The sequence below is a fragment of the Agathobaculum desmolans ATCC 43058 genome (assembly GCF_000701665.1).
In the GTDB taxonomy this organism is placed as follows: Bacteria; Bacillota; Clostridia; order Oscillospirales; family Butyricicoccaceae; genus Agathobaculum; species Agathobaculum desmolans.
The window spans coordinates 1-56577 of record NZ_JNJN01000009.1 but is presented as its reverse complement, the minus strand read 5'-3'; the positions used below and the strand labels follow the sequence as shown (position 1 = coordinate 56577).

Genomic DNA, 56577 nt, shown 5'->3' with positions numbered 1-56577 from the left:
TGGGAGAACGGCCACTGGGTCGAGATCCCCGCGATGTCCATTAAGCGCGAGTATGATTTCGATCAGGTCGGTCATAAGGATATGTACCTGCTGCACCATGAGGAGATCGAGTCGCTTGCCAAGACCATTCCGGGCGTACAGCGCATCCGTTTCTTTATGACCTTCGGCCGGTCCTACCTGACGCACATGAAGTGTCTGGAGAATGTCGGCATGCTGTCCACCACCCCGATCGAATTCGAGGGACAGCAGATCGTGCCGATCCAGTTCCTGAAGGCGCTGCTGCCCGATCCTGCAACGCTCGGCCCGCGCACCAAGGGCAAAACCAACATTGGCTGCATCTTCACCGGCAAGAAGGACGGCAAGGAAAAGACCGCCTATATCTATAACGTGTGCGACCATGAGGCGTGCTACCGCGAGGTCGGCTCGCAGGCGATCAGCTACACCACGGGTGTACCTGCGATGATCGGCGCTATGATGCTGATGACCGGCAAGTGGAATAAGCCCGGCGTATTCACAGTGGAGGAATTCGATCCCGATCCGTATATGGAAGCCCTTAACAAGTGGGGGCTGCCGTGGCAGATCAGCGAAAATCCGGTGCTGGTGGACTGATATGAAATTCACTGAGCTTCCCACCCCCTGTTTTCTGGTAGATGAAAACAGGCTGGTGCAGAATTTGGCGGTATTGCGCGATGTGGCCGACCGCACCGGCGCAAAAATTCTGCTGGCGCAGAAGGCGTTTTCCATGTTTTCCGCTTATCCGCTGCTGCGTGAATATCTGGCGGGAACAACGGCGTCCGGCCTGTTCGAGGCACGTCTCGGCAAGGAGGAATTCGGCGGCGAGACCCATGTGTACTCCCCGGCTTATGCAGAGGGGGAATTTCAGGAGATCCTGCACTATGCCGACCATGTTGTGTTCAATTCGTTCCACCAGTGGAAGGCTTACGGCAATCTGGCGCGGGCGGCGGGAAAAAGCTGCGGCCTGCGTCTGAATCCGGAATGCTCGACCCAGCCGGCTGAACACGCGATGTACGACCCCTGCGGGCCGACCTCGCGGCTGGGCATTACCGAAGCCAACTTCCAACCCGAACTGTTGGCAGGGATCGAAGGTTTCCACTTCCACACCCTGTGCGAGCAGAATGCGGATGATTTGGTGCGCACGGTAGCGGCGTTTGAAAACCGCTTCGGCAAGTATATGGAGGGTATCAAGTGGCTCAATCTGGGCGGCGGCCACCATATCACGCGCGATGATTACGATGTGGAAACGCTTGTCCAGTGCGTCAATTATCTGCGCGAAAAATATCATGTGCAGATCTATCTGGAGCCGGGCGAGGCGGTCGTGCTCAATGCGGGCTGGCTGGCCGCAACGGTGCTCGAGGTGATGCACAACGGCAAGGACATTGCGATTCTGGATACCTCGGCGGCCTGCCACATGCCCGATGTGCTTGAAATGCCCTATCGTCCGCCTGTATGGCGGTCGGGCGAGCCGGGCAAAAAGGCGTTTACCTATCTGCTGACCGGACGCTCCTGTCTGGCGGGTGATGTGATCGGAGAATATTCCTTTGACAATACGTTGCGCCCGGGCGATCAGGTCGTGTTTGAGGATATGGCGCTGTATACGATGGTCAAGACCAACACCTTTAACGGGGTGCCGCTGCCGATGCTTGCAGTGCGCCGTGCGGACGGCACGGACGAGGTTATTAAAATATTCGGTTATGAGGATTTTAAGAACCGGCTGTCATAAAACAATCGCCCCATCTGTTGCAGATGGGGCGATTCAGCTTGTCAAAAAAGGATTTTGTTATTGCGCGTGAGCAACACGCGCGGCAGTGCGCATTAAATAGAAAATTGCAGCTTGCTGCAATTTTCATAAAAACCGGGAGCGTGTATCTCGGTTTTTATACAAGACGACGTAGAATTGTGCCCAAAGGGCGCGATTCGCAGTCGCAAATTCGATCGAAAGCGTGGTTTCGATCGAGAGGCTGTCGAAAACGAAGTTTTTCGACAGCCTCCAATCGCCCCATCTGTTGCAGATGGGGCGATTGTTTTACTGCTGCGGCTTGTGCTGTCTCAGATAATTGCGCAAAACCATGTTGATATATTGAGAAAGCGAACGGTCATCCTCTTCGGCCAGCGTGCGAAGCCGCTGTACGATATCGGAATCAAGCGTGATTGAAATTTTATCCTTTAACGGCTTCATTCTGGGCACCTCTTGATGGATTTTGCATTTAATATAGCATTTTATGCGCTAACATATTGCAAAATACTACCAAGTAAGATAAAGTAGGATAAGAGGTGGCGGAAATGTAGGAACGAAAAGATGAAATCAGGCCGCTGCACGATAAAAATGCGTATTGTGCACTGGTGGATAGGGTGAGCCGTCTAATCGACCGGATCGAGGCGGAAGGCGCATATTTATCATCCGCGCAGATCGGGGAAGAGCTGAAGCAGGCGCTGTGCGCAGCGGAGGAGTGCGCCATAGAGGACGGGACAGGCGCGTAAAAGTGCGAAATGTGCGGTAAAAGTTAGGACATGCGCCTGACTTGCTCTCATTTTATCGCCGCACAGCGGCGGAATGAGGTCAGAGGCCTACGGGCTTATACTGCAAGAGAGAAAAAGTTTCTATATGGGAACTTTTTCTCGTCCGTGTTTGGCGAAGCGCAAACACAGACTGTCGGAAACGCAAGTTTTTTGACAGTCTCGCTTTGTTGCGGCTGATAGGTTACAGGCTCAGCTCATTCAGGCTGCCGAAGGTATAGCCGGCCTCCTCCCAGCGGGTGAGCAGCTCGTCAAGAATACGCGCGTTGGTTTCACTGGTCGAGTGCAGCAGCACCACCGCGCCGTTGTGGATGCGCGGCACCAGCTTGGAAAAAGCGTGCTCCTCAGTGGGCTGGTTATCCGTGTACCAATCCACGTAGGCGAGCGACCAGAATACCGTTGTGTAGCCCAGTTCCTGCGCCTGCCGCAGGTTTTCCCGGCTGAATTTGCCCTGCGGCGGACGGTAGAACTTGGGCATGGGCTGACCGGTGAGCGCGGTATATTTTTCCTCCAGTCCGGTCAGCTCGGCGGCAAAGGCCGCTTTGTCCGCAATGGCGGACATATCCGGGTGGTGCAGGGTGTGGTTGCCGACCAGATGCCCCTCTGCCACCATGCGCTGCACCAGCTCGGGCGCGGTATCAATGTAGTTGCCCACAACGAAAAAGCAGGCGGGCGCATGGTGCTTTTTAAGCGCGTCCAGAATGGCGGGTGTGCAGCCGTTTTCATAGCCGGCATCAAAAGTCAGATAGATGGTTTTTTTGTCTGTGTCGCCCAGATACAGCGCCTGATAACCGCGCAGCTCTTCGGCGGATGCGTTGCCGGCCGGCGGCTGCCCCTGCACCTGAAAGGACAGCCCCCAATCTGCTGCTGCGGTGTCGGCTTCGGCCGCAGTTACGGCGGCTTGCTCCTGCTGCTGCGGCAGCAGCAGAAAGAGTGCGGCAAGCAGAACACACACACCGGCTCCTGCGCCGATGCGGTACAGTGTATCGCGGGTGATGGTGATAAACATAACGAACGCCCCCTTGGTACACCATATGAAGGGGCGGCGGGGGATATGACCGGCGGTCGTTCCGTCTGGCTGCGGTGCCGGAAAGCGGCGGATGCCGCAGCAGAGCTGAGTACAGGGAGGCACTTAGGTCTCGTCCGTAAAGGTAAAAATATCTTCTACTGTCAGGCCGAACACATGGGCAATATCCATTGCCAGCTTGAGCGAGGGGTTATACTGCCCTTTTTCCAGCCGTCCGATGGTTTCGCGCCGCACACCGACGAGCGCGGCCAGCTGCGCCTGCTCCATGCCGCGGGACAGCCGCAGCTCACGGATCCGTGTATGCAGCATGGTCAGTGTCCCAGCCTTTCATAGAGCAGGAACAGGCCATCCTGCAATAGGCAGAGCAGGCCGAAGAGAAAAATGATCTGCCCACGGGTGAAGCACAGCGTTTCCCATCCGCGGCCGTCGCCGAAGAGCAGATAAATCCCGAACAGGAAGAAAATCAGCGTGAACAGCGTGGAGTTTGCACGGTATTGGTTATAGACCGCGCGTTCATCCGGCTTTTCCGTGCGGATGCCGAGCGCTGTGCCGACAACGGCAATACCGGAAAGCAGGATCAGAAGGATTAGGGGGATCTGCGCGGCCAGCGGCAGCCGGGCGACCGGTGCAGGGATACGCAGCGCAATCGCCTGCAGCACAACGACGACAGACCAGCCGCAAACACTGATCACTTTGTTTTGCGTTAGGGTGAAGCGGGGCAGTTTCATGGCAAAGACTCCTTTCAAGTGATATATTTGTAGCTTTGCGAGATAAATATATCACATTGCGCCGGGACTGTCAAGGCACAGTGTGGGGGCAGAAGCCGGTTTGGGGCGGGATTTTTTGTCGGCAAACGGCGAAAAGAACCGCAAAATGATCGGAAATTTATCGAAAAATGATGATGCAATTTGTGTGCGGCTGTTGTATAATAAGGCTGTATTGAAAAAATGGGGCGGCATGCCCCTACGGAATGGAAGGGATTCCTGCTATGAATGATGTGATCGCCGCTCTGGTTGGCGGCCTGTTTGACGAAAGCGGTACTGCCGCCTATGCGCGTCCGGTGCTGTTCGGCACGGCGGGCGATGCCGTGTGCGAGGCTTTGCCGGAACAGGCACAGACACGTTTTTTTGTACACGATGACCGCGAGCCTGCTTTAGCGGGGGCGCGCAGCCTGCCGCTTGATCCGGCGAACCGCTTTGCTGCGCTGGCAGAGCTGCCGGATTGCGGACAGGTGCTCGTGATCGCCGCGCCGTTCGCGCTGGCGGAGGCAGACGCGCTGACCCGGCTGCTGACAATGCAGGTGACGACCGGTTACGGCGTCAGCGTGCTGGCAGATGAACAGCGGGGCTTTGATGCGGAGGGTCAGTCCCTCCCGCGGGAGGAGCATTGTCTGGCGGCAGTATTCACCTGCGGGGCACTGCGGCGTGCGCTCCGGAGCGGCGCAGATACGCTGGATGCGTTGGTTGCGGCTGCGGTGCAGGAAGGTGCACAGAAGGGTGTTGCTGTGACCGGCGAGATCGTAGAGATTTGCAGCGGCGGCTCGGCCTATATTGCACAGATGGCGCTGATGCAGCAGATCAATTTCGGCCTGATCGAAAAGGGCGTGCAGCTCTTTGATCCGGCAGGCACGTATATCGCACCGGATGCCGAGATCGAAGCGGGCGCGGTGATCCTGCCGGGCTGCCATATCCGGCCGGGCTGCAAAATTGGCGCGGGCGCAGTGATCGGCCCGAACGCCATCCTCGAAAAGGCGGAGATCGGTGCGGGCACCACGGTCAACAATTCGCAGGTGTATGAATCGACGGTGGGCAAAAATGTTACGGTCGGTCCGTTTGCGTATATCCGCCCGCAGTGCACGGTGGGCGATGGCTGCCGCATCGGCGACTTCGTCGAGCTGAAAAAATCCACCATCGGTGATGGCACCAAGGTGTCGCACCTGACCTATATCGGCGACGCAACAGTCGGCGAGCGGGTCAACTTCGGCTGCGGCACGGTGGTGGTCAACTACGACGGCTACCATAAGTACCAGACGGTGATCGGCGACGACTGCTTTATCGGCTGCAACACCAATCTGGTTTCCCCCGTCAAGCTGGGCGACCGTGCATTTACTGCGGCAGGTGCTACTGTGACCAAGGATGTTCCCGCAGGCGCGCTTTGCGTGGCTCGTGCCCGCCAGACCAATATGGAGGGCTGGAACGACCGCCGCCGCGCCGCGCATGAGAAAAAATAAGGCGGTCTGCCGGACCGCCGGCAGTTATCAGTAAATAAAGATCCAACCGGATAAAAATAATATGACGGAGGCAAAGACATGATCTCTCACGGAAAAAACATCAAGATTTTCTCCGGCAATTCCCACCCCGCGCTGGCGATGCAGATCGCATCCGCACTCGGCCTGCCGATTGGCAAGGCTGCGATCTCTACCTTCGCCGATGGCGAGATCTCGGTTTCCATTTCGGAGTCCGTGCGTGGCTCGGACGTATTCTTGGTGCAGTCCACCTGCGGCCCGGTCAACAATAACCTGATGGAGCTGCTCATCATGATCGACTCCTGCAAGCGTGCATCGGCGGGTCGTATCACAGCGGTGATCCCGTATTTCGGCTATGCGCGGCAGGACCGCAAGAGCAAGGCGCGCGATCCGATCTCGGCCAAGCTGGTGGCGGACCTGATCACCGCTGCGGGCGCGGACCGTGTGCTGACCATGGATCTGCATGCGGCGCAGATTCAGGGATTTTTCAACATCCCGGTGGACAACATGATCGGCTCGTCCGTGCTGATCCCGTACATTGCGGGCAAGTTCGGCGTGGGCACGGATGATACCGTGATCGTCTCGCCCGACCTTGGCTCGGTCACCCGTGCACGTAAATTCACTGAAAAGCTGGATATGCCGCTTGCCATCATCGACAAGCGCCGTCCCAAGGCGAATGTATCCGAGGTAATGAATATCATCGGCAATGTGGAAGGCAAAAAGTGCATTCTGGTAGATGACCTGATCGACACCGCCGGCACGCTGGTGCACGCGGCGGATGCATTGGTGGAAAAGGGCGGCGCGACCGAAGTGTACGCCTGCGCGACCCATGGCGTGCTTTCCGGCCCGGCCATCGAGCGCATTCAGAACAGCCCGATCCGTGAAATGGCGATTTTGGACACCATTCCGCTGCCGAGCGAGAAAAAGCTGGACAAGATCAAGGTGCTGTCGGTTGCGCCGGTATTTACCGAAGCGATCGCCCGTATTTACGAGGAAACATCGGTATCGACACTCTTTGACTGAGTATAGGGGGCTTCAAAAGCCCGGCAAAGCTGGGCTTTTGGATGAAAATACCGCAGGACACGATTGAAATGAGAATGGGGGAGACGGACAACGCTGGGTTGCCCGCCTCCCTTTTTGCATAAAGGAGGATGTCATGCGCAAAACAGTGGCGTATCTGGCGGTCAGTCTGGACGGTTATATCGCGGATGCACAGGGCAGCGTGGCGTGGCTGGATGCATTCGCAGATGCATCGGAAGAGGATGGCTATGGTGCGTTTGTGCAAACGGTGGATACGGTTGTAATGGGTGGGCGCACCTACCGGCAGATCACGGAAGAGCTGTCGCCCGGGGTGTGGCCTTATGACGGGCTGCATAGCTATGTATGGACGCGCAGCGCGGCACCGCTGCCGCATGCCCGGCGGATCGACGGCGATCTGGCAGAATGGCTGCGGGTGCAGAAACACGGTACGGGAAAGGACATCTGGCTGTGCGGCGGGGCGGAGCTGATCGCGGCGGCGGCCGCCGCCGGGGCGGTTGACCGCTGGCATCTGACCGTGCTGCCGGTGCTGCTTGGCGGCGGGATCCGCCTGTTCCCGGCGGGACAGGCACAGCGGCTGCGGCTGGTGTCCTTGCGGCAGTGCGGCGGCATCGCGGAGCTGATTTGCGAGGCGGAAACGCAGTAATCAGGCGGCTGCAACGCAGCGTAGCAGGCCGGAAACCGGGCGCAGCAGACAAAAACGCCGGTTTTTGCTATGCTGTGCATGAGGTGAACGTATATGACATTTGGAGAGAAGCTCAAGACCCTGCGCATCCGGGAAGAATATTCACAGGAGGCGCTGGCGGAGCTGCTGCACGTTTCGCGGCAGGCGGTGACCAAGTGGGAGAACAATGCAGGCATGCCGGATATTGAGAATATCAAGGCAGTAGCCGATTTGTTCGATGTGACGCTGGATTCGCTGCTGCGCGACGAGGAGGAAGTGGAAACGACCGAGGAGAGCCGCGGCTGGAAGGTAGCGGCAGCGTGCGCAGCCATCGGGATGGTCATTGGCCTTTTACTGGATGAGCTGGGCGTGGGGAGCGGCCGTATGGCCGGTATGTTTACTTTCGGCGCGGGGGTGACCGGCGGGGCACTGTATTACATCGCGCTGCAGCTGCGGAAGATAAACAAGAGGTGAAACAATGAAGGTATTGACCATCGGCGATGTCGTTGGGGAAGCGGGGATCGACACGCTGTATGCCCTGCTGCGGCGTGTCAAACGTGCGCAGGGAGCGGATTTTGTGATCGTCAACGGAGAAAATGCCGCAGGACGCGGCATCACGCCCGCGCAGGCGGACGATATTTTTTCCGCCGGTGCGGATGTGATCACGCTGGGCAACCATGCGTTCGGCAAGCGGCAGATCGCTTCCTATCTGGATGAGCACACCGATGTGCTGCGTCCGGCTAATCTGGCGCCGCAAAGCCCGGGACAGGGCTGGGGGATCTACGACGGGCCGCAGGGTCTGCGCCTGCTGGTGATGAACCTGCTTGGCCGGTGCGACATGCCCTACGGGCCGGACAACCCGTTCCTTTGTGCGGATAAGATCCTGCGTGACAACGAAGGCAAGTATGATATCGCGCTGGCGGAGATCCACGCGAACGCCACCAGTGAAAAGCTTGCCATGGGGTATTATCTGGATGGCCGCGCCGCAGCGGTATGGGGCACGCATACCCATGTGCAGACTGCGGATAACCGCATCAACCCCAAGGGTACGGGGTATATTACCGATATCGGGATGACCGGTCCGGTGGTATCCGTGCTGGGTGTATGCCCCGCGCAGTCGATCGCTATGTTCCGCGGCGATCTGACCGAGCCGTTCCAAACCGCGCCGGGCGAATGTGCGCTGTCCGGCGCGGTGTTTGAGATCGGCAGGGACGGCGTGTGTTCGTCCGTTACACGGGTGTGGGAGCGCTGCGGGCGCTGACCGTGTGCTGTGCGCTTGTGCAAAATGGAACGTCGGTGTGCGGCGGACAAGTATCCGTGTGAGAAAAACAACTGAAAACGGGGCGGACGACCGGCCGGTTTTGCAAGGAGTTGACAAAAAACTTGCAGATCACCAAAAATGCGTTGACGAACGCCCGGATTTTGCAGTATGCTATTTAATGAAGGATATTGGGGATTGTTTATTGTGAAAATATTAACAATGCTCGCAGGCGCAGCGCTTCGCAAATGGGAAGGACGGGGCGGTGCAGTAAGGAGGATAACAACCAGATGAACTCTCTGCTTAGTAAATTTACGTTTACAGATGAACTGATCGATGTGATCGAAAACTGTAAGGGCGTATCGGTTCCGACAACCAAGGCGGAGCTGTATGATATGGTGTTCGGCCCGAACCATGAGGACGTGTATGACGTTGTGTTCGATGTGCCGGGCAAGGGTCCGATTAAGGAAGCGGACGTAACCCACTGCAAAAACGGTGCCTCGGTTAATTTTGTAGAGGATTACATGCGCCGCCGTGAGCCGGACTGTATGCGCATTGCGGATGATAAGCCGACGGACAAAAAGCGTTTTGCGGATGTGTACGGCTATCCCTTTGCCGATCTGCGCCGCGAAACCATGGAATGGTTCAAAACGCAGGAGTTGGTTCTGATGCCCTTTAATTCGGGCGGTAATATTTACGGCTACGGCTCGATGCTGGTCTGCCCCAAGGCATGTGCGTTTTTTGCGTTTGCGCTGGCGCACCTGCAGGGCTTTGTCAACGCGAGGGAGTGCGAGGGCTACGCGCCGCGCGCCATCGTTTACGTTGCGCCTCCGTTCCGCCACACGCATTTCGCGGGCAAGCAGGTTGTTGTGCACAACCGTTTGGATGACTGCCACGAGGTGTTCTCTTATAACCTGTATCCCGGTCCGTCTGCCAAAAAGGGCGTCTATTCGGTGCTGCTCGATATCGGTGAGCAGGAGGGCTGGGTAACCGCGCATACCTCCTGCGGCCGTCTGGTCACGCCGTATGAGAACGAAATGGTCATCATGCACGAGGGTGCTTCGGGCGGCGGCAAGAGCGAAATGCTGCAGTATATCGCCCGCGACGAGGAAGGCCGCGTGCTGCTTTCGACCAACACCGTGACCGGTGAGGAAACCTATATCAATATGGGCATGACCTGCTGGATCGAGCCGGTGTGCGACGATATGGCAACCTGCTATCCGGCGATCCAGAACAAGTCGGGCAAGCTGGTGCTGGTGGATGGTGAGGACGGCTGGTTCCTCCGTATGGACAGCGTAACGCATTACGGCAGCGACCCGGTTTACGAGCGCATCTGCACCGAGCCGAAGGAACCGCTCTGCTTCTTCAATATGGAAGGCCATGCGGGCGCGACCCTGCTGATTTGGGAGCATACCAAGGATTCCAACGGCAAGCCGTGCTCCAACCCGCGCGCCATCGTGCCGCGCCGGGATATCCCGCATATCGTGAAGGAGCCGGTCGAGGTCGATGTGCGCTCGTTCGGCGTGCGTATGCCCCCCTCCACCCGCGAGAACCCGAATTACGGTATCATGGGTATGATGCACATTATCCCGCCGGCGCTGGCGTGGCTGTGGCGTCTGGTGGCGCCGCGCGGCTTCAACAACCCCTCTATTGTAACGGGGAATGAGCTGAAGAGCGAGGGCGTTGGCTCTTACTGGCCGTTTGCGACCGGTCAGCGTGTCAAGCAGGCGAACCTGCTGCTGCAGCAGATCATGGCAAGCCCGAACACCCGTTATGTGCTTATTCCGAACCAGCATATCGGTGTGTACAAGGTCGGCTTTGCGGCCGAGTGGATCAGCCGTGAGTATCTGGCACGCCACGGCGGCGCAAAGATCCGCCGGGAGCATCTGGTGCCTGCCCGCTGCTCGCTGCTTGGCTATGCGATGAAGGATATGACCATCGACGGACAGCGTATCCGTTCCAAGTATCTGCGCGTGGATACGCAGGATCGTGTCGGCACGGAAGGCTATGATGCAGGTGCGAAGATCCTGACGGATTTCTTCCGCAAGGAGCTGCAGAAGTTCGATACGCCGGAGCTGGACCCGCTGGGCCGCCAGATCATCGAGTGCTTCATGAACGGCGGTTCGCTTGCGGATTTCGAGGCGATCACCCCGACCAACCTGTAAGGAAACCGGCATAAAGCGAATATTGGTTTGAAAAAAGGGCTTGGCGCGTATGCGCCAAGCCTTTTTGTTTGGAAGAAAGCTTATTGTTTGCTGCCCGGCAGCTGCTGTGGGGCGAGCGGCAGTGTGAATTCAAATTCGGTCGCGCCGCCGTTGGAGCTGACCGAAATCTCGCCGCCGTGCAGGTTGATGATGTTTTTGACGATATACAGCCCCAGACCCGCGCCGGTCTTATCCATGGAGCGGGAACGGTCGGCCTTATAGAAACGGTCGAACACGTGCGGCAGGTCTTCTGCGGAAATACCCGCACCGGTGTTGCGGATGGAGAAGGTGCAGAACTTGCCATCCGGATGGGCGCGCAGCCGCAGGCAGCCGTTTGGATTGATGAACTTTACTGCGTTGTCCACCAGATTATAAACGGCGCGGTACAGATGATCCCGGTCGCCCATTACGATGAGGCGGTCATCCATTTCGCAGTTTACCTCAAGCTGCTTTTTTTCGATCTTCTGCTCGAATGAAAGCAGAATTTGGGTGGTCATCTCGGAAAAATCAAAGGGTGCGGGGTTAAGGATCAGCTCGCCTGATTGGATCTTGGCGGCATCCAGCATCCGACCCACCATGCGGGACAGGCGGCGGCTTTCTTCCGCGATGATGTGCAGATATTTATCCCGCTGGCCGGCAGGGATCGTGCCGTCGATCATGCCGTCTACAAAGCCGCCGATGGTGGTCATCGGGGTTTTGAATTCGTGGCTGACATTGGAAATGAAGCCGCGCGTCAGCTCTTCGAGCTGGTTGAGGTCGCGTGCCATGTTGTTAAAGGATACGGCCAGCTCGTCGATTTCGTAGCAGTGGTTATCCTCCGGTACGCGCACCTCGAAGTTGCCGGCGGCAAATTCCTTGGCAGCGCCCGCGATCACCTTGAGCGGCCGTGTCATGTGCTGGGACAGGATAAACGACAGGATGAGCGCCACTGCCAGCGTGATGAGCAGGATGAGCATGAGCGTTTGTGTCGAATGGCGCACCATATCGGCAGCGGCGGCATCCTTGGTATAAACGAACACCATGGCGGAAAGCTGGTTATCCGGACCGGTTACGCCGGTGCCGACCGTATAGCTGGAGTTATCGTCCATCATGCCCAGACGCCCGACCTCAGCATAGCTGCCGGTGCGATGCACCTGCTGCACAACCTCCTGCGAGAGCCGGTAGTCGGGCGCTGTGGTGGCAAGGCCGTCCGGCCCGGCGATCACCTGAATGGAGCCGTTCGGGTCGGTAACGTATACGGTGATCGCATCCTCCTTGGCAACCGTGCCGATCGAGATCATATAGATCTGCTGGATGATCTCGGAATCCGTGCCCAGCATCAGCCGGGTCTGCTCGGCCAAGCTCTGCACGGTCGTGCGCAGCTCAGCCTGCTTGGAGGCAAGGGCGTAATTGCTCATCTGGTAGTGGAAAACCCCGCCCGCCACCGCGAATGCGCACACGATCAGGATGAGATGCGTCACATAGTTTTTGAAGAAAAAACTGTGTTTTCCCATGGCTTACTCCTTGGTCTCGAACTTATAGCCGACACCCCAAACGGTTTTCAGCTCCCACTTGTCCGAAACGCCCTCGAGCTTTTCGCGCAGACGCTTGACGTGCACATCGACCGTGCGGGTGTCGCCGAAGTAGTCAAAGCCCCACACATCATCCAATAGCTGCGCACGGGTGAATACCCGGTTGGGGCTGGAGGCCAGATAGTACAGCAGCTCGATTTCCTTGGGGGGCGCATCCATGCGTTTGCCCTTGATGACCAGATCGTAGGCCTGTTTATCGATGATGAGATTGTCGAACGCCAGCTTTTCGGGGGCGTCGTCCGGCGCCATGCGGCGGAATACCGCGCGCACGCGCGCGATGACCTCGGGCATTTCAAGCGGTTTTACGATGTAGTCGTCCGCACCCATTTCCAAACCGGAAACACGGTCCGCGGTTTCGCCCTTGGCGGTCAGCATGATGATGGGCACGTCGCTCTCCGCGCGGATCTCCTTGCAGACGGCCCAGCCGTCCATTACGGGCATCATCACATCAAGCAGCAGCATATCCGGCTTTTCGCTTTTCCATAGCTTGATGCCCTCTACGCCGTTTTCGGCTTCCAGCACGGTATAGCCCTCGCGTTCCAGATACAGCCGCAGCAATTCGCGGATATTCGCTTCGTCTTCGACGATCAATATCTTTTTTGCCATATGTTTCCCTACTTTCCCGGAGTATGCTATCATTATAACGCCTTCCGCCGGAAAAAGCATTAACAATCTGTAAAAGCAAGGCCGGTAATTGTGCGTGTGCGGCGGGCATGCTATAATCAAAGCATCTCAAGAAAAAAGAGGAAGCGTTATGTTACAGCCCATACCTATGCAGATCATCGCGCGGATCCGCAGCGATTTCCCCACCAAGTTCGGCATCCCGCGTCAAAGCGGCTTGGCGGACGTGCCTGCCCGCATCGTGTTTGAGCCGCCCTACCGCAACGCAGATGCGCTGCGCGGCATCGAAGGCTACTCCCACCTGTGGCTTATCTGGCATTTTTCCGAAGCCGAGCGCGCGGGCTGGTCGCCCACGGTGCGCCCGCCCAAGCTGGGCGGTAACCGGCGGATGGGGGTGTTTGCCACGCGGTCGCCGTTCCGTCCGAATGCGATCGGCCTGTCCTCGGTGCGGCTCGGTCGGGTCGAGCTGCATACGCCCGAAGGCCCGGTGCTGTATGTTTCCGGTGCAGACCTGATGGACGGCACGCCGTTGTTCGACATCAAGCCGTATCTCGCGTATACGGACGCCCATCCCGAAGCGGCGGGCGGCTTTGCCGATCCCATTTTACAGCGCAGGATGGAGGTGGACTGCCCGCCGGCCCTGCTCGACCGGCTGCCGCCCGACCGGCGTCAGCCGCTGCTGGACGCGCTGGCGCAGGACCCGCGCCCCGGCTATCAGGCGGAGGCAGATCGGGTCTACGGCTTTCCGTTTGCCGGGTTTGAGGTGCGCTTTGCCGTATCCGGCGATCGCCTGACGGTGACCGGCATTACGCCCGCCGGGCGGGAATGACCGGCGGTGCGCCGCGCGGAATTCAAAAAATATTCATATTGTTTTCAACAAACATCCACACAGCAGCTTTAGAATGAGGGCATAAACTCGATAGGAGGCCATCAGCAATGGATGAGTTCAACAACGTAAACCAAACGCCGCAGCAGAACGGCGATGGATATATCCCCCCGCAGCAGAACAATGGGGCGGCTCCGTCCGCACCGCAGGATGCCGAGCCGCGCACCCCGTATCAAACGCCGGTGCAGCATCCGGCCTATCAGGCGCCGCAGCAGGAGCAGCAGCCCCCGCAGGACGGCCAGCCCGGCGGTGCGGGTAAGCCCCCGAAAAAGAAGGGGCATGGCAAGGCGGTAGTGATCGGCCTGTGCGGCGTAGGCGCGGCATGCCTGCTGTTTGCGGGCGGCGCCCTGCTCGGCACGTTCGCGTTCAGCGGCGGGGCGGATCCTGCGGCGGACGGCTCTGCGGCCGGTCCGCTGCCGACCGTGCAGATCGCGGATACCCCAAAGCTGGATCCGGATAACTACGATGTGGTCAACGGCCTTGCGGGGGAGGAGATCTATAAAAAGGTCAGTCCCTCGATCGTATCGGTCATCGCGGAGACACCGAACGGCACCGGGACGGGATCGGGCGTAATCATGACGGCGGACGGCTACGTGATCACGAACAACCATGTGGTGGAAGGCGCCGCGCAGGTCACGGTGCAGCTCAGTGAGGGCGACCAGCTGGCCGCCGAGGTCATCGGTACGGATGAGCAGACCGATCTGGCGGTGCTCAAGGTCACCCCGGAAGGGGAGCTGGCTGCGGCGGAGTTCGGTGATTCGGATGCGCTGCAGCCCGGCGAATATGCGTATGCACTCGGTTCGCCCGGCGGCGTGCAGTTCGCCAACACGATCACGGGCGGACGTATTTCCGCGATCAACCGCGATGTGACCATCAACGACCGCGTGATGACCCTGATCCAGACCGATGCGTCCATCAACCCGGGCAACTCGGGCGGCGCGCTTATCAATAAATACGGGCAGGTCGTCGGTATTACCTCGGCTAAGCTGTCGGGCAATGCGTTCAGCGCGGCTTCGATTGAAGGCATGGGCTTTGCGATCCCGATCAATACTGCAAAGGAGATCGTCGATGAGCTGATCGCCAACGGCTATGTAACCGGCCGTCCGTCGATTGGTATTACCGGTAAAAATGTGGAATCGACCGATGGCAGTGTGTCCGGTGTGCAGGTATATTCGATCGACTCGCGCGCCAAGGCGGCGAAGGAGGGCCTGCAGGTTGGTGATGTGATCACCGCGGTGGATGGCAAGCCCACCCCGACAATGGATGACATCAACAGCGTGAAGGAGAACAAAAAGGCCGGCGATACGCTGACGCTGACGGTATATCGCATTTCGTCAGATAAGATGATCAACATCAAGGTTACGCTGATGGATGCGCATGATCTGGAGGGCGATGACCCTGCTGCACAGCAGGAAGCCCCGCAGCAGGAGCAGGGCGGCGGCTATTACAGCCCGTTCCCGTTCTTCGGCTGGTAATCGTTTGATCCGGAAATAACCGTGCGTTCACAAGAGAATGTACCGCAAAAGCATAAAAAGTCAGGCACATGTGCCTGACTTTTTTGTGCCTTTAGGGGATTGGCATGGCGTGTGCCGTTTGCGCGGTGGGGCGGATGCGGGTTATTTTTCGTACCGGTCGGCAAGCTGCTGGCTGATAAACTGCCGCGCGGTGCGCGGCGACCGTCCGTTGCGCCGCAGGGCAAAGCGCTCGGCCAGCAGGTGGAGCTGGTCGGCGGGAAGGGTCAGCCCGTTTTCGGCGGCCAGCTGATCGACGATAAACAGGTATTCATCCTTATCCGGTACGGAGAAAGTGATCTCCAGTCCGAACCGGTCGGACAGGGAGGTGACCGTTTCCAGACTGTCGCGCACGCGCACTTCGTCGCCTTCGCGGTCGGCAAAGGTCTCGCGGATCAGGTGACGGCGGTTGCTGGTTGCGTAAATCACCAGATTGGCGGGTTTCCCGGCAAGTCCGCCCTCGATAAACGCCTTGAGCGCAGCGAAATTGTCATCCTCGCGGCTGAAGGATAGGTCGTCCAGAAAGACGATGAAACGGAAGGGGGAGCGCAGGGTTTCGGCAAACAGGCGCGGGAAGCAGGTAATATGCCGGGGCGACATTTCGATGATCTTCAGCCCGCGGCCGGCATATTCATTGACCACCGCCTTGACGGTGGAGGATTTGCCGGTGCCCTTGTCGCCGTAGAGCAGGATGTTATTGGCTTCGCGCCCGTCCAGAAAGGCGCGGGTGTTTTTGAGGATCTGCTGCTTCTGCCGCTCGTAGCCGGGCAGGTCGTGCAGGCGGATGGTATCCGGGTGCACGATGGGGGCGGCAGTACCGTCATCCTGCATGGCAAAGGCGGAGGACTGCGCAAAAAAACCGTAGCCCTGTGCGCGGTAGAAGCTGGCCAGCGAGGCACCGTCCCGGAAGGGGAGAGGCGCGGCTGCGGGAAAATCGGGCAGCGCGTGCAGTGCGGGCAGCCCGAAGCGTCCGGCGGCGGCAGCCTTGAGCGCGGCGCCGTCTAAGGCAAGCAGGCCGTTCAGCGCGGCAATATCGTGCGTGGCGGCATCGAGCAGGGACGGGTCGGGTGTGTCCAGCCGGTCGGTCAGGGTGTTGGCATCAAAATGGACGGCATCAAGCAGTGCACGGTGCGCCCCGCCGCAGGCAAACAGCGCTTCACACAGTGCGCCGTAGCAGTCGGCAAAAGCAGCGGGACTGCGGTCGAGTGCATCCAGCGTATCCGCATAGGCGTGCACGAGCGGATGCCGGTGCAGGCCGCGCAGTACGGAAAGGGCGTGTACGTGCAGGGAAAGGGTGGAAAGTTCCATGGATCATACCTCCGCAGCATGGTTTTTTATCCGGTCACAGCATAGCACACTTCGGCGGCGGATGCAACATAGGATGAGGAGAGAATAAAGCAGGAAGGAGAATGGCGATGAGCCGTTATGCGCTTTTGATATGCCGCAGCCAGACCGAAGCGGTCGGCCTGCGGCGGCATCTGGGACAGATGGGAGTGTCGGGGGAGGTGACCCGTCCGCCGCGCCATGCGTGCACAGAATCGTGCGGCTGGGCGGTGCGGGTGGATGCGCCGCAGCTCGACGGGGTGCTGTACCGCCTGCGGCAGCTTGGTATTGTACCCTGCCGCGTGCTGGAAGAGGGGGTGGGCGTATGATTTATCTGGATAATGCAGCCACCACCCTGCATAAGCCGCGCGCAGTGGAGGAAGCGGTGCGGCAGGCTATGCACGGTGCGGCGGGGTATGCGCGCGGTGGACACGCGGCGGCGCTGTGCGCGGGAGAGACCGTGTATGCCTGCCGGGAGCAGGCCGCGGCGCTGTTCGGCGTGGAGGATCCGGCGCGGGTGGTGTGCACGATGAATGCCACGCACGCGCTGAATCTGGCGATCCATGCGCTGGTGCAGCCGGGGATGCGGGTAGCGGTGGGTGGATATGAGCACAACGCCGTGATGCGGCCGCTCACGCTGCGTGGGATCGACCCGGTCGTGCTTGATACACCGTTGTGGGATGCCGAAGCGATGGTGGAAGCCGCGCAGCAGGCGCTGGACGACGGGGCGGAGCTGATGATCCTCAACCATGTATCCAATGTGTTTGGGTATGCGGCGCCGCTTGATGCGATTGCCGGCCTGCTGGATGCCGCAGGCGTGCCGCTGCTGCTGGATGCGTCGCAGTCCGCCGGGATGATCGATCTGGATGTGCGCCGGTATCCCTGCCTTGCGGCGGTGTGTATGCCCGGCCACAAGGCGCTTTACGGACCGCAGGGCACGGGGCTGCTGCTGGCGCTGGATGACCGGATCGCCGCGCATCCGCTGCTGGCAGGCGGAACGGGAAGTCTGTCCGAACAGATGGCACAGCCGGAATTCCTGCCCGATGCGCTTGAAAGCGGCACGCCTAATGTGCCCGGCATTGCGGGACTGGCTGCCGGGCTGGCGTTTGTGCGGGCGGTCGGACCGGCGCATATGCTGGCGCATGAGCGGCGTCTGGCGGCGGAGACCGCCCGTGCGCTCGAGCGGGAGACACGCATCGAGTGCTTTGCCCATCCCGCGCAGACGGGCGTGCTGTCCTTCCGGGTGCCGGGCGTGCCGTCCGAAACGGTGGCCGAGGCGCTGGCACGGCAGGGGGTGGCGGTGCGCGCCGGACTGCATTGCGCCCCGTTGGCTCACCGCACCGCCGGCACCGAGCAGACCGGCACGGTTCGCCTGTCCTTTTCCTTTTACTCTACCGTGCATCAGGCCGAGCAGGCGGCAGCGCTGATCGGAGAAACCGTAAAAAAACTATGAACACCTTCCCGAATACGCTATACAACGAGGGGCAGGTTGTGGTAGTATAAATAAGGAAATCCCCTGTCTTTCCGCGATGCGGAGGGCTGAGAATAAACAGGACAGGTGAATATATGGAAACATTTCAGAATTTTTTTGATCCGAGGATGCAGAATATCGATTTATGGAGCTCGATCCAGCAGAGCATTGCTTCGCTGGAAACGGCGGGCATCATGGATATCATTGATATCCTGATCGTCGCCTACATCATCTACCGGGTGATGAAGCTGCTCAAGGATACGAGTGCGGCGCGGCTGGCCAAGGGTATTCTGGTGCTGCTGCTCATCCTGCTGCTGGCAAGCTTTGCCCAGCTGACAACGATTTCGTTTATTTTGCAGACTGCCGTGTATTACGCGCCGTTTGTGCTGGTGGTCATCTTTCAGCCCGAGCTGCGCCGGCTGCTTGAGCAGCTTGGTAAGGGCAAGCTGAGCCGCCTGCTTGTTCCGGCGGACGATCCCGGTGCGATTGAGGCGGCAATCGACGCTACCGTAGCGGCCTGCGCGGATATGGCAAAAACCAAAACCGGTGTGCTTATCGTGTTTGAGCGCAAGGAACGGCTGGGTGAGATCGCTGCGACGGGCACCGTGCTGGACGCGGACCCTTCGCCCGAGCTGCTGAAAAACATCTTTTTCAAAAACACCCCGCTGCACGATGGGGCGCTCATCATGCGTGATGGCCGCATCCATGCCGCAGGCTGTGTGCTGCCGCTTTCGGGCAGCCAAAACCTGTCGCGTGATCTGGGCACGCGCCACCGCGCTGCGGTCGGTATGAGCGAATCGGCGGACAGCGTTCTGGTGGTCGTTTCGGAGGAAACCGGCGCGATCTCGGTTGCGATCGGCGGTATGCTCAAGCGTCACCTGTCGCCCGAGGTGCTGCGCAAGGTGCTGGAATCCGAGCTGCTTTCTTCGGAAAAACCGGATACCAACCGGATCGCCGCGCTGCGCAGCAAATGGAAAGGGGGCGCGGGCCGATGAAGCAGTTTATGAAAAAGCATGATATCTGGCTGCGCCTGCTGTCGCTGCTGCTGGCGCTTGTGTTGTGGGTGCTGGCGCGGGACGCGGTCAATCCGATCAAAACCAATGTGATCAGCAATGTGCCGCTGACGGTCATCGGGGCAGATACCCTGCTGGGCAATACCGGCCTGTCGGTGATCGAATCGACGGAAAGCGTGAATATCACGGTGCGCGGCCCGAATGCGGAGATCACCAACGCTTCCCTGCGCCGCCGGATCGCGGCAACGGTGGATGTTTCCGGCATTACGGACGGGGCGGGGGAATATACACTGCCCGTGCGCGTTACGGTCGGCGTAAACGATGTGGAGGCCGGCAGCGTTTCGGCGCGTGTGCTGATCGACAAGGTTGTGACTGAAACCGTGCCGGTGCGCGTGGAAACGACCGGCATTCCGGCGGACGGCTACCGTGCCGACACGCCCGAGCCTGCGACCACCAAGGAGATCACGGTTTCCGGACCGGCATCCGAATTGCGCGAGGTTGCCTATGCGTACGGTACCATTCCGGTAGATGGATGCAGCGCGACCTTTACCGGGGAGTGCACGATCACGCTATATAACGATGCGGGCAATCCGATCACCGGCACGCATGTGACCAGCCAGACGGATACGATCAATGTGCGGGTGCCGGTTTACCCGGTCGAAAGCGTCAAGCTGGCGGTTTCGCTGACCGATGGCGATACCCTGAAAACCGATCAGGTTGATGTGAGCATTGATCCGGATACGGTGCGCCTGTTGGGTGATCAGAATATTCTGGCAGGGCTGCCCGAGATCAATCTGGGTGCGATCGATTTGGATAATGTGCGCACCGGCGTGCCGATTGAAATGGAGATTCCGCTGCCGGAAGGCGTGCGGCTGGATGCGGGACAGTCAGCCACGGCGCGTGTGACGATCAGCGTAAAGGAAGAGGAAAGCGTTTCCACCCGCAAGGTGGAGGTAACACGCTTTATGCCGACCGATACCGCGCATGTGCAGACACCGTACACCGTGTCCGTGCTGACCGACTCGGTCGAGGTTGAGCTGCGCGGCAGCGAAAGTGCGCTGGAACAGGTCGATCTGAATACGCTGACCATCGGCCTGACGTTTGATTCGGTCTCGCTTGGCGTGGGTACGCACAAGGTAAAGGGTCTGGTTGCTGCGACCGGCCTGCCGGCGGGCGTTACGCTGGTGCAGGAGGATGTCGAGGTCGAGATCCAGATCACGGAGGACGATGCGCCGCCCGCGGAAAGCGGGGTGGCGGAATGAGCTTGCTGGTCAGCAATATCCGGCTGCCGTTTGACCGGCCGGAGGAGGAGGCGATGGCGGAAGCGCGGCGTCTGACCGGTCTGCGGTCAGAGGAGATACAGGCGGCGGTGTACCGCGTCAGCGTGGATGCGCGGCGCGGGCACATCGCTCGCGTATATACGGTGCGCTTGGATGCGCCGTGGGACGAAAAGGCATTTGCAGAAACCCTGCAAATGCCCTTCGTGCGTTATAAACCGGATGAAAAGCCCACAGTGCCGCGGGGAAGTAAGCGGCTGGAGCATCGTCCGGTGGTGATCGGGCTGGGGCCGGCGGGGCTGTTTGCCGCCTATACGCTGGCAAAATACGGCTACGCACCCCTTGTGCTCGAACGCGGCGGTGCGCTCGAGGAACGCGACCGCGCGGTCGATACGTTCTGGTCGGGCGGCGCGCTGGACACGAACTGCAATATCCAGTTCGGGGAAGGCGGCGCAGGCGCGTATTCGGACGGCAAGCTCACCACCCGCATCGGCGATCCGCTGTGCGACACCGTTCTGCAAACGCTGGCTGCGCACGGTGCGCCGTCTGATATTGTAAAAAAGGCCAAGCCCCATGTGGGAACGGATATTCTGAAAAACGTGGTGCGCACGATGCGGTGCGCAATCATCCAAAACGGCGGTGAGGTGCGCTTCCGCACCGCGCTGACCGGGGTGACGCTGCAAAACGGCGTGCTGCGTGCGGTGCAGGCGGGCGGCGATGCCGTTCCGTGCGAACGGGCAGTGGCTGCGATCGGACATTCCGCGCGGGATACCTTTGCAGTGCTGCACCAAAACGGGGTATACTTTGAGCCAAAGGCGTTTTCGGTCGGCGTGCGGATCGAGCACCTGCAAAGCGAACTGGACCGTGCGCTGTATGGGAAATACGCGGGGCATCCGCTGCTGCCGCCGGCGGAGTATAACCTGTCCCGCCGCGCGGGGGGACGGGCCTGCTATTCCTTCTGCATGTGCCCGGGCGGCGTGGTGGTCGCGGCGCAGAGCGAGGAAAACACCGTTGTGACCAACGGGATGAGCTATCATGCGCGGAACGGAAAAAATGCCAACGCCGCGCTGGCGGTTTCGGCCGATCCCGTGGATTTTGCGGATGGTACGCCGTTCGGCGGCGTGGCGCTGCAGCGGCAGATCGAGCGCGCGGCCTACGCGCAGACCGGCTCGTACCGCGCCCCCTGTCAGCGCGTGGGGGATTTTCTGGCGGGACGGGCGAGCGTGCGCGCGGGCGAAGTCCGGCCGAGTTATCCGGTCGGCGTGCAGTACGGAGAGGCGGCGGCCAGCCTGCCTGCCTTTGCGCAGGCGATGCTGCGCGACAGCCTGCCGTATTTCGGCAGAAAGATCCGCGGCTTTGATGCGGCGGACGCGCTGCTGACCGGACCGGAAACGCGCACCTCCTCTCCGGTGCGGATGACGCGCGGGGACGATCTGTTTTCCCTTTCGGGCGCGGGGCTGATCCCCTGCGGCGAGGGCGCAGGCTATGCAGGCGGCATCATGTCCGCAGCGGTGGACGGTATCCGGGCAGCCTACCGTATTATGGAGGAATATGCGCCGGTATTGGAGTAAATAAAAAATGAAGAATGGAGAATTGACGCGCGGATACAATGCGCGGCCTTGGGCCGTTCCGTTATTCTCCATTCTCCATTCGATAAGCGATTCGTAATGGAAAGGTGAGACAAAACGATGACCCAACAGGGAACGATCAAAAAGCTGCTGCCGGACGGCATGGCGGAGATCGAGGTGACGCGCCGCTCGGCCTGCGGGCATGACTGTGCCAAGTGCGGCGGCTGCGGCGGGCTGGAAACCCAGACGCTGTACGTGACCGCACGCAACCGCGCTGAGGCGCAGGTAGGTGAACGCGTGCTGATAGAGGGTGAGACCGGGCAGGTGCTTGGGATCGCTGTGCTGGTGTATCTGCTGCCGGTGGTGCTGTTTTTTGCCGGCTACGCGGCGGCGGGCGCAATGGGCGCGGGAAGCGGCACGGCGGCGCTGAGCGGCGGCGTGCTGTTTGTGATCGGCATTTTGGCGGCAATTTGGTACAACCGGCGCGTGAAGCAGCGCAACGAGGTGCCGTTTGAAATTACCCGCCGCCTGTAAACGGCAGAGAACCTTATGGCATCTGCTGAAAAGGCTCTGAATTTTTTGTGAACTTTTACTGATTTTATCGGTTTCGCCCTTGTCTTATCGGAAAAAGTTCGGTACAATAAATTAAATACGCAAAACCGCACTGCGGATGCGGAAAAAGGGGTTATGTATGTTTGGCTATATCCGTCCGGTAAAGCCGGAACTGCGGGTGAAGGAGGCTGACCGGTTTCAGCAGGTGTACTGCGGTCTGTGCCATGCTATCCGTGCACGCTACGGGCGGTTTTACACCTATTTTCTCAGCTACGACATGACCTTTTTTGCATTGGTTGCGGGCTGTGGGGAGCAAACCACCGACCCGCCCTGCGGCAGACGGTGCGATGCGCATCCGCTGACCAAGCGGCCCTGCGCCCCTGCGGATGCCGCGCTGGAACTGGCGGCGGACGTGAGTGTGCTGCTCACCTATCATAAATTCCGGGACAGCCTTGCCGATGAAACCGGGCCGAAACGCCTGCTGGCCGGGCTGTTGTGCAGGATCGGGCGGCGCGGCTACGAAAACGCCCGTGCCCGTCTGCCAGAGGCGGACCGCGAGATGGTGCATGCGCTGGACGACCTGCAGGCGCTCGAGCGGGAACGCTGCGCTTCGATGGACCGCGCGGCGGATGCCTCAGCACGGATGACCGCAGCCGTCGTCCCCCCGACCGGGGACGTGCGCGAGCGCGTGCTGCGGCAGATGTTTTACCACATCGGGCGGTGGGTATACCTGCTGGATGCCGCAGCCGATGTGCAGGAGGATATGGAGCAGGGCAATTATAATCCGGTGGTGCTGCGCTACGGCCTGCACACACCGGAGCTGACAGAGATAAAACAACCGCTGGAGCGCACGCTCGAGCGGTCGCTCGCTGATATCTGCATGGCGTTCGATCTGCTGGAGGTGCGGCGGGATGCGGAGCTGATCCGCAATATTATTTTTTTAGGTATGCCGGCGGCGACCCGTCAGGTGCTGGACGGCACGTACCAAACGAACGGAGGATGGGGTAAACATGGATCCCTATAAGGTGCTGGGCGTCACGCCGCAGACAAGTGACGACGACGTGAAGCGCGCATACCGCGAGCTGGCACGCAAATATCATCCCGATAACTATATCAATAACCCGCTGGCCGACTTGGCGGAAGCCCGTATGAAGGAGATCAACGAGGCTTACGACCAGATCATGAACGAACGATCGGGCAAAACGGCGGGTGCATCGGGCGGCCAGCAGCAGTATGGCGGCCAGCAGTACGGCGGCCAGCAGCGCAGCTATACGGGCGCGAACGCGGCACTGTACAGCCAGGTACGGCAGGCGATCAATCAGGGCAATCTGGGCATGGCAGAGCAGCTGCTGCAGCGCGCCGCCGGCCGGGATGCCGAGTGGTTTTTCCTGATGGGCACGGTGTATTACCGCAAGGGCTGGTATGACGAGGCCGCGCGCTCTTATACGCAGGCCTGCCAGATGGACCCTTCCAATCTGGAATACCGCACAGCGCTCAACAACCTGAACATGTCCGGCGGCTACGGCGGTTACCGGCCGATGCAGCAGGCCAGTATGTGTGATTTCTGCCTGCAGCTGGCGGTGTGTAACTGCTGCCTGAACTCGTGCTGCGGCGCGGGCTGCTGATGGACGCGCGTGAGATTGCCCGCGGCGGGCTGTTGGCCGCAGCCGCCGTGGCGCTGTTGTATGTGGGCGGCGCAGCTTCCGCGATCGGCCCGGCCTGCTGCATTGCGGCGGGCATTGCATCGGCTGTGCCGCTGCTCCGGCGGGCGCATCTGCGCACAGCGGTGATGCTGTATCTGGCGGCTTCGCTGCTCGGTGCGCTGATCGTGCCGCGCAAAGGCGTGGTTGTGGCCTATGTGCTGTTTTGCGGGCTGTATCCTGTGGTAAAATATCTGATCGAAGCGCGGCTGCCGCGTCAGGTGCAGATGGGGATCAAGCTCGTGTATTTTAATGTTGTGCTGGCGGCCGCGGGTGCATTGGCGGCATGGGGCCTGCTGGGCGGAATTGTGCTGCCCGGCTTTTTTAAGCTGGCTGTGCTGTGGTTTGCCGCTAATTTTGTGTTTATGGTGTACGATATCGGGCTGTCGCGGCTGATCGCCGTGCTGCGCAGGATGCTGCCGCCCGAATAAAATAAAGGGGAAGAGGATTATGAAAAGTATGACCGGCTACGGCCGTGCGAAGGAGGAGCGCAGCGGCAGGACGATCACGGTCGAGCTGCGCGCTGTCAACCACCGGTATCTGGACTGTACCGTTAAGGCGCCGCGGCAATATGGTTTTTTGGATGACGCCGTAAAAAAAGCGGCTGCGGCGCGGATCGCCCGCGGCAAGGTCGAGGTGTTCGTCGGCGTGGAGGCCGAGGAGGGCGGCGACGTTGCCGTTACGGTCAACCATGCGCTGGCCGAACGCTATCTGGCCGCGCTGCGCGAGCTGGGTGATGATTACGGCCTGCGGGATGATGTGACCGTGAGCGTGCTGGCCAAGCTGCCCGATGTGCTCGGCTCGGAGCGTATCGAGCAGGATGCGGACGAGATGATCCGCGATGTGACCGCCGTGTTTGAAGCCGCCTGCGACGGCTTTAACCAGATGCGCGAGCGCGAAGGGGAAAAGCTGGCCGAGGATGTGCGCGACCGCTGCGCGGCGATCGAGCGTATGGTCGGCGAGGTGGAAAAACGCTCGCCGGAGCGGGTGCGAGAATACCGCGAAAAGCTGCTGACCCGTATGCGCGAGGTGCTGGCGGATACCAGCATTGACGAGACCCGCATCTTGACCGAGGCGGCGATTTATGCAGATAAGACCGCAGTGGATGAGGAGACCGTCCGCCTGCGCAGCCACCTGCACCAGTTGGACGGCATGCTGCGCGAGACCCAGCCGGTTGGCCGCAAGCTGGATTTTTTGGTGCAGGAGATGAACCGAGAGGCCAATACCATCGGCTCCAAGGCGAACGATGTGGATATGGCGCGTATTGTAGTGGATATCAAGAGCGAGATCGAAAAGATCCGTGAGCAGATCCAGAATATCGAATAACAGGGGGCGGCGCGGATGAAGCTCATCAATATCGGTTTTGGGAATATGGTCGCCTCCTCGCGGCTGATTGCGATTGTCAGCCCGGAGTCTGCGCCGGTCAAGCGTACTGTGCAGGAAGCGCGCGACCGCGGCATGGTGGTGGACGGCACCTACGGCCGCCGTACCCGCGCCGTGCTGATTATGGACAGTGACCATGTGGTGCTCAGTGCGCTGCAGCCGGAAACGGTGGCCGCGCGCTTTGCCGGGGAAGAGGATGGAGGCGTGAATGAAGATGCGTAAGGGAACACTGTATGTATTTACCGGGCCTTCGGGCGCGGGCAAGGGCACGCTGCTCTCCCGGCTGATGGCGGCGGATGACCGTCTGTTTTTCTCGATCTCCGCAACCACACGCGCGCCCCGTCCGGGGGAAGTGGACGGCGTGCAGTATTACTTCCTTTCCAAGGCGGATTTTGAGAAAAAAATCGCGCAGAATGCATTTTTAGAACATGCAAAATATGTAGATAACTATTATGGCACGCTGGAGGCGCCGGTCAATGAAAAGCTGGACGCCGGATACGACGTGATCCTCGAGATCGAGGTGCAGGGCGCCATGCAGGTGCACGAAAAACGTCCGGATGCGGTGATGGTGTTTATCGCGCCGCCCTCCTTTGAGGAGCTGGCGCACCGCCTGCGCGGGCGCGGCACAGAAGATGAGGAAAAGGTGTGCCGGCGGCTGGAAACCGCGCAGCGGGAGATGCAGTATACCGATCGCTTCGACCATGTGGTGGTGAACGATGAGATCGACCGCGCTGTGCGCGAATTGCAGGGCATTTTGGCTGAACGGCGTACATAAACGGCGCAAAACGAACATAACAATGCAATACCAGTTTGGGAAATAAAGGAGAAAACACATTATGCTGAAACCTTCGATGCAGGAATTGATGAAACGTGTGGGCAACCGCTATCTGCTGGTCAATCTGGCCGCGCAGCGCGCCCGTGATATTGCCGATCAGGCTGAGGAGAGCGGCGAGCAGCTGTCCGATAAGGCGGTAAAGCTTGCGCTCGATGAAATCGCCGCGGGCGAGGTTGTTTACCGTCCGGGTCCGCGTGTTGCGCCGGTGATCGCACAGAACAATGCAATCGCGGCGGCAATGGTGGATGTGGACGATGCGATCGATCTGGATGCAGATGAGCAGCCGCAGGATATGACGGATGGCGAGGAGGAGACGGAAGCACATCGCCTCGACGAGTTTGATGACCACGAGCTGGATGACGGCGATGTGCCGGAGGAGGACCGCTGAGCCATGGGGTTGGCAGGAAAGACCGTCGTTTTATGTGTAACGGGCGGCATTGCAGCCTATAAGGCGGCAGACCTGACCAGCAAGCTGCGGCAGGCCGGGGCGGCGGTGCGCGTGCTGATGACCGAATCGGCCACGCAGTTTATCGCCCCGATGACGTTTGAGACCCTGTCCGGCTACCGCACGGTGGTGGATACCTTTGACCGCGATTTTGCGTGGGAGGTCGAGCATATCTCGCTGGCGAAAGCGGCGGATGTGTTCGTCATCGCACCGGCCACGGCGAATGTGATCGCCAAGGCGGCGCACGGCATCGCGGATGATATGGTAACGACCACCCTGCTTGCCACCAAGGCGCCGGTTGTGATCGCACCGGCGATGAATACCGGGATGTACGATAATCCGGTGACGCAGGAAAATCTGCGCACGCTGCGGCGGCGCGGTTTTCATATCGTGGAGCCGGCGGCGGGCCGTCTGGCCTGCGGCGATACGGGACGCGGCAAGCTGCCAGATACCCCCACCCTTCTGTGGGGCATCGAAAAGGCGCTTGCGCCGCAGGACTTGGCCGGAAAGCGCGTGCTGGTTACCGCCGGGCCAACGCAGGAGGCAATGGATCCGGTGCGCTTCCTGTCCAACCACTCGACCGGTAAGATGGGCTATGCGCTGGCGGCGCGCGCGGCCATGCGCGGCGCGGAGGTGACGTTGGTCTCCGGTCCGACCGCATTGGAAACACCGCACGGCGTACACCGGGTGGACGTCGTTTCCGCGCGGGAGATGCATGAGGAAGTTGTGTCGCGGGCGGCGCAGCAGGATATGATCATCAAGGCGGCGGCCGTGGGCGATTACCGCCCGGCAGAGACCGCTCCCGAAAAGCTGAAAAAGGGCGAAGGGGAGCTGACGGTTACGCTGGCGCGCAATCCTGATATTCTTGCCGCGCTTGGACACAGCAAGCGTCCGGGACAAATGCTGTGCGGCTTTGCGATGGAGACACAAAACCTGCTGGACAACGCGGCAGATAAGCTGCGGCGCAAAAATTGCGATATGCTGGTTGCCAATTCGCTGCGGGATAAGGGCGCAGGCTTCGGCACGGACACCAATCTGGTCACCCTGCTGTATGCGGACGGCACCCGGGAAACGCCGCCCTTGATGAGCAAGGAGGCGCTGAGCGATATCATCCTCGACCGACTGCTGCAGCGTGCGGCGCAGGGCTGACAATACTGCCCCACCCTGCGGCGGGGCAACAAACTGCGTAGGGAGTAGTATTTGACTGATGGCGGAAAAAATCTGCGCGGTAGCCGTGGACGCGGCAACCTATGCGATCGACAAGCTATATTCTTACCGCGTGCCGGACGAGCTGCGGGAACAGGTGCAGATCGGCACCCGTGTTCTCGTGCCGTTCGGCTTTGGTAATAAACGAGCGGAAGCGGTCGTACTGGCCTTCCGGCAGGATGACGGCGGCTACCGGCTCAAGCCGGTGGTTGAGGTGCTGGATGACGAGCCGGTGCTGTCCGCGGGGCAGCTGCGGCTGGCTGCCTGGATGCGGGAGCGGCTGTACTGCACGTATTTCGACTGCGTGCACGCTATCCTGCCGGCGGGGCTGTGGTTTCGGCGGCAGGAGACGTATACGCTGGCGCCACAGGCAGACCCGGCAGCATTGCACACGCGGGAGGGAGAGGCCGGTGCGGTGCTCGCCCTGTTTGACCAGCCGGGACAAACGTTGGCAGCGGCAGAGATCCGGCAGCGGCTGGGCGGCAAAAGCGTTACCCGGGTGCTGGATGCGCTGACGGGTGAGGGAATTCTGCTCTATCACAGTAATACCGTGCAGAAGACGGGCGATAAAACCGAAAAGATGCTTGCATTGGATATGGAGGCGGGTGAGGCGATGGCGCATATCAGCCGGCGCAGCCCGGCGCGGATGGATGTGGTTTCCGTGCTGGCGGACGGCGGCTGGATGAGCTGGAAGGAACTGACTTATATGACCGGCGTTTCGGATGCGGCGCTGCGCGATATGGTCAAAAAAGGGCTGCTGCGTGTCCGGCAGGAGGAACGGCTGCGCACCCCGGATTTTTCCGCGGTGCCGCCTGCCGCTCCTGCCGTGCTGAGTGCGGCGCAGCAGCAGGTTTACGACGGCCTGTCCGCCCTGCTGGACGAGAACGCCGCCCGCGCCGCCCTGCTGTTCGGCGTAACGGGCAGCGGCAAGACACAGATCTATCTGGAGCTGATCGACCGGGCGCTGCAGCAGGGCAAAGGCGCGATTTTGCTGGTGCCGGAGATCGGTCTGACGCCCCAGATGCTGCGGCAGTTTGCCGCCCGCTTTGGGGATCAGGTTGCGGTGCTGCACTCGGCGCTATCGGCGGGCGAACGGTACGACAGCTATAAAAAAATCCGCTCGGGGCGCGGCCGCGTGGTGATCGGAACGCGGTCAGCGGTGTTTGCGCCGGTGGCGCGGCTCGGTGTGATCATTTTGGATGAGGAGCAGGACAGCGCGTACCGCTCCGAGCAAAATCCGCGTTATCATGCGCGCGACGTGGCAAAATACCGCGCCGTGCAGGAAAAAGCCCTGTTGGTGCTCGGCTCAGCCACCCCTTCGGTGGAAACGTACTACGGCGCCCGGCAGGGGAAATATCCGGTTTTCACGCTGGGGGAGCGGTTCCTCGGCGCGGGGCTGCCCGATGTGGCGATCGCGGATCTGCGCGGTCAGGCGCGGGAAGGCCGCCCGGGCGTGATCGGTTCGCAGCTTGAGCAGGAGCTGGCGGATACGCTGGCGCGGGGACGGCAGGCGATCCTGTTCCTCAACCGGCGGGGCAACAGCCGGGTCATTGGCTGTGCGCTGTGCGGCTGGGTGCCGGAATGTCCCTCGTGCTCGACCAACCTGACCTATCATTCGGCCTCGGGCCGGGCGATGTGCCACTACTGCGGCGCATCGGTCAAGATCACCGGGGCGTGTCCGGTGTGCGGGGGGACGCATCTGTTCACCGAAACCCCGGGTACGCAGAAGGTCGAGCAGGAGCTGCATGAAAAGTTTCCGGATGCCCGCGTGCTCCGTATGGATGCGGATACCATGCACACCAAGGGCGCGCACGAAAAGCTGTTTGCCGCCTTTGCCAAGGGGGAGGCGGATATCCTGCTCGGCACCCAGATGGTGACCAAGGGGCTGGATTTCGAAAACGTGACGCTGGTCGGCGTGCTGGATGCAGATCAAAGCCTGTATGCGCAGGATTACCGCGCGCGTGAGCGCACTTTTGCCCTGATCACGCAGGTGGTCGGCCGGGCGGGGCGGCGGTTCGATACCGGCAGGGCGGTGATCCAGACATACAGCCCGTCCCATCCGGTCATTCTGGCGGCGGCGCGGCAGGATTACGAGCGCTTTTTTGAGCAGGAGATGCAGACCCGGCAGGCGCTGCGTTGTCCGCCGGTGTGCAGTCTGACCCTGCTGACCGCAGTGGGCGAAATTGAGCAGCAGGTGCTGCAAAGCCTGCTGGCACTCAAAACCCGTTTGCAAAGCCTGATGGAGGGACAGTATGCGGATGTGAAAGCGCCCGTGCTCGGCCCGGCGGCGGCGCAGGTCGTTCGGGTGATGGGGCGTTACCGCTACCACCTGACCATGCGGGCGGACAGCACGCCGCGCTGGCGGGCGCTGATCGCGGGTGTTATCCGTGAGTTTTTGCAGGACAGCAAAAACCGCGGCGTGACCGTGTTTGCGGAGGAGAACCCGGACCTGTAAACGTATTACGGGACGCGGTTCCGGCAGAAACCGCGTCCTGCTACCCCCGGATGCCGCCCAAGGCGGCTGGGTCGGGGTATCAAAAGGCAGGCGTATGTCCTGACTTTTGATGGAAATTACGGTATGCCGCAATTTCCTATGAAATGCGCGCTGGGGCGCGGAGGATACAATATGAAAGGACAGTGTGCCATACGTAAGGCGGCAGTGGGTGATGCGGCGGCACTGCTGGATATCTACGCGCCGTATATACGGGATACAGCGGTGACCTTTGAATATACCGTGCCGCCGGCGGCGGAATTTGCCGGTCGGATCGCAGAAACGGCGGCGGTTTACCCGTATCTGGTGCTGGAGAGGGACGGCGTGCCGCAAGGCTACGCCTATGCGCACCGTTTGCGGGAGCGCGCGGCCTTTGACTGGGACGCGGAGCTGTCGGTTTATCTGTCGCCCGCCGTGCAGGGACAGGGCGCGGGAGGCGTGCTTTACCGCTGCCTGATCGACCTGCTGGAACGGCAGGGGGTGTGGCGGCTGTACGGCTGCGTTACGCTGCCCAATGCTGCCAGTGAGCGGCTACATACCGCGCTGGGCTTTGTGCCGGCGGGGGTGTGGCATCGTTCGGGCTGGAAGCATGGCAGGTGGCACGATGTGGGCTGGTTTGAAAAAATGCTCGGCGGTGCACAGGCGCCGCAGCCGATCGTGCCTTTCGGCGCACTGCCGCCGCGGGAGATCGAAGAATGTCTGCAAACCTATACGGAAATGATAAATATGGAGGAATGAACCATGGCACTTCGCAAAATTTTAACGCAGGGTGACGAGCAGCTGCTGAGACGCAGCCGCAAGGTGGAAAAGTTCGACGGCCGCCTGCATACGCTGATCGATGATATGCGGGAAACGCTGGAGCATTCGGGCGGCGTCGGTCTGGCGGCGCCGCAGGTGGGCATCCTGCGCCGCGTGGTTGTTTTACTGGATGTCAACACCGAGCCGGAGGAAATGGTCGAGCTGGTCAATCCGGAAGTGATCGAGCAGCGCGGCGAGGATCGTGTGGTCGAGGGCTGTCTGTCCGTGCCGGGTGTGTACGGCTACGTCACCCGTCCGACATGGGCAAAGATCCGCGCACAGGATCGGAACGGCAACTGGTTCGAGCGGGAGGGCGAGGGCATTGTGGCGCAGTGCTTCTGCCATGAGACCGAGCATCTGGACGGCCATCTGTTTACTGAAAAGGTAGAGGAGTATGTGGACGTGGAGCAGATGCAGGCAGAGGACGGAGACGACGCGGAATGAGACTGGTATTTATGGGCACGCCGGATTTTGCCGTGCCAAGCCTGCAGGCGCTGCTGGATGCGGGGCATGAGATTGCGGCGGTATACACCCAGCCGGATAAGCCGCAGGGACGCAAGCAGATACTGACAGCGCCGCCGGTCAAGGAGTTGGCGCTGCGGCACGATATTCCGGTGTATCAGCCCGGCACCCTGAAAAGTGAAGAGGAGCAGGCGCGCCTGCGCGGTCTTGCACCTGAGGCGATCATTGTGGCGGCATACGGCAAGCTGCTGCCCCGGGCTGTGCTGGAGATCCCGCCGCGCGGCTGCATCAATGTGCACGGTTCGCTGCTGCCGCGCTGGCGCGGGGCGGCGCCTATCCAGTGGGCGGTTATCGCGGGCGACCCGGTGGCGGGCGTGACCACCATGCAGATGGCTGAGGGGCTGGATACGGGCGATATGCTGCTCAAATACGAAACCCCCATCGGCGCACGGGAGACAGCGGGCGAGCTGTTCGACCGGCTGGCGGCGGCGGGTGCAGCGCTTCTGGTGGAAACGCTGGCACAGCTTGATACCATCGTGCCGCAGCCGCAGGAGGAAGCGCAGAGCTGCTATGCCCATATGCTGGATAAGCAGATGGCGGTGATCGACTGGTCGAAGTCTGCCCGCGAGATCGACTGCCTGATCCGTGGGCTGAACCCGTGGCCGGTCGCGCTGACTACGCTGGACGGCGCGCGGCTCAAGGTGTTCGCGGCGGAGGTGGTTTCCGGCAGCGGCGCGGCGGGTGCAGTGCTGGAAAGCGATCCGAAAAAGGGTCTGTTGGTCGCCTGCGGCACGGGTGCGCTGCGCCTGTGCGAGATTCAGCTTGTCGGCGGCAAGCGGATGCGGGACACGGATTTCCTGCGGGGACATAGCGTGGAAAAACAAACTGTTTTGGGTGAATAAAGGAGCGTATCATGCCTTATTTCGGTTACTATGGAATCGATATGTACTATATCGTGCTGGTCGTGCCCTGTCTGTTTCTTGCGTTTTGGGCGCAAGGCAAGGTGAAAAGCACATTCAACCGGTATGCGCAGGTGATGAACCGCCGCGGACTGACTGGCGCACAGGCGGCGGAAGCGGTGCTGCGTCAGAACGGTGTGACCGGCGTGCGCATCGAATGGGTGGCCGGCAAGCTGAATGACCATTTTGACCCGCGCACCAATACCATCCGCCTGTCGAACGCGGTGTATTCTTCCACCTCGGTGGCATCGATCGGCGTAGCGGCGCACGAGGCGGGGCACGCGGTGCAGTATGCGCAGGGGTATTTCCCCATTAAGCTGCGTGCGGCGATTATCCCGGTCACGCAGATCGGCTCGTCGGCGGCGCTGCCGCTGCTGGTGCTCGGCCTGGTGCTCAATTCGGGTATGCTGCTCGATATCGGTATTCTGGCGTTTTCTCTGTCCACCGTGTTCCAGCTGATCACGCTGCCGGTCGAGGTCAACGCCTCTAACCGTGCGCTGACCGCGATCGAGCAGGGCGGTCTGCTGACCGATGAGGAGTACCCCATGGCGAAAAAAACGCTGACCGCTGCGGCAATGACCTATGTGGCCGCTCTGGCGGTATCGCTCGCGCAGCTGCTGCGTGTGCTGCTGATCTTCGGAGGACGGAACCGCGATGATTGAGAAACGACCGCGCACACCGCGGGAAGCTGCGGCATTCACCCTGTTTTCCATGACGGAGGAAGCCGCATGGTCGGACGGTGCACTGCATCACTATCTGGCGCGTGCCGGGCTGACCGGCCGCGATGCGGCACTGGCTTCCCGGCTGGTGTACGGCACGGTGCAAAACCAGATGCTGCTGGATTGGTATCTGCGCCGGTTTTCCAGCGTGCGGCTGGGGAAAATTGCGCCGCGGGTACTGATCTGCCTGCGGATGGGGCTGTATCAGCTGATCCTGCTCGATAAGATCCCCGCCCATGCGGCAGTGGATGAAACCGTGGCGCTGGTGCGGCGGCACTGCCATGCCAACGACCGGACGGTGTCCTTTGTCAACGCGGTGCTGCGCCGGGCGGCACAGGCCGTGCAGGAGGATGCGCTGCCCGCGCTCGACTGTCCGGATAAGGAAAGTTACTACGCACTGCGTTACAGCCATCCGGAATGGCTGGTGCGCCTGTGGTCAAAGCAGTTCGGGCGAAAAATGGCCGAGCGTATCTGTCGGGCGGATAATGCGGATACACCGGTATCCGTGCGCGTCAACACGCTGCGCACCACGCCGGAACAGGCGGCGCAGGAGCTGGAGGCCGCAGGGCTGACCGTTGCGCCGCACCGCGCGTTTGCGGAGATTCTGCTGTGCAGCGGCGGGGACGTGGCGGCGCTGCCTGCATTTGCGGCAGGACGCGTGACCGTGCAGGACGCGGCAAGCGCACTGGCTGCCGCGGCAGCCGATCCCCATCCCGGCGATCGGGTGTTGGACTGCTGCGCGGCACCGGGCGGCAAAAGCTTTGCCATGGCCGAGCGGATGCGGGGCGAGGGGCAGGTGCTGTCCTGCGATATTTACGCGCACAAGCTGGAACGCATCCGCGCGGGAGCCGACCGGATGGGGCTGTCCAATGTGCAGACGGTCTTGCAGGACGCGGCTGCATCCCGTGCAGAGTGGGTGCAGCAGGCAGATGTGGTACTGTGCGATGTGCCCTGCTCCGGACTGGGCATCATCCGCAAAAAGCCCGAGATCCGCTATAAGAACCCGGCGGAGCTGGAAAATCTGTCGGCGCTGCAGGCGAAGATCCTGCGCAACTGCGCGCAGTATGTCCGCCCGGGCGGCACGCTGGTGTATTCTACCTGTACGATTTTGCAGCGGGAAAATGAGGATGTGGTGCGTGCGTTTTTGGCGGAACATACGGATTTTGCGGCTGCGCCGTGGTCGCATCCGGTATGCGGCGCACGGGAGGACGGCATGGTGACGCTGTTGCCGCCGCTGCACGATACGGACGGATTTTTTATTGCAAAACTGCACCGGCGGGCATAACTGCTCTGCCGGTGCAGCAGGCGGGCGGGCGACGGCAATCGGAAGAAAAGGGAGAACGGCATGATCGAAATCAAATCGCTGACCATACAGGAGCTGAAACAGGAAATGACGGAAATGGGCGAAAAGCCCTTCCGTGCGGGACAGATCTTCAAATGGCTCCACGAAGGGGTGGAGTCCTTTGAAGAGATGTCCAACCTGTCCAAAGCGCTGCGCGCCAAGCTGGCGGAGCGCTTTGTGCTGACCGTGCCGCAGGTGGTGCGGCGGCAGGTATCCCAGGTGGACGGCACGGTAAAATACCTGTGGCGGATGCGGGACGGAGACTGCGTGGAGTCGGTTTTGATGCATTATGAACATGGGGTGTCGGTGTGTGTATCCACGCAGGTGGGCTGCCGCATGGGCTGCAAATTCTGTGCATCCGGACAGAACGGTCTGAAGCGCCACCTGTCCGCCGGTGAGATCCTCGACGAGATTCTGTTCATGCAGAAGGACAGCGGCGAGAAGGTTTCCAATATTGTGCTGATGGGCACGGGGGAACCGCTCGATAATTACGATAATGTGCTGAAATTTCTGCATTTGGTCAGCTGCCCGGAGGGAATCAATATTGGCCAGCGTCATATTTCCTTGTCAACCAGTGGAATTGCTGATAAAATAGAGAGGTTAGCAGGGGAGAAATTGCAGATCACCCTGTCCGTATCGCTGCACGCGCCGGACGATGAAACACGCTCCTCGATCATGCCGGTCAACGATGCGTATTCGATCGAACGGCTGATGCAGGCCTGCCGGTATTATTTTGATACGACCGGCCGGCGTATTTCTTACGAGTACATGATGGCGGACGGCAAGACCGACCGCCCGTGGCAGGCGGAAAAGCTGGCAAAGCTGCTGCGCGGGCGGCCGGGGCACGTCAACCTGATTCCGCTGAATGAAGTGGAGGAAAGCCCGCTGCGCCCGTCCCGTCCCGAGGCGGTGCGCCGCTTCCAGCAGGCGCTGGAAAAGCGCGGCATCACGGCCACGGTACGCCGCCGTCTGGGGCCGGATATCGATGCGGCCTGCGGCCAGCTGCGGCGCAGAGAGCTGCAGCGGCAGTGACCGCACGGCGGTGAGATCATATGGGAGAACGGCACAGCCGTTTCTGCCAAAAGTCGGGCGGCGGCGCCTGATTTTGCTGCCTCTGGTTTGAGATACATCCCGTGCTGCCCGCTGCGGTGCAGCGGCGGGGGGGATGGAGCCGGAGGGAACGACTTGGGAGGTGTTTCTATGGAATGGTTCGGTCTGACAGATAAGGGGCGCGTGCGTCCGACCAATCAGGATGTATATCAGATCGAGGTGGAGGAGCAGCACAACACGGCGCTTCTGGTCGTGTGCGACGGCATGGGCGGCGCAAACGCGGGCAATGTGGCCAGCCGCTTTGCTGCGCAGGCATTTGCCGCATCGGTAAAGCCAGCGCTGCAGGACGCACTGGACGAAACGACCCGGCAGGAACGGCTGACACGCGCCCTGCATGAGGCAAATGACACCGTGTTCACACTGGCCGGCCGGCAGCCGGAATTCCGCGGTATGGGCACTACGTTGGTGGCGGCGCTGGTACAGGGTGGCCGGGCCACCATTTTGAATGTGGGCGACAGCCGTGCCTATCTGTTTGACGGCACGCGTCTGCACCAGCTTACCGAGGATCACTCCTATGTGGAGGAGATGCGCCGGCAGGGGCGGATTACCGAGGCGGACGCGCGCACGCATCCGCAGAAAAATCTGATCACCCGCGCGGTCGGTGTGGAGCCGTTTGTCGAGGGCGACCTGTTCGAGGCCACGCTGGCCCCGCATGAGGTGCTGCTGCTCTGCTCGGACGGTCTGACCGGCATGGTGGAGGATGATCGGATCGCGCAGACGCTGCAGTCTGCACAGACGCTTGCGGCGGCGGGCGGCGCGCTGCTTACCCTCGCGCTTGAGGGCGGCGGCCGCGATAATATCACGGTCGCATTATTTACCCGCGGCGAAGAGGAGGCATAAGCACAAATGGATAAATATATCGGCAAGTTGCTCGGCGGCCGGTATGAGATCATCGACGTAGTGGGCGTGGGCGGCATGGCCGTGGTTTACCGCGCGCGCTGTCATGTGCTCAACCGGTATGTCGCCGTTAAGGTGCTGAAGGATGAATACGCCCGCGATCCCGAGATCCGCAAACGGTTTTCGATCGAATCGCAGGCGGTTGCAAAGCTCAGCCACCATAATATTGTGTCGGTTTACGATGTCGGCAACGACAACGGCACGGATTATATCGTGATGGAACTGATCGAAGGTGTGACCCTTAAGGAATATTTGCAGAAAAAGGGACACCTTTCCTGGCAGGAGGCGGTGTTCTTTGCAGAGCAGATCTGCCGTGCGCTGGTGCACGCCCACTCCCGCGGTATCATCCATCAGGACATTAAGCCGCAGAATGTGATCATCCTGCGCGACGGCACCGCAAAGCTGACCGATTTCGGCATTGCATCCTTCGCCACCACGCAGGAGACCCGCGTGGTGCAGGAAGCCATCGGTTCGGTGCACTATATTTCGCCGGAACAGGCGAAGGGCAGCAAGATTGATTACCGCACGGATATTTATTCCCTCGGCGTGGTGCTGTATGAGATGCTGACCGGCAAGCTGCCCTTTGAAGGGGAAACCGCGCTGCAGGTTGTGATGCAGCACCTGAATGCGGTGCCGCTGTCACCCAGCGAGGTGCTGCCCGGTATTCCGCAGGGTCTGGATGAGATCGTGATGCACGCCATGTGTGCCAATATCAGCCGGCGGTATGCTTCGGCGGAAGAGCTGTACGCGGATCTGGAACGCGTGAAGAACAATGCAGCGGCGCATTTTGATTATGCCGGTGCAGCGGATGAAAGCGGCGAAACGCAGGTGATCGGCCGTGAAGTGCAGCGCGCAGCCCGGCGCACAGCCGCGCAGGAGCATGGCGGGCGGGCGCCCGCACCGCGCCGCGAAACTGCGGTGGAGGTGCGCGAGCCGGAAACCTTTTTCGACCGTCTGGCCGAGCGGCCCGGACTGGCTGCGGGCATCGCCGTAGCGGTGGTTGCGGTGATCACACTGGTGGTGGTCGGCATTTTGATGTTTACCGGCGGCAATAATGAGGAAAAACTGGTGATCCCTTCGCTGATCGGCCGCAATATCGATGAAGTGATGGCGGATACCGAGCTGACCGGGCAGTTCACCATCAAGGAGGCGGACGAGCGGAAGGAATCCGATCGGCCGGTGGGAGAAATTTTGGAGCAAACGCCCGAGGAAGAGGAAAAAGCCGTGAAGGGAACCATCATTACGGTGACTGTATCGGCGGGCGGCGACCATGTGAAGGATACCTACAAGGTCGTTGATTTTAAGGGCAAGACGCTGGATTATGTTAAGGCTGCGCTGGATTCGCACGGGATCGTGCTGGAAAGCGTGGAGGAGTTCAGCGATGATGTGGAGGCAGGTCAGGTCATCCGCACCGATCCCGAAGCCGGGGCGGAGCTGGAAAAGGGTGCAAAGCTGACCATATACCTCAGCAAGGGGAAGGAGAAAAAACAGTCTGCCGTTCCCTCGCTGATCGGTCTGACGCAGAGCGCGGCGGAGAAAAAGCTGACGGAGCGCGGGTTTGTACTCGGCTCGGTCGATGCGGTGGAGAACTCTGCGGCGGTCGGTACAGTCGTGTGGCAGTCCGTTGCGGCGGATACCAAGGCGGAGCAAGGCACGGCGGTCAATATTCAGGTTTCCAAGGGCAAGAGCCAGCCGAAGCCGGAGGAACCGGACAGCGGTGACGAGCCGGGCGGAAACGAGCCGCCTGCACCTGCACAAGGCAGTGCGACCATTCCGGTGACGCTGCCGGGCAATACGGATATGGCGCATGTTGTCATTTCGGTAGACGGCGTGGTGCAGCATGATGAAACGCATGATACTGCTTTGGGCAGCATTGCCATTTCGGTGACCGGTACGGCGGGAGAGCATGAGGTGACCGTCAGCGTGGATGGCAGCAGCACCACCCAGACGTATACGTTCAGTTGACAGAAGGGGCGATCATTTGACCGAAGGGATCATTCTCAAAGGGATCGGCGGATTTTATTATGTGGATACGGCAGATGGCTTGATCGAATGTAAGGCGCGCGGCCGGTTTCGCAAAACCGTAGGCAAGCCCATTGTGGGCGACCGCGTTACGCTGGAGATCCAGCCCGAGGACGGTACCGGCTACCTGCTGGATATTGCGCCGCGCAAAAACAGTCTGGTGCGCCCGGCAGTAGCCAATCTGGATCTGCTGGTGGCGGTGGCTTCGGCGGCGCCGCCGGTGACCGACCCGTTTTTGATCGATAAGGTGACGGCAATCGCTGTGCACAAGGGGATCGGCGCACTGGTCGTGATCAACAAGACCGACAGCGATCCCGGTGACGAGCTGTTTGATACCTATTGCCGCAGCGGAATCGATGCGCTGCGCGTCAGCGCACGGACAGGCGAAGGCATTGATGCGCTGCGGGAGCGGCTGCGCGGCCGGGTGGCGGCGTTTGCCGGCAATTCAGGTGTGGGCAAGTCGAGCGTGCTCAACCGCATCGATCCGCAGTTCAGCGCCGAGGTCGGCGCGATCTCCGACCGCATCGGGCGCGGTAAGCATACCACGCGTCACGTGGAGCTGCATCCGATCGGCAACGGCGGCTATATCGCGGATACGCCGGGTTTTTCCTCGTTTGAAACCGAGCAGATGGATCTGGTGCTGGCAGAGGATCTGCAATACGCGTTCCCGGAGTTTGCGCCCTATCTGGGGCAGTGCCGCTTTACCGGCTGCGCACATGTAAAGGAAAAGGGCTGTGCGGTGCGCGCAGCGGTCGAGGCGGGCGAGATTGCGCCCAGCCGGCACGACAGCTATGTGAAACTGTATGAAAGTGTAAAGGATCTGAAGGAATGGGAGCTTTCCAAGGGCGGCACGCGCTGATTTTTGCTGCGGCGCCGGAAACCGAATACGGCTATATCCGTGCGTTTCTGGCGCGGCATCCGGATGCGTTGATCGCCTGTGCGGACGGCGGCCTGCGTCACGCGCGTGTGCTGGGCCTGCACCCGGATTTTATGATATCCGACTGCGATTCCATGCCCGAAACCGAGGGAACCGAGGTTGTCCGTCTGCAGCCGGAAAAGGATGATACGGATACGCAGAGCTGTCTGCGCGAGGTGTTCCGCCGCGGCTGTGCGGAGGCTACGCTGGTCTGTGCGACCGGCGGACGCATCGACCATATGCTGGCCAATCTTTCCCTGCTGGAGGAAGCAGCGGCAATGGGCGGCTGCCTGACTGTGCTCGACCGGCAGAACTGCATTGTTTTGCATGAGGGCGGATGCCAAAAATTCATCATGCCGCCGGAATACACGTATTTTTCGCTCGTGCCGCTGGATGCGGTATTGACCGGCGTGTCAATCGAAAATGCAAAGTATCCGCTGCGGGATGCATCTGTAACCCGGGTGGGGATGATCACAATTTCGAACGAGGCAGCGCCGGGAGCAGAATTTACCGTAACGATCGGCAGCGGACGTGCGCTTGTGATATTTTCGCGGGACGAAAACCGTTCTTTGTGAAAAATCAACACCGGAATCATGGATTCCGGTGTTATTTTTATTTGATATATTTTGCAGTTTTACAAGCGCGGACTTGCAAAAAGCGATCGGAAAGCATATAATAACATCATAGAGAACAAAAGGGAGTGCTGAGCAGTGGCATTGAAACCGATTTCCAAAATTGCAGCGGGGGTGCAGGCGTCTACGACGCTGGCGATCGACTCGCTGTTCAAGCAGATGAAAGCCGAAGGGCAGGATGTGGTCGGCTTTGGCGCGGGCGAGCCGGATTTCCCCACACCGGAGCATATTAAGCAGGCGGGCATCGAAGCGATCGAGAATAACTACACCAAGTATACGCCTGCAGCCGGCCTGATGCAGCTGCGGGAAGCGGCCTGCTACCGGCTGCGGACGGACTTCGGTTTGGAATACGAGCCGACACAGATCGTGGTGGCCTCGGGTGCGAAGCACTCGGTTTATGTGGCGCTGATGACGCTGTGCGATCCGGGGGATGAGGTCGTGATCGCTGCACCGTACTGGGTGAGCTATTCGGAAATGGTGCAGCAGGCAGGCGCGGTACCGGTGATCGTGGCAGCAGGCGAGGAGCAGGATTTTAAGATCACTGCGGCGCAGCTGGATGCTGCCATTACGGAAAAAACCAAGGTGTTCATGCTCAACTCTCCCTGCAATCCGACCGGCATGGTTTACACCCGGGAAGAGCTGGAGGCGATTGCGGAGGTATGCTGCCGCCACAATATTTATGTGATTGCGGATGAGATCTACTGCAATTTGGTGTATGATGATATCGGATTTGTATCCTTTGCCTCGCTGGGTGAGGATGTGAAGGAGCGTACGATCATCGTCAACGGCGTTTCCAAAAGCTATGCGATGACCGGCTGGCGTATCGGATACAGCGCGTCCAATCCGCAGCTTGCCAAGGTGATGAGCAATTACTTGAGCCATTCAACATCGGCGCCGTCCACGGTGTCGCAGCACGCGGCAATCGTGGCGCTGCGCGGCCCGCAGGAGGATATGCAGGTGATGAAGCGGGCGTTCGAGGAGCGGCGCGATCATCTGGTGGAGCGGATGAACCGGATCGAAGGGGTTTCCTGCATCAAGCCGCAGGGTGCGTTTTATGTGATGATGAACATGAAAAAGTTCCTCGGCAAATCGATGTATGGAAAGACAATCCAAAGTGCGGAGGATTTTGCGCAGCTCTTCCTTGAAAAGGGGCTGGTGGCAACCGTGCCGTGCACGGCGTTTGCTGCGCCCGGCTTTGTCCGGTGGAGCTATGCTACCTCGCTGGCCGAGATCGATAAGGGACTTGACCGGTTGGAAGCTTTTATCAAAAATGCATAAAAGAAAAGGAAGGACGGGAGTCCTTCCTTTTTGTTTGCTTCTGGCGGATGCATATTTTGCGTGCAGGTGGCTTGGCCGTTTGAAAACAACAGGGGGATTTCGCTGCCCACAGATGTTTTTTCTCTTGGCGGAAAGCACCCTTTTTCCGGTGCACGGGGAGGTCACCCGCTGTGGCGGGCGGGAACAATGCCGCACGCGCGGCAGGCGCACAAGAGGGGGGGAGCTTCCCCCTCTTGTGAATCACCCCCTTTTTTCCTCGGGCGGCGCACGATTTGCTGCCGCAAATCTCCCTTGACCGGAACCGCTGCGAAAAATACGGGAGCGTTGCGGGAGGCCGGTTCGTGTAGTGGTTGGGGGGAGAAGATTTTCTTTGGCTGATGCATCTATTCCCCCTGGGGTGAGCAGAGGCAGGCTTTGTCCTGTTGGGCAAATGGGTGGAAGCTGTTTTGTGATACCTGCCTTTACGCGCGTAGCGCGTCCTGAAGGAAGGGGAGGAGATTGACAAGAGGAGGGGGAACCATGGGGTTCCCCCTCCTCTTGCCCGCCCGCGCCGCGCAGGCGCACGCATCCCGCCGCCCGCAGGCGGCGAAATCCCCCATGTACTGGGGAGCGTGCGCTTTCCATAAAGAGTATCTCTCTCCGCCTGTAAGGGAAAGTGTAAATTTCGCAAGGCGGAAGTCTATACCGCGCTTCGCCCGCCAAAACAGCGGTGTGCCGGAACAAAATCTTTGTTTATTACGACAGATGTGTGCAGAATCCATGGGTTTTGCTTGAAATACAGGGGGTAGGGTGTTAAACTAAAATAAGACTGTTCAGGGCTGTAATGGTGTGTTTTCAGCCGAAAATGATGATAGAACGGAAAGGATAACGGACATGAACAATGTGTACGAAAGCCCGCTTGCTTCGCGTTACGCCTCGAAGGAGATGCTGTATACCTTCTCGCCGGATATGAAGTTTTCGACCTGGCGCCGCCTGTGGGTATCGCTGGCCAAGGCGGAAATGGCGCTCGGCCTGCCCATCACGCAGGAGCAGGTGGACGAAATGCAGGAGCATATCACGGATATTGATTATGGGGTCGCCCGCGCCCGCGAGAAGGACGTACGCCATGATGTGATGGCGCACGTTTATACCTTCGGCAAGGCGGCGCCCAAGGCAGCCGGCATCATCCATTTGGGTGCAACGAGTGCGTATGTAGGTGACAACACCGATATTATCCAGATCCGGGAGGGTCTGCTGCTGGTGCGCAAAAAGCTGGCGGCGGTGCTCGATCAGCTCGCACAGTTTGCAGAGGCGCACAAGGCGCAGCCGACGCTCGGCTTTACCCATTTCCAGCCCGCGCAGCTGACGACGGTCGGCAAGCGTGCGACGCTGTGGATGAACGAGCTGCTGATGGATTTAAGCGAGGTCGAGTTCCGTATCGACAGCCTGCGTATGCTGGGCAGCAAGGGCACAACGGGCACGCAGGCTTCCTTTATGGAGCTGTTTGACGGCGATGAGGGCAAGGTAAAGGAGCTGGAAGCGCGTATTGCGGCGGATTTCGGCTTTGCGGGCGTTGTGCCGGTATCCGGACAGACCTACTCGCGCAAGATCGACGCGCAGACACTGGCGACCCTGTCCGGCATTGCACAGTCGGCCTCCAAGTTTGCAACCGACCTGCGCCTGCTGCAGCATTTGAAAGAGGTGGAGGAGCCGTTTGAAAAGCACCAGATCGGTTCGTCTGCGATGCCCTACAAGCGCAATCCGATGCGCTCCGAGCGGATCTGCGCGCTGGCGCGTTACGTCATCTGCGACAGCCTAAACCCTGCCTTCACTTCGGCTACGCAGTGGTTTGAGCGCACGCTGGACGATTCTGCCAACAAGCGTATTTCCGTGCCCGAGGCATTCCTTGCGGTGGATGCGATCCTGAACATTATGATCAATGTGGTGTCCGGTCTGGTGGTATACCCCAAGGTGATCGCAGCGCATGTGATGAACGAACTGCCCTTTATGGCGACCGAGAACATTATGATGGACGCGGTCAAGCGCGGCGGTGACCGGCAGGAGCTGCACGAGCGCATCCGTGAGCATTCCATGGCGGCAGGCAAGCGTGTGAAGGAGGATGGTCTGGACAATGACCTGATTGACCGGATCGCCGCCGACCCGCTGTTCGGCATGACGCGCGAACAGATCGTGGAGCATCTTGATCCCAAGGCCTATATTGGCCGCTGTCCCTCACAGGTGGACGAGTTCCTGCGCGAATGCGTCCGTCCGGCGATCACGCCTTATCTGGATGCGGCGGGGATGCAGGTGGAGATCTCCCTGTAATCCGCTGCGGATCGCCCAAAACCGACAGATTTTTATGGATATGACCGCCTTGTGCAAGGTTTGGAGGCGGATTGGTCCTGCGCTGCCGGGCTGCGGATATTGACTTTTTTCGGGCTTCGCGGTATACTATTTTAGTTATGTACAAATATGAAGGAGGCACCTGACATTGAAGAAGAGTGTTATTTCCTTTATCGCTGTCATGCTTGTGATCGTTTTTCTCGGCGTGACTGCGGTAACGGGATTGTATGTGCCGGGCGGCTGGAGCATGCCGTTCCGGGATGCGGCGGCATCGGATACCGCCGGTGAAACCACGCAGACGGACGGGGAAAAGACCGAGGGTGAAACCGCCGAGCAGCCCGCCGGTTTGAAGGCGATCATCCCCAGTGTGATGGATACTGAAAACGGCATTCGTCTGGGGCTGGATCTGGTAGGCGGTTCGCGCATTGTATACGAGGCGCAGACCCCGGAGGGGTATAACCTTGCCGATCTGCCGGGTGATATGCAGACCGCACAGGCCATGATCCGTCAGCGTCTGACCAGCCAGGGCTTTACCGAGGCAACGGTTGCGCTGGCCGGTGATAACCGCATTTCGGTGGAGATCCCGCAGATCACCAATCCGGAAGAAGCGGTGCAGACGCTTGGCTCGACCGCGCAGCTGCTGTTTATGGATATGGACGGCTATACCGCGTATGCGGAGGCGTATCAGGCCGATCCGACGGTGGATGCGGCTAAGTTTGCCCTGCTGACCGGTACGGATGTGGACGGTGCGAGCGCGGAGTACGGCCAGACTTCGGAAACCTCGATGCAGCAGCACTACGTGCAGCTTAAGTTTACGAGCGAAGGCCGCACCAAGTTTGCCGATGCAACGGCGGCGGTTTCGGCGCGTACGGATGGATATAATCAGATCCTGATCGTGATGGACGGACAGATCATTTCTGCGCCCAACGTATCCGAGCGGATCGACAGCGAAACCTGTGTGATCACCGGCAGCTTTGATCAGGCAAGTGCGCAGCAGCTCGCCGGTCTGATCGATGCAGGACAGCTGCCCTTTAACCTCAAGCAGGTCGAGCTGCGCTCGGTCGGCCCGCAGTTGGGTGCGGACGCAATGCGCACCTCGCTGATCGCGGGCGCGATCGGTATTCTGCTGGTTTGCCTGTTTATGCTGATCGTTTACCGCGTACCGGGTCTGGTAGCCTGCATGGCGCTCGGTTTCTATATCGTGATCGAGATGCTGGTGTTCAGTCTGGTACGTGTCAACCTGTCCCTGCCGGGCATCGCAGGTATTATCCTGTCGATCGGTATGGCGGTGGATGCCAACGTGGTTATTTTTGAGCGTATCAAGGAAGAGCTGCGCGCGGGCAAAACGGTCAAGAGTGCGATCGATTCCGGCTTTAAGCGCGCCTTTACCGCGATTCTCGACTCCAACGTGACTACGCTGATCGCCGCAGCAGTGCTGTTCTTCCTTGGCACGGGCACGATCGTGGGCTTTGCGACCACGCTGGGTATCGGCGTTATCATTTCGATGTTCACCGCGCTGACCGTGACCCACTTCCTGCTCAACCGTATGGTGGATTTCCGTGTGCGCAGCCCCAAGGCCTATGGTTTGAACGACCATGCGCTGCGTCCGCGCTTTGCCGTGCTGAAAAAGTTCAAGATTTTCGGCGGCATCTCCACGCTGGTGGTGCTGACCGGTCTGGTTGCCCTGATCCTGCTGCCCTTCGGCAAAAACCTGTTCAACCTGAGCATTGATTTTGCCGGCGGCACGGAGATGGAGTTCAATATGCATCAGACCGTAACGCAGGAGATCCAGACTGAGGTGGCCGACCTGTTTGAGGAGACAACCGGTGTAACGGCATCCTCTGTTACCTCTTCGGGTGACGGCAACGAGCAGGTGCTCATCCGCTCGACGAGCATCGATTCGGAGACCCGTGCCAAGATGATCGAAGCGATGAACGCCAAGTACAGCCTGACCGATCAGGATCTGTACGGCAACGAGGACGTTTCCGCATCGGTGGGCAGCGACCTGCAGCGCGCCGCGGTGCTGTGCGCAGCGGTGGCGATCGTGCTGATGCTGCTGTATATTACCATCCGCTTTGAGCTGACCAGCGGCTTGGCAGCGGTTGTCTGCCTGATGCACGATTTGCTCGTGATGCTGACGGTATATGTGCTGCTGCAGATTCCGCTGGATACCAACTTTATTGCAGCGGCGCTGACCATCTTCGGTTATTCGATCAATGCGTCGATCATCGTGTTCGACCGTGTGCGTGAAAACCTGCACACCGCGCGCAAGGAGACCTTTGAAGAGGTTGCCGAGCGCAGCATCTGGCAGACCATGGGACGCACGATCAACACCTCGCTGACCACGCTGTTTACCGTGGGTATGATCTTTATTCTGGGCGTGCCTTCGCTCAAGCAGTTTACGCTGCCGCTGATCGTCGGCATCGTGGCGGGTGCATGGTCGTCTGTGTTCCTTTCCTCCGGCCTGTGGGCGTTCTTCCGCCGTAAGTTCCGCAAAAAGCGGATCTGACCGCGGGATGGTTTTCCACCCGATCGGAAATAAATAACACAAGCGGGGATACCGGAATGGTATCCCCGTTTTGCAAAGGAGTGTGCGGAATGCGGATCGGCATATCAACCGCGTGCTTTTATCCCCGGCCTGTGGAGGAGATCCTGCCGGTGCTGGCCGGACTGGGCGTGCACGCGATCGAGATTTTTTTCAATACGGAAAGTGAGTTCTCTCCGCGGTTTTATGAGCCGCTCGGGGAGCAGGCGCGGGCATTGGGGCTGGATGTGGTGTCGGTGCATCCCTATACCTCGCTCATGGAAGGGCTGCTGCTGTTTTCCGAGTACCGGCGGCGCACGGAGGATGGGCTGATGCAGTATCAGCGCTATTTGGAATGTGCCGCAGCGCTGGGGGCGCGTTATCTGACCTTTCATGGCGAGCGCGACATGGGGCAGACAGATACGCCGGACCGCTGGAAGCGCAAATGCGAGATTTATCATCGGCTGTGCGGCTTGGCTGCCGCCTGCGGGGTCACATTGGCGCAGGAGAATGTGGCGTGGTGCCGCTCGCGCGATCCGGATTATCTGCGTGCACTGTACCGGGCAGTACCCGCACTGCGCTATACGCTGGATATCAAGCAGGCGCACCGTGCGGGGCGGGATTGGCGCGAATTTGTTGCGGCAGTGGGCGATCGGATCGTAAACGTGCATATCAACGATTTTGCAGAGGGGCAGAGCTGCTTGCTGCCCGGTGCGGGCAGCATGGATTATGCGGATTTTTATGCCGCCCTGCGCGCGGCGGGCTATCACGGGCACACGCTGATCGAGGTATACCGCGCCAATTTCGGCGGGACGGAGGAACTGGCGCATAGTGTGCGCCTGCTATCGCGTTATGCAGCGGTGTGAGGGGATATTTATTTTATAGTATCCCGGTTGACTTGACAGCACAAGGGATGGTATACTAAATCCAGATAGAAGGATCGTTGCTATCCAGACAGCGCCGGCCGCAGGCTCCGGTGATGTGATTTTGCAGGAAATGCGAGGGGAAGCCCGATGAGATGTCCGTTTTGCGGCTATGATGACAGCAAGGTCGTTGATTCCCGGCCGACAGATGAGGGAACGAGTATCCGGCGGCGGCGGGAATGTCTGAAGTGTCTCAAGCGGTTCACCACCTATGAAACGGTTGAGCGGATGCCGCTGATGCTGGTCAAGCGGGATGGGACCCGGCAGGCCTACGACCGGCAGAAGCTGCTGGGCGGCCTGATGAAGGCGTGTGAAAAACGTCCGGTTTCGTTGATCCAGATGGAACAGATCGTGGGCAATGTAGAGCAGAAGGTGTTCGGCACACTGGAAAACGAGGTGTCCAGCAAGGTGATCGGTGAGCTGGTTATGGAGCAGCTCCGCCGTGTGGATGAAGTTGCCTATGTGCGTTTTGCATCGGTGTATCGCCAGTTCAAGGATATCAACACCTTTATGGAAGAATTGAATACGCTGCTGAAGGATAAGTAGGCGGCAGGATGCAAGCGCCCCCAAAGCTGCGGCTTTGGGGGCGTCCGAGACTGTCGAAAAACTTGCGTTTTTCCGACAACCTGTGTTTGGACTGCGCCAAACACGGACGAGAAAAGTTCCTGTATCGAAACTTTTTCTCTCTCAAAGTATAAAAGCTGAGGTACACGCCCCCAGCTTTTATGCATTTGCGTTGCAAATGCTGTTTGATGCGCGCTGCCGCGCGTATTGTGGCCATCTACATCGGCAAAAGACTGTTTCGACAGGCTAAGCGCCCCCCAAAGCTGCGGCTTTGGGGGCGCTTGGTTTTCTAAATCAGGCAAGCAGGAGCGGGGCATTGGCCGTGCGGGGAAAAGTTATCCGAATTGTCGGATCGCGCCGTACATCTCCGGACGGCGGTCGCGGAATACCCCCCAGCTGCGGCGCAGCTCGCGGATCTCGTCTAAATCAAAGGTGTGCGTCAGGATGCAGGCATTGTCGCGGTCAGCCTGCTCGACCAACGCACCGGTCTCATCCGCGATGAAGGAAGAGCCGTAAAAGGTCAGTGCGGAGGACTGCTGCAAATTTTCCTCGCTGGGCAGGACGGTTTCTGTGCCGATGCGGTTGGCGGCGATCAGCGGCATGATATTGGCCGCCGCATGTCCCTGCATGCAGCGCCGCCAGTGCGGCATGGAATCACAGTCCAGAATCGGCTCCGAGCCGATGGCGGTTGGGTAGAACAGCAGCTCGGCGCCCATCAGCGCCATGCAGCGGGCGGATTCCGGGAACCACTGGTCCCAGCAGATGCCTACGCCGATTTTGGCGTAAGCTGTGTCCCACACGCGGAAACCGGTATCGCCCGGTGTAAAATAGAACTTTTCCTGATAGAGCTGGTCATCCGGGATATGGGTCTTGCGGTACTGGCCGAGTACCGAGCCATCCGCATCAATGATGGCGACGGTGTTGAAGGTCGTGTTGCCCGCGCGCTCATAGTAGCTGACCGGCAGCACCACACGGAAATCCCGTGCGACCTTGCGCAGCGTGTTGACGGCGGGATTTTCCTCCAGCGTGGTGGCTAAATGATAGTTTTCATAGGTTTTTTCCTGACAGAAATACCAGTTTTCAAACAATTCCGGCAGCAGGATGATCTGTGCGCCCTGTGCGGCTGCCTCCTGCACTTTTTCCACCGCGTCCTCCAGCCCGTAGGTCATCTGGATCGCGGCAACGGTTACTTTGCTCATATATGGCTCTCCTTTTGATGTGGTGTATTATGCCCGCGGGATCTGCTGGGTGATGCAGTGGATGTTGCCGCCGCCGATCAGGATATCCCGCGCGGGAATGGAAACTACCTTGCGTGTGGGGAACAGGCTCTGCAAAATGGCCTGTGCTTTTTCGTCCATCGGATCGCCGAAGGCGGGCATCACGACCGCACCGTTAGCGATGTAAAAATTGACATAGCTGGCCGCCAGCCGTTCGCCCGGGGTGCGGGTCGCCTCGCCGTCGCACAGATCCAGACCGCGGCACTCCTCTTCGGTGATGGTGACCGGAGCGGGCAGCGGCAGCTTGTGCACGCGGATGCGGCGGCCTTGCGCGTCCGTCGCCGCTTCCAGCGCGTCCAGACTGGCCTTGGACAGCGCATACTGCGGGTCGTTTGCGTCATCCGTCCACGCCAGCACGACCTCGCCCGGCGCGGTGAAGGCGCAGACGTTGTCCACATGTTCATTGGTTTCGTCATTGTAAATGCCGCGCGGCAGCCAGATCACCTTGGAAACACCGAGATAGGCGCATAGCGTCTGCTCGATCTCCTTCCGGCTGAGGGCAGGGTTGCGCCCCGCGGACAACAGGCACGCTTCGGTGACGAGCGCGGTGCCCTCGCCGTCCACATGGATGGAGCCGCCCTCGCAGATAAAATCACGCTTGTTGTACACGTCGTTTTCCAACAGATCGCAGAATTTACGCGCCACGCGGTTGTCGCGCTCCCAACTGGGATACAGACCGTCCACCGTGCCGCCCCACGCGTTGAAGCCCCAGTCGATGCCGCGGCGGCCGCCGCAGCTGTCGATGACAAAGGTCGGGCCGACGTCGCGCGCCCATGCGTCGTCCGTTGCCATTACGACCAACCGAACCCGATCGGGCAGTTGGGCGCGGGCGTTGTCGTATTGGTTTTCCGAGCAGAGCACGGTCATCTTTTCACTTTCGCTGATCACTTCGATCACGCGGATAAAGGCGCGCCGCGCCGCATAAGCGCCGTACTGCCAGGAGTCTGCCCGCTCAGGCCAGATCATCAGGCATCCCTCATGCGGGGCGAATTCCGCAGGCATGAAAAAGCCGTCCTGCGCGGGCGTAGTGTGTAATATTTTCATGGTAAACCTCTCTCTGTCCGTTCTCCCTATAAGGGTACAACATTTTGTCCGAACTTGCAACGCTTTCCCGGATATGTTACACTGAATACACTAAGCCTACACAAATTTTGATGCTGATTCGCAGGAGGAGACCTATGTCCTACATACCCTATCCCCAGATGTATGGTTACGGCTATTATCAGCCGTTTTTTTCGCTTGTGCTGCCGGTTTTGGCGGCGGTCATAGCAATCGCAGGCGGCCTTGCACTGTATTTTCTGTTTGTGCGCCGCCCCAACACGTTTCAGGGTACGGCAGCGGGGCTGCATGATGCGCTGACCTTCCGTGTGTTTTACACCGAGCGCCTGCTGCGCGTGCTGTACTGCATCACCGTGGCTGCACTGACGGTTTACAGCGTGTTCCTGCTGTTTTCCAATGTGTTTGCGGCGCTGGCGCTGCTGATCATCGGCAATGTGCTGGCACGCATCATATTTGAATTTGCGCTGCTGCTGCTTGTGTTGTGCCGCAATACGCAGGAGATCAACCGCAAGCTGGGGCAGCAGGCTGCACCGCAGGCGCCGGCGGACGATCCGCAGGACCGGACGTGCGAACAGGGTTCGGATACACCTTGACGGAAACGGGGCGATATTGCCAAATCCCGGCGGGCATGATAAAATAAATACAATATCCCGCCGTATGAAAGGAGACTGCGCTGTATGAAAATACAGGAAAGCGCGGAAAATTATCTGGAAGCGATTTTCGTTTTGCTGCAGCAGAACGGTCAGGTGCGCTCGATCGACGTGGCGCATTATACCGGCTTTTCCAAGCCCAGCATCAGCCGGGCGGTTGGTCTGCTGCGGGATAACGGTTATGTTTCGATCGATCAGAACGGTCTGCTCGGCCTGACGGAAGCCGGGCTGCGCATTGCAGAAACCATTTATGAACGCCACACCGTGCTGACCGATCTGCTCACCCGTTTGGGGGTAACACCCGAGATCGCGGCGGAGGATGCCTGCCGCATCGAGCACGTCATCAGCGCGGAAACATTTGCAAAGCTTAAGGAGCATCTGCACCGTCATGCCGGTGCGTGACCGCAACGGCGGCATAGCTGCTCCGGCATCTGCTGCGGCCGGCCGAATGGCCGGCTTTTTTGTTACACAGAGGAGGGGGTACCCATGGCGCTTTCGCAGGAACGTTTGCCCAACGGCTTGATCCTGTATCAGGATGACGCCTATTTTAAGTTGGGACAGGACAGCGTGCTGCTGTCTGCTTTTGCACGACCGCGCCGTAATGCCCGTGTGCTCGATTTGGGCTGCGGTACCGGGGCGCTGGCGCTGCTGCTGTGGCGTGCCGATTTGCAGATTACCGGGCTGGAGCTGCAGGAGGGCGCGCTCGCGCTGTTCCACCGTTCGATTGCGGAAAATCGGTTGGAGATGACCGCCCTGCATGGGGATCTGCGGGATATCCGCACCTATCTGCCGCATGGCAGCATGGATTACGTGATCTGTAACCCGCCGTATTTCGACCGGAACGCCGGAAAAAGTGCGGAAGCTGCCGCGCACCGCACTGCGCGGCAGGATGTTTGCTGCACGGTGGAGGAAGTAGCGGTCGCGGCCTCGTTTGTGCTGCATACAGGCGGCAAGGCGGCGTTTGTTTTTCGCCCTGAACGGCTGCTGACGCTGATCGAAGCGCTGCGCCGCGTGCGCTTGGTTCCCAAGCGGCTGCGGTTTGTCCATCAGGAAGTATCCGCTGCGCCCAGTGCGGTACTGGTCGAGTGCCGCAAGGGCGGCAGTGCCGAAGGGCTGACGGTGGAAGCGCCGCTGCTGATTGGCAGCGCAGAGTATGATAAAATATACGGAAAATAATTTTTATAAGGAATATTACAATGAGTAATGCCATATTATATCTGGTCGCCACGCCGATCGGCAACCTCGGTGATCTGTCGCCCCGTGCACGCGAGATTTTAAGCACGGTGGATTTCATCGCAGCGGAGGATACCCGGGTGACGCAAAAGCTGCTGAACGCCTGTGCGCTGCCCAAAAAGCCGTTGGTCTCCTATTATGAGCACAACCGCCGTGCGCGCGGGGAGGTCGTGCTGGCGCGCCTGCTCGAAGGGGAAAGCTGTGCGCTGGTCACGGATGCGGGCACGCCCGCCGTGTCCGACCCCGGCGAGGATCTGGTCGCCTTGTGTGCGGCGCATGATATTCCGGTCATTCCGGTGCCGGGCTGCTGTGCGGCAGTCTGCGCGCTGGCGGCATCCGGCCTGCCGACCGGGCGCTGGTGCTTTGAAGGCTTCCTTTCGGTCAACAAAAAGGCGCGGCGGGAGCATCTGGATGCGCTGCGGGAGGAAAAACGCACCATGATTTTTTATGAAGCGCCCCACAAACTGTGCGCCACGCTGCGTGATTTGCAGGAGACCTTCGGCGGCGACCGCCGCTTGTCGCTGTCGCGCGAGCTGACCAAGCTGCATGAGGAAACCCTGCGGATGACATTGGCAGAAGCTGCGGCGTATTTCGATGCGCATCCGCCGCGCGGGGAGTTTGTACTGATCGTGGAGGGTGCGCCCGACGCGCCGGTGACCGAGCAGGATGAGGCTGTCCGTCTGGCCGCGGCAGCAGAGGAGGTGCGCCGCCGCATGGAGGGCGGACAGACCCGGAAGGACGCGGTGAAGGCGGTATCTGCGGCATGCGGCGTCAAACGCAACGCCCTGTACCGGTATGTGCTGGAGCAGGAGGCGTGAGCGCTCCTCCAAATGTCCCCGGACTGTTCACAAAACCGTCAAACAGCGCGGGTATACTGAACATATCGATTGATAAGGTGGGATTGTTATGTCAACCATTCTGATTGCGGATGATGAAGCGCGTATCCGCCGTCTGGTCGGTGATTTTCTTAAGCGGGACGGTCACAGCATTGTGGAGGCGGCGGATGGGAAAGAGGCGCTTTCCATCATCGAAAACCGCCGTCCGAGTTTGGATCTGGCAATTTTGGATGTGATGATGCCCGGCATGGATGGGTTTGGGGTACTGCGTGAGCTGCGCGCACAGGAGCGTGGCGATGCGCATCTGCCTGTGATGCTGCTGACCGCGCGCGCGGAGGATACCGATCAGGTGCGCGGGCTGGAAGAGGGCGCGGATGATTATGTGACCAAGCCGTTTTCGCCCATCGTGCTGGCGGCACGGGTGCGCACGCTGCTCAAGCGGGAGGGGCGTGCGGCTGCACCGGTTGAGCAGATCGGCCTGCTGACCATCAACGAGCTGCGCCGTGAGGTGCTGGTGGACAACCGCTCTGTTGAGCTGACGCCCAAGGAATATGAGCTGCTGATCTACTTTAAGAATAACCGCTCGATCGCGCTCTCACGCGAGAGCATTTTGAATGCTGTGTGGGGATATGATTATTTCGGCGATCTGCGCACGGTGGATACCCATGTGAAAAAGCTGCGCGCCAAGCTGGGCGGCTGCGGCACCATGATCGAGACCGTGCGCGGCTACGGCTACCGCTTTGAAGGATGAAGCACACGCGGCGGTCGATCCGTTTCCGGTTTTTTGCTGCGATCAGCACAGTAGCGCTGGTCTTTATCGGTGTGCTGTTTTTGCTGAATCTGTTTTTTTATGATGATTATTATATGGCTACGCGCCGCAATGAGCTGGGGGATGCTTACAATACGATCCGCAGCAGCTACGGCGGGGATGTGAACAAGATTGCTGCCGTGCTGGATAGCTATGAGAGCCAGACCGCGATCCGTTTGGCTATTGTTGCATCGGACGGCACAGTGCTGTATTCGTCCTTCCTTGCGGGGGATGCCGACCGGCAGGACAGCAGTGATCCGAGTTTTCATCTGCCGGATTTTGACCTTCTGGAGCAGCAGCGGCGCGGCTATGCCGTATTGCAGTCGATCGCGCAGAACCTCAGCCGTGAAACGCTGGCACGGCGCGGTTACCAGTTTTTGAATATTTCCCTATGGGATAATGACCAATACCTTTGTTTGGCGGGCACGATGGACAGCAGCATGCGGCACTATCTGTTCGCCTATATGCCGCATGCCTATATTCAGCAGAATTCCTCGCTGAATTTGACGTTTCTGCTGATTGCGGGCGGCTGTGCACTGCTGATCTGCCTGCTGCTGGGTTATGCGATCTCGCGGCAGTTTACGCGGCCGCTGATTGCAATGGCGAGCGTGGCCGACCGTATGAGCGAGCTGGATTTTTCCACCCAGTATGCGGATGGAGGGGAGCATGCCGGGGACGAGATCGACCAGCTCGGGCAATCGCTCAACCGCCTTTCCGCCTATCTGGAGCAGACCATTGGCGAGCTGCAGCAGTCCAACGAGCAGCTTGCGCAGGAGATCCGGGAAAAGGAACGCATTGACAGTATGCGGCGCGAATTCATTGTCAACGTATCGCATGAGCTGAAAACCCCGATCGCGCTTATTCAGGGATATGCGGAGGGGCTGACCGCCGGTGTGGCGGATGATCCTGCGGACCGCAAGTATTATTGTGATACGATTGCAGATGAAGCTGACCATATGAATAAGCTGGTCATGCAGCTGCTCAGTCTGTCCAAGCTGGAGCTGGGCGCAGAGCAGTTGTATTATGAAGATATTGATTTGCATGCGCTGTGCGCAGAAGCGGTCCGTAAGACGGCTGTGCTGCGCGAAGGCCGCGGCTTGACCGTGGAATATGCGGACACCCATGTTTCGATCCATACGGATGGGGATCTGCTCGATCAGGTGTTGATGAATTATCTGTCCAATGCGATCCGCTATACGGCGGACGGCGGACAGATCCGTATCTCGGCTGCGCTGCGCGGCGGGCGGGTGCGGCTGACGGTGTTCAACCAAGGCAGCGGCCTGCCTGAGGAAGAATTGCCGAAAATATGGGAAAAGTTTTACCGCACCGACCGCGCCCGTACCCGCGAAGCGGGCGGCACGGGGATCGGCCTTTCACTGGTGCGCGCGATTGCGGATACTCTGCACGGTACCTGCGGTGCGGAAAATGTGGCAGGCGGTATTGCTTTCTGGCTGGAACTGCCCGTGGATGCCGTCAATACGCGTTCTGCGCAGATACAGTGAATTTGTCGAATGTTTTTGGGGACAAAGGGTTGACACATCTGTAAAACCGTGGTATAGTATATAAGCACCTTACGAGAGGGCGTATATCGCGGGGTAGAGCAGTTGGTAGCTCGTCGGGCTCATAACCCGGAGGTCGTTGGTTCAAGTCCAGCCCCCGCAACCATTAAAAAGCACTGATTTCATTTGAAATCAGTGCTTTTCTTTACTCTTTTTATTGGACAAGGGGGGAAGCTTATCGCCACACGGGCGCAAGCTTGCTGAGCTGCCGGATGCGGGTGGTGCACAGCTCGCCATAATATTTCAGGTAAGATTTTTTCTGTTGACGCTGCAAAACTTGCTGTTGCTGGAAATCTTTCCATTTCGCACATGTTTTGTGGCAATCCGGTGTATAATTGGAACAAGTTTGCCGGCATGGAAGCATAGCAGAACACCTCTTTTTCTTGATGATTCCAGTATAATCAAAACAGGCGTATCTGTCTTCCGCAGTCAGGTAAAATTTATGATAAGTTTGAATGCATCGAGGAAGTTTCAACGTTTTTTGCTGTAGGGCATGTTGGGATGAATGGAAATGATAGTTGGCTTGTTGAATAACATGAAACCCTCCGGTTTATTGTGAAACTGAACTGCCCCAGATTGTGCGGACAGTACAAAAAAGAGCCCCTGGTAGGAAATATTGAGTTCTAAGTGGAGAGGCGTCGCGCCAGCGGCGCCTCTCCGGTTTTTAACTGGATGCGCTCATGGTTGTAAAAACAGATATAGCGGTCAATCATTTCGTTTGCTTCAGCAAAGGTAGCTGGTTTGTGTCGGTAAATACACTCTGTTTTGAGGATAGAGAAGAAATTTTCCGCCATGGCATTATCATAAGGATTTCCTTTCCTTGACATAGACGGTGTAATGCCGTATTGTTTAGTTAGCTGGAA

57 protein-coding genes and 1 tRNA gene (1 of these 58 only partly in view) are annotated in these 56577 nt (G+C 59.5%); 48 read left to right on the top strand and 10 right to left on the bottom strand.

Going from position 1 to position 56577, the window contains the following annotated elements:
• Window positions 1-609, top strand: partial view of a saccharopine dehydrogenase family protein gene (locus tag T363_RS0104210; protein ID WP_031473552.1) — the end only. Its footprint begins 651 nt before the window's first position; the window shows 609 of its 1260 coding nt (coding positions 652-1260); the start codon falls outside the window, past its left edge; its stop codon occupies window positions 607-609.
• Between the two features lies 1 nt (window position 610).
• Window positions 611-1741: a carboxynorspermidine decarboxylase gene (gene nspC, locus T363_RS0104205; protein ID WP_031473550.1), complete on the top strand. Its 1131-nt coding sequence runs from the start codon at window positions 611-613 to the stop codon at window positions 1739-1741.
• A gap of 303 nt (window positions 1742-2044) precedes the next feature.
• On the opposite strand, the gene T363_RS0104200 is transcribed toward nspC, so the two are convergent.
• Window positions 2045-2197, bottom strand: a complete 153-nt coding sequence (locus T363_RS0104200) for a ribbon-helix-helix domain-containing protein (protein ID WP_031473548.1) — start codon at window positions 2195-2197, stop codon at window positions 2045-2047.
• Between the two features lie 173 nt (window positions 2198-2370).
• Here T363_RS0104200 and T363_RS16680 point away from each other — a divergent pair, with 173 nt between their 5' ends.
• Complete coding sequence (locus T363_RS16680; RefSeq protein ID WP_278246985.1) at window positions 2371-2499, top strand: hypothetical protein; 129 nt, start codon at window positions 2371-2373, stop codon at window positions 2497-2499.
• Between the two features lie 220 nt (window positions 2500-2719).
• Here the strand turns inward: T363_RS16680 and T363_RS0104190 are convergent, their stop codons facing one another.
• The 3 genes from T363_RS0104190 to T363_RS0104180 all read right to left on the bottom strand — a co-directional run bounded on the left by T363_RS0104190 (window position 2720) and on the right by T363_RS0104180 (window position 4290).
• Window positions 2720-3544 carry a polysaccharide deacetylase family protein gene (locus T363_RS0104190; RefSeq protein ID WP_031473546.1) on the bottom strand — a complete coding sequence of 275 codons (825 nt, stop codon included), beginning with the start codon at window positions 3542-3544 and terminating at the stop codon, window positions 2720-2722.
• A gap of 123 nt (window positions 3545-3667) precedes the next feature.
• Entirely contained in the window at window positions 3668-3871 is a 204-nt protein-coding gene (locus tag T363_RS0104185; protein WP_031473544.1) for a helix-turn-helix transcriptional regulator, read from the bottom strand.
• A gap of 2 nt (window positions 3872-3873) precedes the next feature.
• Window positions 3874-4290, bottom strand: a complete 417-nt coding sequence (locus tag T363_RS0104180) for a hypothetical protein (protein ID WP_031473542.1) — start codon at window positions 4288-4290, stop codon at window positions 3874-3876.
• A 260-nt stretch (window positions 4291-4550) separates the two neighbouring features.
• On the opposite strand from T363_RS0104180, the gene T363_RS15020 reads away from it, so the two are divergent.
• The 6 genes from T363_RS15020 to T363_RS0104145 all read left to right on the top strand — a co-directional run bounded on the left by T363_RS15020 (window position 4551) and on the right by T363_RS0104145 (window position 10932).
• The gene (locus T363_RS15020; protein ID WP_051643085.1) at window positions 4551-5792 is read left to right on the top strand and encodes a DapH/DapD/GlmU-related protein; all 1242 of its coding nucleotides are present in this window, start codon (window positions 4551-4553) and stop codon (window positions 5790-5792) included.
• Window positions 5793-5870: 78 nt separating this feature from the next.
• Window positions 5871-6830 carry a ribose-phosphate diphosphokinase gene (locus tag T363_RS0104165; protein WP_031473538.1) on the top strand — a complete coding sequence of 320 codons (960 nt, stop codon included), beginning with the start codon at window positions 5871-5873 and terminating at the stop codon, window positions 6828-6830.
• Between the two features lie 133 nt (window positions 6831-6963).
• The gene (locus T363_RS0104160; protein WP_031473536.1) at window positions 6964-7491 is read left to right on the top strand and encodes a dihydrofolate reductase family protein; all 528 of its coding nucleotides are present in this window, start codon (window positions 6964-6966) and stop codon (window positions 7489-7491) included.
• A 93-nt stretch (window positions 7492-7584) separates the two neighbouring features.
• The gene (locus tag T363_RS15015) at window positions 7585-7983 is read left to right on the top strand and encodes a helix-turn-helix domain-containing protein (RefSeq protein ID WP_051643084.1); all 399 of its coding nucleotides are present in this window, start codon (window positions 7585-7587) and stop codon (window positions 7981-7983) included.
• A 4-nt stretch (window positions 7984-7987) separates the two neighbouring features.
• The gene (locus tag T363_RS0104150) at window positions 7988-8770 is read left to right on the top strand and encodes a TIGR00282 family metallophosphoesterase (RefSeq protein WP_031473532.1); all 783 of its coding nucleotides are present in this window, start codon (window positions 7988-7990) and stop codon (window positions 8768-8770) included.
• A gap of 287 nt (window positions 8771-9057) precedes the next feature.
• Complete coding sequence (locus tag T363_RS0104145; RefSeq protein WP_031473530.1) at window positions 9058-10932, top strand: DUF4914 family protein; 1875 nt, start codon at window positions 9058-9060, stop codon at window positions 10930-10932.
• Window positions 10933-11012: 80 nt separating this feature from the next.
• Here T363_RS0104145 and T363_RS15010 read toward each other — a convergent pair whose 3' ends face one another.
• Together T363_RS15010 and T363_RS0104135 are read right to left on the bottom strand one after the other, a co-directional pair.
• Entirely contained in the window at window positions 11013-12464 is a 1452-nt protein-coding gene (locus T363_RS15010) for a sensor histidine kinase (protein WP_051643083.1), read from the bottom strand.
• Between the two features lie 3 nt (window positions 12465-12467).
• Entirely contained in the window at window positions 12468-13148 is a 681-nt protein-coding gene (locus T363_RS0104135) for a response regulator transcription factor (RefSeq protein WP_031473526.1), read from the bottom strand.
• Between the two features lie 148 nt (window positions 13149-13296).
• On the opposite strand from T363_RS0104135, the gene tsaA reads away from it, so the two are divergent.
• Window positions 13297-13992, top strand: a complete 696-nt coding sequence (gene tsaA / locus T363_RS0104130) for a tRNA (N6-threonylcarbamoyladenosine(37)-N6)-methyltransferase TrmO (RefSeq protein ID WP_031473524.1) — start codon at window positions 13297-13299, stop codon at window positions 13990-13992.
• Window positions 13993-14099: 107 nt separating this feature from the next.
• Entirely contained in the window at window positions 14100-15524 is a 1425-nt protein-coding gene (locus T363_RS15005) for a S1C family serine protease (RefSeq protein WP_051643082.1), read from the top strand.
• 141 nt (window positions 15525-15665) lie between these two features.
• Here the strand turns inward: T363_RS15005 and T363_RS0104120 are convergent, their stop codons facing one another.
• Window positions 15666-16868, bottom strand: a complete 1203-nt coding sequence (locus T363_RS0104120; RefSeq protein WP_031473520.1) for an ATP-binding protein — start codon at window positions 16866-16868, stop codon at window positions 15666-15668.
• A gap of 107 nt (window positions 16869-16975) precedes the next feature.
• On the opposite strand from T363_RS0104120, the gene T363_RS0104115 reads away from it, so the two are divergent.
• The 30 genes from T363_RS0104115 to nrdR all read left to right on the top strand — a co-directional run bounded on the left by T363_RS0104115 (window position 16976) and on the right by nrdR (window position 48274).
• Window positions 16976-17212, top strand: a complete 237-nt coding sequence (locus T363_RS0104115) for a putative Se/S carrier-like protein (RefSeq protein ID WP_031473518.1) — start codon at window positions 16976-16978, stop codon at window positions 17210-17212.
• Window positions 17209-18336, top strand: coding sequence for an aminotransferase class V-fold PLP-dependent enzyme (locus T363_RS0104110; RefSeq protein ID WP_031473516.1), 1128 nt, complete (start codon window positions 17209-17211; stop codon window positions 18334-18336). Before T363_RS0104115 ends, T363_RS0104110 begins: the two co-directional genes overlap by 4 nt.
• Window positions 18337-18449: 113 nt before the next feature.
• Window positions 18450-19349, top strand: coding sequence for a diadenylate cyclase CdaA (cdaA, locus tag T363_RS0104105; protein ID WP_051643081.1), 900 nt, complete (start codon window positions 18450-18452; stop codon window positions 19347-19349).
• A complete protein-coding gene (locus tag T363_RS0104100) occupies window positions 19346-20629 on the top strand; it encodes a CdaR family protein (RefSeq protein ID WP_031473512.1) in 1284 nt (427 codons plus the stop codon). The genes cdaA and T363_RS0104100 overlap by 4 nt, the downstream gene beginning before the upstream one ends.
• Window positions 20626-22215, top strand: coding sequence for an NAD(P)/FAD-dependent oxidoreductase (locus tag T363_RS0104095; protein WP_031473510.1), 1590 nt, complete (start codon window positions 20626-20628; stop codon window positions 22213-22215). Before T363_RS0104100 ends, T363_RS0104095 begins: the two co-directional genes overlap by 4 nt.
• Window positions 22216-22332: 117 nt before the next feature.
• Window positions 22333-22746, top strand: coding sequence for a SoxR reducing system RseC family protein (locus tag T363_RS0104090; RefSeq protein ID WP_031473508.1), 414 nt, complete (start codon window positions 22333-22335; stop codon window positions 22744-22746).
• A 157-nt stretch (window positions 22747-22903) separates the two neighbouring features.
• Entirely contained in the window at window positions 22904-23788 is an 885-nt protein-coding gene (locus T363_RS0104085; RefSeq protein ID WP_051643080.1) for a DUF5685 family protein, read from the top strand.
• Window positions 23775-24389 carry a J domain-containing protein gene (locus T363_RS16675; RefSeq protein WP_031473504.1) on the top strand — a complete coding sequence of 205 codons (615 nt, stop codon included), beginning with the start codon at window positions 23775-23777 and terminating at the stop codon, window positions 24387-24389. Before T363_RS0104085 ends, T363_RS16675 begins: the two co-directional genes overlap by 14 nt.
• A complete protein-coding gene (locus tag T363_RS0104075; RefSeq protein ID WP_154658733.1) occupies window positions 24389-24895 on the top strand; it encodes a hypothetical protein in 507 nt (168 codons plus the stop codon). The genes T363_RS16675 and T363_RS0104075 overlap by 1 nt, the downstream gene beginning before the upstream one ends.
• Before the next feature lie 19 nt (window positions 24896-24914).
• On the top strand, window positions 24915-25790 hold the full coding sequence (locus tag T363_RS0104070; protein WP_322786170.1) for a YicC/YloC family endoribonuclease: 876 nt from the start codon (window positions 24915-24917) through the stop codon (window positions 25788-25790).
• Window positions 25791-25805: 15 nt separating this feature from the next.
• Window positions 25806-26069 carry a DUF370 domain-containing protein gene (locus T363_RS0104065; protein WP_031473498.1) on the top strand — a complete coding sequence of 88 codons (264 nt, stop codon included), beginning with the start codon at window positions 25806-25808 and terminating at the stop codon, window positions 26067-26069.
• Window positions 26056-26622 carry a guanylate kinase gene (gene gmk, locus T363_RS0104060; RefSeq protein WP_034971612.1) on the top strand — a complete coding sequence of 189 codons (567 nt, stop codon included), beginning with the start codon at window positions 26056-26058 and terminating at the stop codon, window positions 26620-26622. The genes T363_RS0104065 and gmk overlap by 14 nt, the downstream gene beginning before the upstream one ends.
• Before the next feature lie 61 nt (window positions 26623-26683).
• Window positions 26684-27070 carry a DNA-directed RNA polymerase subunit omega gene (gene rpoZ / locus T363_RS16435; RefSeq protein ID WP_242840226.1) on the top strand — a complete coding sequence of 129 codons (387 nt, stop codon included), beginning with the start codon at window positions 26684-26686 and terminating at the stop codon, window positions 27068-27070.
• A gap of 3 nt (window positions 27071-27073) precedes the next feature.
• The gene (coaBC, locus tag T363_RS0104050; protein ID WP_031473492.1) at window positions 27074-28276 is read left to right on the top strand and encodes a bifunctional phosphopantothenoylcysteine decarboxylase/phosphopantothenate--cysteine ligase CoaBC; all 1203 of its coding nucleotides are present in this window, start codon (window positions 27074-27076) and stop codon (window positions 28274-28276) included.
• Window positions 28277-28334: 58 nt separating this feature from the next.
• The gene (gene priA, locus T363_RS0104045) at window positions 28335-30788 is read left to right on the top strand and encodes a replication restart helicase PriA (RefSeq protein WP_031473490.1); all 2454 of its coding nucleotides are present in this window, start codon (window positions 28335-28337) and stop codon (window positions 30786-30788) included.
• Window positions 30789-30959: 171 nt separating this feature from the next.
• Window positions 30960-31562, top strand: coding sequence for a GNAT family N-acetyltransferase (locus T363_RS0104040; protein WP_051643079.1), 603 nt, complete (start codon window positions 30960-30962; stop codon window positions 31560-31562).
• A 3-nt stretch (window positions 31563-31565) separates the two neighbouring features.
• On the top strand, window positions 31566-32066 hold the full coding sequence (def, locus tag T363_RS0104035; protein ID WP_031473486.1) for a peptide deformylase: 501 nt from the start codon (window positions 31566-31568) through the stop codon (window positions 32064-32066).
• A complete protein-coding gene (gene fmt, locus T363_RS0104030; RefSeq protein WP_031473484.1) occupies window positions 32063-32986 on the top strand; it encodes a methionyl-tRNA formyltransferase in 924 nt (307 codons plus the stop codon). Before def ends, fmt begins: the two co-directional genes overlap by 4 nt.
• 11 nt (window positions 32987-32997) lie before the next feature.
• Window positions 32998-33705 (top strand): zinc metallopeptidase, encoded by a 708-nt coding sequence (locus tag T363_RS0104025; RefSeq protein WP_031473482.1) that lies wholly within the window; start codon window positions 32998-33000, stop codon window positions 33703-33705.
• Window positions 33698-35047, top strand: coding sequence for a 16S rRNA (cytosine(967)-C(5))-methyltransferase RsmB (rsmB, locus tag T363_RS0104020; protein ID WP_031473480.1), 1350 nt, complete (start codon window positions 33698-33700; stop codon window positions 35045-35047). The genes T363_RS0104025 and rsmB overlap by 8 nt, the downstream gene beginning before the upstream one ends.
• A gap of 60 nt (window positions 35048-35107) precedes the next feature.
• A complete protein-coding gene (gene rlmN, locus T363_RS0104015) occupies window positions 35108-36136 on the top strand; it encodes a dual-specificity RNA methyltransferase RlmN (protein ID WP_031473478.1) in 1029 nt (342 codons plus the stop codon).
• 168 nt (window positions 36137-36304) lie between these two features.
• On the top strand, window positions 36305-37054 hold the full coding sequence (locus T363_RS0104010; RefSeq protein ID WP_031473476.1) for a Stp1/IreP family PP2C-type Ser/Thr phosphatase: 750 nt from the start codon (window positions 36305-36307) through the stop codon (window positions 37052-37054).
• A gap of 6 nt (window positions 37055-37060) precedes the next feature.
• Entirely contained in the window at window positions 37061-39076 is a 2016-nt protein-coding gene (gene pknB / locus T363_RS0104005) for a Stk1 family PASTA domain-containing Ser/Thr kinase (protein WP_031473474.1), read from the top strand.
• 16 nt (window positions 39077-39092) lie between these two features.
• Complete coding sequence (rsgA, locus tag T363_RS0104000; RefSeq protein WP_031473472.1) at window positions 39093-39992, top strand: ribosome small subunit-dependent GTPase A; 900 nt, start codon at window positions 39093-39095, stop codon at window positions 39990-39992.
• Complete coding sequence (locus T363_RS0103995) at window positions 39962-40624, top strand: thiamine diphosphokinase (RefSeq protein WP_051643077.1); 663 nt, start codon at window positions 39962-39964, stop codon at window positions 40622-40624. Before rsgA ends, T363_RS0103995 begins: the two co-directional genes overlap by 31 nt.
• 141 nt (window positions 40625-40765) lie before the next feature.
• Window positions 40766-41959, top strand: a complete 1194-nt coding sequence (locus T363_RS0103990) for a pyridoxal phosphate-dependent aminotransferase (protein WP_031473468.1) — start codon at window positions 40766-40768, stop codon at window positions 41957-41959.
• Between the two features lie 873 nt (window positions 41960-42832).
• On the top strand, window positions 42833-44263 hold the full coding sequence (gene purB / locus T363_RS0103980; RefSeq protein ID WP_031473464.1) for an adenylosuccinate lyase: 1431 nt from the start codon (window positions 42833-42835) through the stop codon (window positions 44261-44263).
• A 166-nt stretch (window positions 44264-44429) separates the two neighbouring features.
• Window positions 44430-46790 (top strand): protein translocase subunit SecDF, encoded by a 2361-nt coding sequence (locus tag T363_RS0103975; RefSeq protein WP_051643076.1) that lies wholly within the window; start codon window positions 44430-44432, stop codon window positions 46788-46790.
• Window positions 46791-46879: 89 nt separating this feature from the next.
• A complete protein-coding gene (locus T363_RS0103970) occupies window positions 46880-47671 on the top strand; it encodes a sugar phosphate isomerase/epimerase family protein (RefSeq protein ID WP_031473460.1) in 792 nt (263 codons plus the stop codon).
• Between the two features lie 147 nt (window positions 47672-47818).
• A complete protein-coding gene (gene nrdR, locus T363_RS0103965; RefSeq protein ID WP_031473458.1) occupies window positions 47819-48274 on the top strand; it encodes a transcriptional regulator NrdR in 456 nt (151 codons plus the stop codon).
• Between the two features lie 353 nt (window positions 48275-48627).
• On the opposite strand, the gene aguB is transcribed toward nrdR, so the two are convergent.
• Complete coding sequence (gene aguB / locus T363_RS0103960; protein ID WP_031473456.1) at window positions 48628-49491, bottom strand: N-carbamoylputrescine amidase; 864 nt, start codon at window positions 49489-49491, stop codon at window positions 48628-48630.
• A gap of 27 nt (window positions 49492-49518) precedes the next feature.
• On the bottom strand, window positions 49519-50613 hold the full coding sequence (gene aguA / locus T363_RS0103955; protein WP_031473454.1) for an agmatine deiminase: 1095 nt from the start codon (window positions 50611-50613) through the stop codon (window positions 49519-49521).
• A gap of 134 nt (window positions 50614-50747) precedes the next feature.
• Here aguA and T363_RS0103950 point away from each other — a divergent pair, with 134 nt between their 5' ends.
• The 7 genes from T363_RS0103950 (at window position 50748) to T363_RS0103920 (ending at window position 55820) form a co-directional block, all read left to right on the top strand.
• Window positions 50748-51221 carry a hypothetical protein gene (locus T363_RS0103950; protein ID WP_031473452.1) on the top strand — a complete coding sequence of 158 codons (474 nt, stop codon included), beginning with the start codon at window positions 50748-50750 and terminating at the stop codon, window positions 51219-51221.
• Between the two features lie 84 nt (window positions 51222-51305).
• Window positions 51306-51680, top strand: a complete 375-nt coding sequence (locus T363_RS0103945) for a metal-dependent transcriptional regulator (protein WP_031473450.1) — start codon at window positions 51306-51308, stop codon at window positions 51678-51680.
• Window positions 51681-51764: 84 nt separating this feature from the next.
• Window positions 51765-52454, top strand: coding sequence for a tRNA1(Val) (adenine(37)-N6)-methyltransferase (locus tag T363_RS0103940; RefSeq protein ID WP_051643075.1), 690 nt, complete (start codon window positions 51765-51767; stop codon window positions 52452-52454).
• Between the two features lie 20 nt (window positions 52455-52474).
• A complete protein-coding gene (gene rsmI / locus T363_RS0103935) occupies window positions 52475-53329 on the top strand; it encodes a 16S rRNA (cytidine(1402)-2'-O)-methyltransferase (protein WP_031473446.1) in 855 nt (284 codons plus the stop codon).
• Between the two features lie 88 nt (window positions 53330-53417).
• Complete coding sequence (locus T363_RS0103930) at window positions 53418-54098, top strand: response regulator transcription factor (RefSeq protein ID WP_031473444.1); 681 nt, start codon at window positions 53418-53420, stop codon at window positions 54096-54098.
• A complete protein-coding gene (locus T363_RS0103925) occupies window positions 54095-55657 on the top strand; it encodes a sensor histidine kinase (protein ID WP_051643074.1) in 1563 nt (520 codons plus the stop codon). The genes T363_RS0103930 and T363_RS0103925 overlap by 4 nt, the downstream gene beginning before the upstream one ends.
• Before the next feature lie 87 nt (window positions 55658-55744).
• Window positions 55745-55820: transfer RNA gene (locus T363_RS0103920), tRNA-Met, on the top strand.
• A gap of 517 nt (window positions 55821-56337) precedes the next feature.
• Here the strand turns inward: T363_RS0103920 and T363_RS0103910 are convergent.
• Window positions 56338-56577 (bottom strand): integrase core domain-containing protein (locus tag T363_RS0103910; protein WP_031473438.1); only part of this gene is annotated, 240 nt, incomplete at its 5' end.

Excerpts from the sequence above, each read along its gene's own strand:
- nspC (WP_031473550.1), top strand. The coding sequence starts at position 611 with ATGAAATTCACTGAGCTTCCCACCCCCTGTTTTCTGGTAGATGAAAAC.
- T363_RS0104200 (WP_031473548.1), bottom strand. The coding sequence starts at position 2,197 with ATGAAGCCGTTAAAGGATAAAATTTCAATCACGCTTGATTCCGATATC.
- T363_RS0104190 (WP_031473546.1), bottom strand. The coding sequence starts at position 3,544 with ATGTTTATCACCATCACCCGCGATACACTGTACCGCATCGGCGCAGGA.
- T363_RS0104185 (WP_031473544.1), bottom strand. The coding sequence starts at position 3,871 with ATGCTGCATACACGGATCCGTGAGCTGCGGCTGTCCCGCGGCATGGAG.
- T363_RS0104180 (WP_031473542.1), bottom strand. The coding sequence starts at position 4,290 with ATGAAACTGCCCCGCTTCACCCTAACGCAAAACAAAGTGATCAGTGTT.
- T363_RS15020 (WP_051643085.1), top strand. The coding sequence starts at position 4,551 with ATGAATGATGTGATCGCCGCTCTGGTTGGCGGCCTGTTTGACGAAAGC.
- T363_RS0104165 (WP_031473538.1), top strand. The coding sequence starts at position 5,871 with ATGATCTCTCACGGAAAAAACATCAAGATTTTCTCCGGCAATTCCCAC.
- T363_RS0104160 (WP_031473536.1), top strand. The coding sequence starts at position 6,964 with ATGCGCAAAACAGTGGCGTATCTGGCGGTCAGTCTGGACGGTTATATC.
- T363_RS15015 (WP_051643084.1), top strand. The coding sequence starts at position 7,585 with ATGACATTTGGAGAGAAGCTCAAGACCCTGCGCATCCGGGAAGAATAT.
- T363_RS0104150 (WP_031473532.1), top strand. The coding sequence starts at position 7,988 with ATGAAGGTATTGACCATCGGCGATGTCGTTGGGGAAGCGGGGATCGAC.
- T363_RS0104145 (WP_031473530.1), top strand. The coding sequence starts at position 9,058 with ATGAACTCTCTGCTTAGTAAATTTACGTTTACAGATGAACTGATCGAT.
- T363_RS15010 (WP_051643083.1), bottom strand. The coding sequence starts at position 12,464 with ATGGGAAAACACAGTTTTTTCTTCAAAAACTATGTGACGCATCTCATC.
- T363_RS0104135 (WP_031473526.1), bottom strand. The coding sequence starts at position 13,148 with ATGGCAAAAAAGATATTGATCGTCGAAGACGAAGCGAATATCCGCGAA.
- tsaA (WP_031473524.1), top strand. The coding sequence starts at position 13,297 with ATGTTACAGCCCATACCTATGCAGATCATCGCGCGGATCCGCAGCGAT.
- T363_RS15005 (WP_051643082.1), top strand. The coding sequence starts at position 14,100 with ATGGATGAGTTCAACAACGTAAACCAAACGCCGCAGCAGAACGGCGAT.
- T363_RS0104120 (WP_031473520.1), bottom strand. The coding sequence starts at position 16,868 with ATGGAACTTTCCACCCTTTCCCTGCACGTACACGCCCTTTCCGTACTG.
- T363_RS0104115 (WP_031473518.1), top strand. The coding sequence starts at position 16,976 with ATGAGCCGTTATGCGCTTTTGATATGCCGCAGCCAGACCGAAGCGGTC.
- T363_RS0104110 (WP_031473516.1), top strand. The coding sequence starts at position 17,209 with ATGATTTATCTGGATAATGCAGCCACCACCCTGCATAAGCCGCGCGCA.
- cdaA (WP_051643081.1), top strand. The coding sequence starts at position 18,450 with ATGGAAACATTTCAGAATTTTTTTGATCCGAGGATGCAGAATATCGAT.
- T363_RS0104100 (WP_031473512.1), top strand. The coding sequence starts at position 19,346 with ATGAAGCAGTTTATGAAAAAGCATGATATCTGGCTGCGCCTGCTGTCG.
- T363_RS0104095 (WP_031473510.1), top strand. The coding sequence starts at position 20,626 with ATGAGCTTGCTGGTCAGCAATATCCGGCTGCCGTTTGACCGGCCGGAG.
- T363_RS0104090 (WP_031473508.1), top strand. The coding sequence starts at position 22,333 with ATGACCCAACAGGGAACGATCAAAAAGCTGCTGCCGGACGGCATGGCG.
- T363_RS0104085 (WP_051643080.1), top strand. The coding sequence starts at position 22,904 with ATGTTTGGCTATATCCGTCCGGTAAAGCCGGAACTGCGGGTGAAGGAG.
- T363_RS16675 (WP_031473504.1), top strand. The coding sequence starts at position 23,775 with ATGGATCCCTATAAGGTGCTGGGCGTCACGCCGCAGACAAGTGACGAC.
- T363_RS0104075 (WP_154658733.1), top strand. The coding sequence starts at position 24,389 with ATGGACGCGCGTGAGATTGCCCGCGGCGGGCTGTTGGCCGCAGCCGCC.
- T363_RS0104070 (WP_322786170.1), top strand. The coding sequence starts at position 24,915 with ATGAAAAGTATGACCGGCTACGGCCGTGCGAAGGAGGAGCGCAGCGGC.
- T363_RS0104065 (WP_031473498.1), top strand. The coding sequence starts at position 25,806 with ATGAAGCTCATCAATATCGGTTTTGGGAATATGGTCGCCTCCTCGCGG.
- gmk (WP_034971612.1), top strand. The coding sequence starts at position 26,056 with ATGAAGATGCGTAAGGGAACACTGTATGTATTTACCGGGCCTTCGGGC.
- rpoZ (WP_242840226.1), top strand. The coding sequence starts at position 26,684 with ATGCTGAAACCTTCGATGCAGGAATTGATGAAACGTGTGGGCAACCGC.
- coaBC (WP_031473492.1), top strand. The coding sequence starts at position 27,074 with ATGGGGTTGGCAGGAAAGACCGTCGTTTTATGTGTAACGGGCGGCATT.
- priA (WP_031473490.1), top strand. The coding sequence starts at position 28,335 with ATGGCGGAAAAAATCTGCGCGGTAGCCGTGGACGCGGCAACCTATGCG.
- T363_RS0104040 (WP_051643079.1), top strand. The coding sequence starts at position 30,960 with ATGAAAGGACAGTGTGCCATACGTAAGGCGGCAGTGGGTGATGCGGCG.
- def (WP_031473486.1), top strand. The coding sequence starts at position 31,566 with ATGGCACTTCGCAAAATTTTAACGCAGGGTGACGAGCAGCTGCTGAGA.
- fmt (WP_031473484.1), top strand. The coding sequence starts at position 32,063 with ATGAGACTGGTATTTATGGGCACGCCGGATTTTGCCGTGCCAAGCCTG.
- T363_RS0104025 (WP_031473482.1), top strand. The coding sequence starts at position 32,998 with ATGCCTTATTTCGGTTACTATGGAATCGATATGTACTATATCGTGCTG.
- rsmB (WP_031473480.1), top strand. The coding sequence starts at position 33,698 with ATGATTGAGAAACGACCGCGCACACCGCGGGAAGCTGCGGCATTCACC.
- rlmN (WP_031473478.1), top strand. The coding sequence starts at position 35,108 with ATGATCGAAATCAAATCGCTGACCATACAGGAGCTGAAACAGGAAATG.
- T363_RS0104010 (WP_031473476.1), top strand. The coding sequence starts at position 36,305 with ATGGAATGGTTCGGTCTGACAGATAAGGGGCGCGTGCGTCCGACCAAT.
- pknB (WP_031473474.1), top strand. The coding sequence starts at position 37,061 with ATGGATAAATATATCGGCAAGTTGCTCGGCGGCCGGTATGAGATCATC.
- T363_RS0103995 (WP_051643077.1), top strand. The coding sequence starts at position 39,962 with ATGGGAGCTTTCCAAGGGCGGCACGCGCTGATTTTTGCTGCGGCGCCG.
- purB (WP_031473464.1), top strand. The coding sequence starts at position 42,833 with ATGAACAATGTGTACGAAAGCCCGCTTGCTTCGCGTTACGCCTCGAAG.
- T363_RS0103970 (WP_031473460.1), top strand. The coding sequence starts at position 46,880 with ATGCGGATCGGCATATCAACCGCGTGCTTTTATCCCCGGCCTGTGGAG.
- nrdR (WP_031473458.1), top strand. The coding sequence starts at position 47,819 with ATGAGATGTCCGTTTTGCGGCTATGATGACAGCAAGGTCGTTGATTCC.
- aguB (WP_031473456.1), bottom strand. The coding sequence starts at position 49,491 with ATGAGCAAAGTAACCGTTGCCGCGATCCAGATGACCTACGGGCTGGAG.
- aguA (WP_031473454.1), bottom strand. The coding sequence starts at position 50,613 with ATGAAAATATTACACACTACGCCCGCGCAGGACGGCTTTTTCATGCCT.
- T363_RS0103950 (WP_031473452.1), top strand. The coding sequence starts at position 50,748 with ATGTCCTACATACCCTATCCCCAGATGTATGGTTACGGCTATTATCAG.
- T363_RS0103945 (WP_031473450.1), top strand. The coding sequence starts at position 51,306 with ATGAAAATACAGGAAAGCGCGGAAAATTATCTGGAAGCGATTTTCGTT.
- T363_RS0103940 (WP_051643075.1), top strand. The coding sequence starts at position 51,765 with ATGGCGCTTTCGCAGGAACGTTTGCCCAACGGCTTGATCCTGTATCAG.
- rsmI (WP_031473446.1), top strand. The coding sequence starts at position 52,475 with ATGAGTAATGCCATATTATATCTGGTCGCCACGCCGATCGGCAACCTC.
- T363_RS0103930 (WP_031473444.1), top strand. The coding sequence starts at position 53,418 with ATGTCAACCATTCTGATTGCGGATGATGAAGCGCGTATCCGCCGTCTG.
- T363_RS0103925 (WP_051643074.1), top strand. The coding sequence starts at position 54,095 with ATGAAGCACACGCGGCGGTCGATCCGTTTCCGGTTTTTTGCTGCGATC.